41 protein-coding genes and 2 tRNA genes are annotated in these 43,683 nt (G+C 58.2%); 22 read left to right on the plus strand and 21 right to left on the minus strand.

Translation table 11 applies throughout. From position 1 onward, the window contains the following. Positions 1-179: 179 nt before the first annotated feature. Positions 180-878, minus strand: coding sequence for a hypothetical protein (locus ACI94_RS10030; protein ID WP_286681388.1), 699 nt, complete (start codon positions 876-878; stop codon positions 180-182). Positions 879-1,034: 156 nt separating this feature from the next. Here ACI94_RS10030 and ACI94_RS10035 point away from each other — a divergent pair, with 156 nt between their 5' ends. Next, the gene (locus tag ACI94_RS10035; protein ID WP_066956452.1) at positions 1,035-1,505 is read left to right on the plus strand and encodes an Hsp20/alpha crystallin family protein; all 471 of its coding nucleotides are present in this window, start codon (positions 1,035-1,037) and stop codon (positions 1,503-1,505) included. 67 nt (positions 1,506-1,572) lie between these two features. Further along, the gene (locus ACI94_RS10040; protein ID WP_066956991.1) at positions 1,573-2,361 is read left to right on the plus strand and encodes a CBS domain-containing protein; all 789 of its coding nucleotides are present in this window, start codon (positions 1,573-1,575) and stop codon (positions 2,359-2,361) included. Here the strand turns inward: ACI94_RS10040 and ACI94_RS10045 are convergent. Further along, positions 2,358-3,536: a sugar phosphate nucleotidyltransferase gene (locus ACI94_RS10045; protein ID WP_066956449.1), complete on the minus strand. Its 1,179-nt coding sequence runs from the start codon at positions 3,534-3,536 to the stop codon at positions 2,358-2,360. The two genes, ACI94_RS10040 and ACI94_RS10045, sit on opposite strands and share 4 nt — an antisense overlap. 84 nt (positions 3,537-3,620) lie before the next feature. Here ACI94_RS10045 and ACI94_RS10050 point away from each other — a divergent pair, with 84 nt between their 5' ends. Together ACI94_RS10050 and ACI94_RS10055 are read left to right on the plus strand one after the other, a co-directional pair. After that, positions 3,621-4,118 (plus strand): YkgJ family cysteine cluster protein, encoded by a 498-nt coding sequence (locus ACI94_RS10050; protein ID WP_150468679.1) that lies wholly within the window; start codon positions 3,621-3,623, stop codon positions 4,116-4,118. Then, positions 4,111-4,371 (plus strand): hypothetical protein, encoded by a 261-nt coding sequence (locus ACI94_RS10055; protein ID WP_066956446.1) that lies wholly within the window; start codon positions 4,111-4,113, stop codon positions 4,369-4,371. Before ACI94_RS10050 ends, ACI94_RS10055 begins: the two co-directional genes overlap by 8 nt. A gap of 5 nt (positions 4,372-4,376) precedes the next feature. Here ACI94_RS10055 and ACI94_RS10060 read toward each other — a convergent pair whose 3' ends face one another. The 3 genes from ACI94_RS10060 to ACI94_RS10070 form a co-directional block, all read right to left on the minus strand. After that, positions 4,377-4,709 (minus strand): type II secretion system protein E, encoded by a 333-nt coding sequence (locus ACI94_RS10060; RefSeq protein WP_236707434.1) that lies wholly within the window; start codon positions 4,707-4,709, stop codon positions 4,377-4,379. 228 nt (positions 4,710-4,937) lie between these two features. After that, positions 4,938-5,243, minus strand: a complete 306-nt coding sequence (gene yciH, locus ACI94_RS10065; protein ID WP_066956439.1) for a stress response translation initiation inhibitor YciH — start codon at positions 5,241-5,243, stop codon at positions 4,938-4,940. A 41-nt stretch (positions 5,244-5,284) separates the two neighbouring features. Beyond that, positions 5,285-6,931 (minus strand): adenosylcobalamin-dependent ribonucleoside-diphosphate reductase, encoded by a 1,647-nt coding sequence (locus ACI94_RS10070; protein ID WP_066956985.1) that lies wholly within the window; start codon positions 6,929-6,931, stop codon positions 5,285-5,287. 59 nt (positions 6,932-6,990) lie between these two features. Between ACI94_RS10070 and ACI94_RS10075 the strand changes: the two genes are divergently transcribed. After that, a complete protein-coding gene (locus tag ACI94_RS10075; protein ID WP_066956436.1) occupies positions 6,991-8,484 on the plus strand; it encodes a cobyric acid synthase in 1,494 nt (497 codons plus the stop codon). 74 nt (positions 8,485-8,558) lie between these two features. On the opposite strand, the gene ACI94_RS10080 is transcribed toward ACI94_RS10075, so the two are convergent. The 4 genes from ACI94_RS10080 to ACI94_RS10095 all read right to left on the minus strand — a co-directional run bounded on the left by ACI94_RS10080 (position 8,559) and on the right by ACI94_RS10095 (position 13,535). After that, positions 8,559-9,611, minus strand: a complete 1,053-nt coding sequence (locus ACI94_RS10080) for a type II secretion system F family protein (protein ID WP_066956433.1) — start codon at positions 9,609-9,611, stop codon at positions 8,559-8,561. 1 nt (position 9,612) lies between these two features. Beyond that, entirely contained in the window at positions 9,613-10,536 is a 924-nt protein-coding gene (locus tag ACI94_RS10085; protein ID WP_066956430.1) for a type II secretion system F family protein, read from the minus strand. Beyond that, a complete protein-coding gene (locus ACI94_RS10090) occupies positions 10,529-12,712 on the minus strand; it encodes a type II/IV secretion system ATPase subunit (RefSeq protein WP_286681389.1) in 2,184 nt (727 codons plus the stop codon). Before ACI94_RS10090 ends, ACI94_RS10085 begins: the two co-directional genes overlap by 8 nt. A gap of 184 nt (positions 12,713-12,896) precedes the next feature. Continuing rightward, entirely contained in the window at positions 12,897-13,535 is a 639-nt protein-coding gene (locus ACI94_RS10095) for a hypothetical protein (RefSeq protein WP_273259111.1), read from the minus strand. Between the two features lie 355 nt (positions 13,536-13,890). Here ACI94_RS10095 and ACI94_RS10100 point away from each other — a divergent pair, with 355 nt between their 5' ends. From ACI94_RS10100 to leuS, 4 genes are read left to right on the plus strand one after another with little or no spacing between them, the layout of a single operon-like run. Then, entirely contained in the window at positions 13,891-14,691 is an 801-nt protein-coding gene (locus tag ACI94_RS10100; protein ID WP_066956422.1) for an A24 family peptidase C-terminal domain-containing protein, read from the plus strand. Between the two features lie 6 nt (positions 14,692-14,697). Beyond that, positions 14,698-15,063 (plus strand): phosphoribosyl-AMP cyclohydrolase, encoded by a 366-nt coding sequence (gene hisI / locus ACI94_RS10105; protein ID WP_066956419.1) that lies wholly within the window; start codon positions 14,698-14,700, stop codon positions 15,061-15,063. Positions 15,064-15,086: 23 nt separating this feature from the next. Beyond that, the gene (locus ACI94_RS10110; RefSeq protein WP_066956416.1) at positions 15,087-16,970 is read left to right on the plus strand and encodes a PINc/VapC family ATPase; all 1,884 of its coding nucleotides are present in this window, start codon (positions 15,087-15,089) and stop codon (positions 16,968-16,970) included. A gap of 58 nt (positions 16,971-17,028) precedes the next feature. Next, the gene (gene leuS, locus ACI94_RS10115; protein ID WP_066956413.1) at positions 17,029-19,791 is read left to right on the plus strand and encodes a leucine--tRNA ligase; all 2,763 of its coding nucleotides are present in this window, start codon (positions 17,029-17,031) and stop codon (positions 19,789-19,791) included. 375 nt (positions 19,792-20,166) lie between these two features. On the opposite strand, the gene ACI94_RS10120 is transcribed toward leuS, so the two are convergent. Continuing rightward, a complete protein-coding gene (locus ACI94_RS10120; protein ID WP_066956409.1) occupies positions 20,167-20,493 on the minus strand; it encodes a DUF5611 family protein in 327 nt (108 codons plus the stop codon). Positions 20,494-20,553: 60 nt separating this feature from the next. Here ACI94_RS10120 and ACI94_RS10125 point away from each other — a divergent pair, with 60 nt between their 5' ends. The 3 genes from ACI94_RS10125 (at position 20,554) to ACI94_RS10135 (ending at position 21,820) form a co-directional block, all read left to right on the plus strand. Then, positions 20,554-21,267, plus strand: coding sequence for a proteasome assembly chaperone family protein (locus ACI94_RS10125; RefSeq protein WP_066956406.1), 714 nt, complete (start codon positions 20,554-20,556; stop codon positions 21,265-21,267). Between the two features lie 4 nt (positions 21,268-21,271). Continuing rightward, complete coding sequence (locus ACI94_RS10130) at positions 21,272-21,661, plus strand: DUF473 domain-containing protein (protein WP_066956403.1); 390 nt, start codon at positions 21,272-21,274, stop codon at positions 21,659-21,661. An 84-nt stretch (positions 21,662-21,745) separates the two neighbouring features. Continuing rightward, positions 21,746-21,820, plus strand: a tRNA-Arg gene (locus ACI94_RS10135). 139 nt (positions 21,821-21,959) lie between these two features. Here the strand turns inward: ACI94_RS10135 and metG are convergent. Beyond that, positions 21,960-23,954 (minus strand): methionine--tRNA ligase, encoded by a 1,995-nt coding sequence (gene metG, locus ACI94_RS10140; RefSeq protein WP_066956400.1) that lies wholly within the window; start codon positions 23,952-23,954, stop codon positions 21,960-21,962. A 60-nt stretch (positions 23,955-24,014) separates the two neighbouring features. On the opposite strand from metG, the gene ACI94_RS10145 reads away from it, so the two are divergent. Next, complete coding sequence (locus ACI94_RS10145; protein WP_224732726.1) at positions 24,015-24,782, plus strand: hypothetical protein; 768 nt, start codon at positions 24,015-24,017, stop codon at positions 24,780-24,782. Here the strand turns inward: ACI94_RS10145 and ACI94_RS10150 are convergent. Continuing rightward, complete coding sequence (locus tag ACI94_RS10150; protein WP_066956983.1) at positions 24,769-25,743, minus strand: DHH family phosphoesterase; 975 nt, start codon at positions 25,741-25,743, stop codon at positions 24,769-24,771. The genes ACI94_RS10145 and ACI94_RS10150 overlap by 14 nt on opposite strands. Before the next feature lie 112 nt (positions 25,744-25,855). Between ACI94_RS10150 and ACI94_RS10155 the strand changes: the two genes are divergently transcribed. Both ACI94_RS10155 and ACI94_RS10160 read left to right on the plus strand, forming a co-directional pair. Next, positions 25,856-25,929 (plus strand) — tRNA-Phe (locus ACI94_RS10155). Positions 25,930-26,022: 93 nt separating this feature from the next. Next, on the plus strand, positions 26,023-26,667 hold the full coding sequence (locus tag ACI94_RS10160; protein WP_224732725.1) for a phosphoribosylanthranilate isomerase: 645 nt from the start codon (positions 26,023-26,025) through the stop codon (positions 26,665-26,667). 135 nt (positions 26,668-26,802) lie between these two features. On the opposite strand, the gene ACI94_RS10165 is transcribed toward ACI94_RS10160, so the two are convergent. Then, entirely contained in the window at positions 26,803-28,047 is a 1,245-nt protein-coding gene (locus ACI94_RS10165) for a hypothetical protein (protein ID WP_066956977.1), read from the minus strand. Positions 28,048-28,460: 413 nt separating this feature from the next. Between ACI94_RS10165 and ACI94_RS10170 the strand changes: the two genes are divergently transcribed. Then, positions 28,461-28,937 carry an Hsp20/alpha crystallin family protein gene (locus ACI94_RS10170; RefSeq protein ID WP_066956974.1) on the plus strand — a complete coding sequence of 159 codons (477 nt, stop codon included), beginning with the start codon at positions 28,461-28,463 and terminating at the stop codon, positions 28,935-28,937. A gap of 82 nt (positions 28,938-29,019) precedes the next feature. Here ACI94_RS10170 and ACI94_RS10175 read toward each other — a convergent pair whose 3' ends face one another. The 4 genes from ACI94_RS10175 to ACI94_RS10190 form a co-directional block, all read right to left on the minus strand. Further along, positions 29,020-30,345, minus strand: coding sequence for a glycosyltransferase (locus ACI94_RS10175; RefSeq protein ID WP_066956394.1), 1,326 nt, complete (start codon positions 30,343-30,345; stop codon positions 29,020-29,022). A 149-nt stretch (positions 30,346-30,494) separates the two neighbouring features. Then, complete coding sequence (locus ACI94_RS10180) at positions 30,495-30,902, minus strand: two-component system response regulator (RefSeq protein ID WP_066956391.1); 408 nt, start codon at positions 30,900-30,902, stop codon at positions 30,495-30,497. Then, positions 30,866-31,975 carry a PAS domain-containing sensor histidine kinase gene (locus tag ACI94_RS10185; protein WP_286681390.1) on the minus strand — a complete coding sequence of 370 codons (1,110 nt, stop codon included), beginning with the start codon at positions 31,973-31,975 and terminating at the stop codon, positions 30,866-30,868. Before ACI94_RS10185 ends, ACI94_RS10180 begins: the two co-directional genes overlap by 37 nt. After that, a complete protein-coding gene (locus ACI94_RS10190; protein ID WP_286681391.1) occupies positions 31,975-32,694 on the minus strand; it encodes a PAS domain S-box protein in 720 nt (239 codons plus the stop codon). Before ACI94_RS10190 ends, ACI94_RS10185 begins: the two co-directional genes overlap by 1 nt. A gap of 218 nt (positions 32,695-32,912) precedes the next feature. Here ACI94_RS10190 and ACI94_RS10195 point away from each other — a divergent pair, with 218 nt between their 5' ends. Next, entirely contained in the window at positions 32,913-33,593 is a 681-nt protein-coding gene (locus tag ACI94_RS10195) for a 2,5-diamino-6-(ribosylamino)-4(3H)-pyrimidinone 5'-phosphate reductase (RefSeq protein WP_066956385.1), read from the plus strand. A gap of 49 nt (positions 33,594-33,642) precedes the next feature. On the opposite strand, the gene ACI94_RS10200 is transcribed toward ACI94_RS10195, so the two are convergent. Then, entirely contained in the window at positions 33,643-34,122 is a 480-nt protein-coding gene (locus ACI94_RS10200) for a hypothetical protein (RefSeq protein ID WP_066956972.1), read from the minus strand. Positions 34,123-34,324: 202 nt separating this feature from the next. Here ACI94_RS10200 and ACI94_RS10205 point away from each other — a divergent pair, with 202 nt between their 5' ends. The 5 genes from ACI94_RS10205 to ACI94_RS10225 all read left to right on the plus strand — a co-directional run bounded on the left by ACI94_RS10205 (position 34,325) and on the right by ACI94_RS10225 (position 40,723). After that, positions 34,325-35,914, plus strand: a complete 1,590-nt coding sequence (locus tag ACI94_RS10205) for an FMN-binding glutamate synthase family protein (protein WP_273259106.1) — start codon at positions 34,325-34,327, stop codon at positions 35,912-35,914. Positions 35,915-36,108: 194 nt separating this feature from the next. After that, entirely contained in the window at positions 36,109-37,242 is a 1,134-nt protein-coding gene (locus tag ACI94_RS10210) for an NAD(P)-dependent oxidoreductase (RefSeq protein WP_273259105.1), read from the plus strand. 54 nt (positions 37,243-37,296) lie between these two features. After that, positions 37,297-38,043 carry a hypothetical protein gene (locus ACI94_RS10215; RefSeq protein ID WP_066956377.1) on the plus strand — a complete coding sequence of 249 codons (747 nt, stop codon included), beginning with the start codon at positions 37,297-37,299 and terminating at the stop codon, positions 38,041-38,043. A gap of 140 nt (positions 38,044-38,183) precedes the next feature. Then, positions 38,184-39,842, plus strand: coding sequence for a 2-oxoacid:acceptor oxidoreductase subunit alpha (locus tag ACI94_RS10220; RefSeq protein WP_066956374.1), 1,659 nt, complete (start codon positions 38,184-38,186; stop codon positions 39,840-39,842). Then, positions 39,839-40,723, plus strand: coding sequence for a thiamine pyrophosphate-dependent enzyme (locus tag ACI94_RS10225; RefSeq protein WP_066956371.1), 885 nt, complete (start codon positions 39,839-39,841; stop codon positions 40,721-40,723). The genes ACI94_RS10220 and ACI94_RS10225 overlap by 4 nt, the downstream gene beginning before the upstream one ends. Before the next feature lie 129 nt (positions 40,724-40,852). On the opposite strand, the gene ACI94_RS10230 is transcribed toward ACI94_RS10225, so the two are convergent. From ACI94_RS10230 to ACI94_RS10240, 3 genes are all read right to left on the minus strand, one after another. Beyond that, complete coding sequence (locus ACI94_RS10230; RefSeq protein ID WP_066956369.1) at positions 40,853-41,335, minus strand: chemotaxis protein CheW; 483 nt, start codon at positions 41,333-41,335, stop codon at positions 40,853-40,855. A gap of 15 nt (positions 41,336-41,350) precedes the next feature. Continuing rightward, entirely contained in the window at positions 41,351-41,947 is a 597-nt protein-coding gene (locus tag ACI94_RS10235; RefSeq protein ID WP_286681392.1) for a methyl-accepting chemotaxis protein, read from the minus strand. Further along, a partial coding sequence (locus tag ACI94_RS10240; protein WP_286681393.1) for a PAS domain S-box protein occupies positions 41,893-43,683 on the minus strand: 1,791 nt, incomplete at its 5' end. The genes ACI94_RS10235 and ACI94_RS10240, both read right to left, overlap by 55 nt.

The following is a 43,683-nucleotide window of genomic DNA, read 5'->3' on the forward strand; positions in this document are numbered from 1 at the left end:
TACTCCGGGTTCTTCACGGCATCGATCTCCTCTATATCGATCCTGAGATCCTTCCCCACCTCGCGAAGGATCGGGGTCTGCTCCTCGCACCCCATGCAGCCTTCCTGGTAGAAACTTATCACTTTTATCGCCATGTATGGCAGGAAGCAGGGAGACTATAAAAACCTGTGGGGGTGCCGTCACCCCGTTATGCCGTTGAGCGTGACCCGGGCGCTGCCGTAGCGGCACGTGACGGTCATTGAGTCGTCGGTCTTGTCGGTGACCTTCCAGAAACGCAGTGTCGGGGTCTGATTGGTCTCATTCCCGAGGGTGATACCCGACGAGATCATAAACTCGCGCAGGAACGGTTCGCCCACTTTTGCCTCCGTGAAGTTGAGGCCGATTTCGTTTGCTTCCTCTTCGCTTATATCAATCTCGAAGTCGTTTTCCCCGTAGGAGAAAGGAATGGTCCTCGTTTCACCGGCCTGCATCCCGACGAGCCCTACGGAGATGGCGTTGGTCTCGAAGCCCAGCAGACCGGCGCCCACGGTTCCGTTGGTCTCGGGGTATGCGATGGGAATGGGAGCGATGTTCTCGCCCGATACCTGTGCGCCGACGGGCATCTCCAGACCGTAGGTCAGGAGGACGAAGTTCCCCTTCTCGTACTCGCTCGCGAGAAGGTTCTGGTCGGTCGTGATGAGGGGGCGCCCGTCCTCGCTGAAGATGGTGTAGCCGATCACTGCCGTATTTCCTACCTGGGCGGTCGGCTTCTTCTCAAACATCGGGGCCAGGTACGTCCCCACCATGGCCACCGCCACGATCAGGGCGATTCCCACGTAGGCCCACTTCATCCACGGAGTATTCTCATCTTTCGAACTCTTCTTCTCTGTCTGTTTCATTACGGTACAATCGCCTTTCGGGGAAATAAAATAGTAGCGTTTGGGAGATTGGGGTTGCATCAAAGCAAAAATTTATATTTTAATAACCCTACCTTTAGGTTAGCCTCGGCAGTCCGACTGTTCCGGGGCTACACCAGATGACAGGAGTGATTACAAATGGCAAGATACTTACGCGGACCATATCGGACAATATGGCAGGATTTCGATGACCTCATGGCCGAGATGGAGAGCAGGTTCCAGTCTCTGCTCGGAGGGATCGGCACACGGGGCGAGGAGGTTCGGGGAAGAGTCGTACCGACGATCCGGGACTTCCGCGTGGATGTCCGGGACCACGAGGATGAGGTGATCGTCGTCGCCGATCTCCCCGGCGTCGAGAAGGAAGACGTTACTATCCGGCTCATCGATCCCCAGCACCTGGAGATCATGAGCATCCGGAGCGGCGAGACCGAGGAGGAGAGCATGGATTTCTTCATGCGAGAGCGCATCTACGGCCAGATGAGCCGCACCGTGCTTCTTCCTGCCGAGGTGACCGAGGAGAACGCCAGAGCAACATTCAAGAACGGTGTTCTCGAGGTCCGGCTGAAGAAAACGCCGACAGAGACGGGGACTACGATCCCCATAGAGTAACATTTTTTCATGCCGCTGGCAATCCGAAACCGAATAATTCATGTTAAGCCAGCGTGACACTACCATGATGGATAAAAAGCGGGTCAAGGACTACATGACCTACGACGTCGTCACCGTCAACGTCCATGGTACGGTTCGAGACGTCATCGAGACCATAAAGAAGACACATCATGACGGATTTCCGGTCGTGGAGGACTCAAAGGAAGTGGTAGGCTACATATCGGCGCGGGACCTCCTCTTCGTCCACCCGGCTACACCAATAGAACAGGTGATGTCCCGCCACCTCATCGTCGCCGACCCGGACATGAGCGTGAATGATGCGGCCCGCGTCATCTTCCGTTCCGGCATCCAGAAACTCCCGGTCGTCGACGAGAATAACACCCTCATCGGGATCATATCGAACGCCGACGTCATCAGGTCCCAGATCGAGCATGTCTCGCCGGAGAAGGTCTTCAAGTTCATTGAGACCCTAAGGAGGCTCTATGGTGTCGAGCCGACATTGAAGCGGGGCTCGGTCGAGATAAACAACCTCCTGCCCACCCAGTCTAAGATTTATGAAGACGAACTCGAGGGGCGGATGTACGAGATCAAGAAGGGGCTTGCTGAACCCCTGATCGTGGTCCGGCGGCCAGGGCGCTTGATCCTGGTCGACGGGCATCACCGGGCGATCGCGGCAAAGAGGCTCGGGATCACGAACCTTGATGCCTACATCATCGAGATCAGGGAGAATATAGAGTTGGGGATGGAGCGGACCGCCCGGACGCTGAACTTAAAGACCCTCGACGACATCAAGGTGCTCGATTACGCCCGCCATCCCCTCGTTGCGCTGACGCACCGGCTTGTGCGGCACGGTTAGGAGCCCTCGGTCCTGGTATCGTAGTCCTCGTTGAGGACGTGCTCTTTGACGACCGTCCCCTCCGGGATGATCACCTCCGGCCAGAGCCGGGTCCCGGAATGGACGACGACACCGTTCTTTAATACCACGTGCGGGCCGATGACCGTGTCGTGTTCGATGTTGCACCCGCTGCCGACGAGCGTATCGTTGTCGATGATGCTCCCGCTGATGGTGCTGTCCCGGCCGATCACCACACGGTTGTAGATGGACGAGGAGAAGATCTTTGCGCTGTTCTTGATGATACAGCCCTCTCCGATGCTCGTGTACGGCCCGATGACGACGTTCTCCTCAATGATCGTCCCGGCACCGATCGAGACCGGACCGATCACACGAGAATTCGCCGCAATCGAGACACAACTCCCGATCTGCGCCGGGCCCATAATTCGGGCGCCTTTTATGTAGAGGTCGCCGGATATGTTCGTAAACCCGATGTCCTGTAGTTTCCACCGCTCAGCTTCCCGTAACGATCGCGGGCTCCCCACATCCGACCAGTTGCCACGGGCAAGCCAGGCTTTCAGGGAGTAGCCAGCCTCCATCAACTCGGGGAAGAGGTTGCGGGCGAAGTCAAACTTCTCGCCGGCCGGGATATGGTCAAAGATCTCGGGGTCGCAGACGTACATCCCGGTGCTTGCGAGGTTCGAGAAGATCTCACCAGGGCTCGGCTTCTCCTTGAACCGTTTGATCTGGTAGTTCGCATCGATCTCGGCAATACCGTACTCCGTTGGGTCATCGATGCTGATGAGCCCGATCGTCGTGATCGAGTCGTTGGTGAGGTGCTCGCGGTAGAACTCAAGCAGGTTCAGGTCCACCACGTGGTCGCCGCCGACGACCAGGAACGGCTGCTCCTCAAGATACTTCTGGGCGTTCTTGACGCTTCCCGCCGTCCCGAGTTTCGTCTTTTCGTGGACATAGGTGACATTGACCCCAAAGAGCGATCCATCCCCAAGCGCCGCCTCGATTGCGTCACTCATGTAGCCGAGCGTGATCACTACATCAGTGAACCCGAGGTTTGCGAGGTGTGAGACGAGATGCTGGATAGAAGGTTTGTTGACAATGGGAATACACGGTTTGGGACGCCCAAACGTGAGGGGACGGAGCCGTGTGCCCTCCCCTCCGCACATAATGCACACCTTCATGCCACTCCATTGTATGCGTATCGATTTAACCCTTAGGGCGCCAGTTCCCAACCTTTATCCTCTGTTGCGCAAAGAATCTACTAGATGACCGCATTTGAATGTAGCCTCTGCGGGAAGTGCTGCATGCACGCAGGCGGCCAACTCATCGAGGTCGAGAAGCAACTCACCAGCCGGGACTTTCTCTGCCGGCAGAAGATCGTCGGCGGCACGTTCCGCGCCCGGGTCGAAGAGAGGTTCCTTGATGCTTTCATGGACAGATCCGAGAACCGTAAACACCCATCCTGGTGCCCGTTCTTGCGCCCTCTCCCCGGGGAGATGGGGAAGTACGTCTGCACCATTCACAACAGCCGACCGCTGGTCTGCCGATCCTACACCTGCTGTGCAATGAGGATCTTTGCCGGTGACGGCCGGGAGGTCGGGAAGGTGAAGGGGAGAAGAAGCCTCGTCACAGAGGATGCCGCCCTCCAGCAGTGCTGGAACGAATCGATCGCGCCGCTCATGATCGAGAGCGATACCGCCTGGAGAGCAAAGGTCAGCGAGGTTCTCGGGCGTGCCGGCTACCGGGTCGAGGCCTATGAGTAGAACCCGGCGTCTACAGGTCGTCCGGGGCCTGGTGCAGTGCACCCCGAATAAGCCTGAGCCCGTTGATCGGTGCAGGTTTTGTGTTCACTCAGTTCTCGTCGTTATTGGAGGAAGAGAGGTGCCGTCACCGGCACGGGCCTACTGCACCAGGTGCCGCGAGACGCCCAGCGTCGATATGGCGAAGGTCGAGGCGGTCCTCTGCGACGATCTTAGCGAGGAAGGGTTCCGGAGCATCGCGAATATCATTAGTTAACAGACTTACTTTCGCCAGAACTCCCACGGGCGTTTGGTCTGGAACGGGACGCCTTTCGCCTCCTTAGTCCAGTCTGCCTCGATCGTGTGGTGAACCAGTTTAACCTCGTTTCGAAGATCTGTGAGGATAGCCTTGACATCCTCGACCTCACGCAGGAGCCGGTTCAACTCCTCATACGAGCGGCGTTGCCGTACCTTTGCCGCCCCATTCTCCTTCCGACAGGCAAGTCCGATCTCGATCAGTTCAAGAATCGCTTCGTTTCGGTCGAACGAGTGATCTCTGGCATACTGGTCGATCTGCTCCATCAGGTCGGGATCGAGCGCAAACGAACATCTCATCGCCATAGGCAATCAACTCTCAGAGTATTGTACCTGCTAATTATATTGCCTGCTGATCCGGCCATCGCAGTCGGGATCTCTCGATACCCTTCAGCCGTCTCGATAGTAACTCATCGCGGATTTCACTATGGAGTACGAACGAACAAACAGCATCCGCTTCCCCTGCAACCCGTAATGAAGCCTGCAAAAAAGTAGATATCCCCGGATCCTAGGGAGAACGCCCCGGGGTCAACTGATATTTTCCATGTTATATCCTTTCTGGGCAAGCAGATCCTTCACCCGTTCGCGATGGTTGCCCTGCAGTTCGATCGAAGAGTCTTTGACCGTGCCGCCACAGGCCAGTTTCGCTTTCAGGAACTTCGAGAGGTCTTCGAGGTCGATGTCGTAGGGATCGAGGCCCTCGATGACCGTGACTTCCTTTCCATACCGGCGTTTGTTTACCTTTACGCTTATTCTCTGCTGCTCTTTGGCAACTTCTTCACAGATACACAGTTCCTTTGGCAGTCCGCAGGTCGGACATATCCCACCGTTCATTGCATGTACCTTTCAGCTCTCGTTATATATTAGTTGGCATGTCACCCGTCAATCCGACAGATATCGCAGCCCTGGGAGATTACCTGATCAGACCGGCTCCGGTAGCGGTAGACGGTGATACCCTTGCACTTGAGGTCATGAGCAAGGGAAAAGACTCGGGTTATATCATCGACCTCCGTATTCTCCGGGAGGTTCACGGTCTTTGAGACGGCATTGTCAACGTGCTTCTGGAATGCGGCCTGCATCCTGACGTGGTGCTCCGGTGCGATCTCAAGGGCCGTCTTGAAGAGGTCGCGAGTATGGTCATCCAGGGGGAGGCCGTCAACCGTCCCATAACGCCGCACGTGCTCCGCGACATCTCTTCCACCGGCGGTCTTCGGCAGAAACTCTGTGATGAGGTCGCTTACGATGCTGACCGGCCGCCCATCGATCGTCCGGTCGTAGGCAAACGAGAAGACCGGCTCGATACCGCTCGTGGTTCCGGCGATAAGATGGATCGATCCTGTAGGGGCGATGGTGGTGACGGTGGCGTTGCGCATCTCTCCTGAGTAGATTGAACCCTCAATGGCTGGAAACGACCCCTTCTCCCTCCCCAGTTCCTCCGACCGCTCCCTGGCCCAGGTCTGGATCATCTCCATCAGGCTCCCGGCAAACCGGATCGCTTCCTCTGATTCGTAGGGGATCCCGAGGCGTATGAGCGCCTCGGCAAATCCCATGACACCAAGACCGATCTTTCGGGTAGCAAGGGTCCGCTCCTGGATCTCGGGGATTGGGAAGTGATTTACATCGATGACCGCATCGAGAAACTCGACGCCGCACCGAACGACGGTGGCGAGCAGGTCCTCGTCAAGGTCGCTTCCTCTGATGCATCGGGCAAGGTTGATGCTTCCTAGGTTACAGCTCTCGTAGGGGTAGAGCGGCTGCTCCCCGCAGGGGTTGGTCGCCTCGATGGGGCCGAGGTGCGGCGTGGTGCACCTACGGTTGATCTCATCGAGAAAGAGCACACCCGGCTCGCCGGAATCCCTTGCGGAGGCGGCGATAAGATGCCAGAGCGACCGTGGGTCGATGCTTTGCCACATGCTGCCGTCGCGGGGGTTGATAAGATCGTACTCGCGGCCGGTTGCAAGAGCATGGATGAACTGCTCATCAATCCCGACCGAGATATTGAAGTTCGAGAGGCCCCCGTCCTGCTTGGCGGTGACGAACTCCTCGATATCGGGATGGGAGGCCGCAAGCACTCCCATGTTCGCCCCCCGTCGCCGGCCACCCTGCCGGACAGCCTCGGTCGCCGCATCGAAGACCCGGATGAACGATACCGGCCCGGTGGCGGCGCCGGCGACCCCGTTGACGGAGTCACCGCGGGGACGGAGGCGTGAGAACGAGAACCCCGTCCCGCCCCCGGACTGATGAATGAGCGCCATCTGGCCGAGGGTGCGAAAGATCCCCTCCAGGGTATCCTCGATCGGCAGGACGAAACAGGCCGAGAGCTGCCCCCCAGGGGTTCCTGCGTTCATCAGGGTCGGAGAGTTCGGGAGGAAGAGGAGGCTCGATATGAGCGAGAAGAACTCGCGAGACCGTGCCGTTCCGCCCACGGCGTCGGCGACCCGGGAGAAGAGGTCCTCTGGTGCTTCTCCGGGGAGGAGGTAGCGGTGTTCCAGGAGGATGCGGCCCTGCGGGGAGAGTTCCATGTAATACCCCATAAGACCCCGCCCTTAATAATCCGTCGCGTCCAACTCTTCTGCCGGCAATGTCTCTTATCGTGCTCGGAACTGCATCCCACGTGGGCAAGAGCGTGACGGTCGCGGCGCTCTGCCGTGCACTCCACCGACGGGGAATCTCCGTCGCTCCGTTTAAATCCCAGAACATGAGTCTCAACTCGTATGTCACGGCCGATGGGAGCGAGATCGGGATTGCGCAGGCTGTCCAGGCCTTCGCGGCGGGCCTTGAGCCGGAAGCCGATATGAACCCGGTCCTCCTCAAACCAAAGGGTGACCAGACCTCACAGGTGGTGCTGCTCGGCCGCCCATATAAGGATGTGCTGATCCGGGACTATTATGCCGAGACCGATATGCTGCTATCCGAGGCGGTTGCCGCATTCGAGCGATTACGGAGGCGCTTTGGGCATGTGGTCGTAGAAGGGGCCGGGGGAGCCGCCGAGGTGAACCTCTACGATCGCGATATCGCGAACATCCGGCTCGCAAGGGCCCTCCGTCTCCCCATCGTTCTCGTCGCCGATATCGAGCGGGGCGGGGTCTTCGCCCAGGTCTACGGGACGCTCGCTCTCCTCCCGGAAGACATCAGACCACTCGTCGCCGGGGTCATCGTCAATAAGTTCCGGGGAGACCCCGGGCTCTTTGCATCAGGTGTTGAGAGACTCGAAGGACTGACAGGTGTTCCGGTGCTCGGGGTGATCCCCTACGCCGACATCCCTCTCCCGAGCGAGGACTCGCTCTCGATCGCCGATAAGAGAGACCAAAAGACCGGATCGCCGATAAGGATCGCCGTCGTCCGCCTCCCACGGATATCGAACTTTACCGACTTCGAGCTCCTCGAGCGTTACGCCGCGGTGGACTACGTCGAGCCCGGCACAACGCTCTCAGGCTACGACTGCATCATCCTCCCCGGGACGAAGAACACGGTGGAGGACCTCGCCGTCCTCAACCGTGCGGGAGTGGGGGAAGAACTCCGGCTTGCCCGGGAGAGAGGAGTCCCGATCATCGGGATCTGCGGCGGCTATCAAATGCTCGGGCGGCGGATCGTCGATGCGGGCATTGAGTCGGAAACTCCCGGAGAGTACCAGGGGTTCGGGCTCCTCGATGTCGTCACGGCCTTTACCGGCTACCACAAGACGACGGTGCAGGTCCGGCGCCGGGCAACCGGGCCCGGCCCCATCCTCCCGGCAATGGGGGAGGTGGAGGGCTACGAGATCCACATGGGTGAGACTGAACGGAACGGCCTCCCCGAGGCGTTCTCCGGGGAAGGGGCCTCGACCCCCGACGGCCTGGTCTTTGGGACATACATGCACGGGCTCTTCCAGAACCCCGGTGCGGCAAACGCCCTCCTCGCCTACCTCGCAGAGCGGCGGGGCGTGCCGTTTGAACCGGTCACGGAGATCGACGGAGGCACCCTCGGGATTGAGGCGGCCTACGACAATCTGGCCCGGCACTTTGAGGAGCACGTGGATATGGATGCGATTATGGCATATTTTCTGGATGCAACGGACGCCACGTCTGAAGCGTGAGATAGAATTCGGGTGAAGATACAGATATCCAAACCTCTTTTACCACCGCAAAAAGAGAAAACCCGTCCCGGCCCTCAGATAAAGAACCGGAACGCGATCCAGGCGATCAGCACCATGATCGCCGAGTACTTCAGACCGGCGAGCACCCGGCCCTCGCCCATGACCCCGGCCCCGAGTCCCGAGAAGAACCCCTGGATCAGTGCGGCGTGACAGAAGAGGCGGTTGTAGAGGAAGAGGTCTACGGTCCCCATGAATGTCTGGGTCGAACCCGAGGCCGCAACCGCCGTCCCCGCCTCCGCCATCGTGGTGAGGAACGTGCTTGAGAGCACCCCGATGACGAAGAGGAAGACGAAGAACGACATAACGATGATGATCATGTAGATCATCATCCCGTTTCTCCGCTCCATCTTCAGGTTGAAGAACTCGTAGGCATCGTGTGCCGCAGCCCGCAGCACCTCGCTCACGTCGCCGCCGGCCGAACTCGCGTGGGCGATCAGGTCGACGCTCCGTTCGGTGAGCGGGGTGTTCACGGCCTTCCCGAATCGGCGAATGGCCTCGACGAACGGGACGCCCCAGGACATCTCGGTGTCGAGTTTACGGATGTGCGGCGTGAGCGCCCCGTACTCCCCCTCCGAGACGATATGGATTGCATGCGGGAGGGTCATGCCCGAGTCGTTCATCCCGGCCACATCCCGGAAGAAGTTCGGGAGGGATGCCTCGATGCTTGATACCCGCAGCGACTCCTTGAGGTCGAGGATTGCAAGCGGCACGATGGCGATGAGGAGCGAGAAGACAAAGACATCGTCGATCATCGTCGTCGAAAAGAGGACGCCGACGCCGTAGGAGAGGACCAGGCTCATAAATCCGCCGGCAAAGAGGAGGAGGGCAGCTGGGATGGAGATGAAGAGGACGGTGAGGGGTTCTTCCGCCATAACTCTAAGCGGGTGCTTGAGGAACCGGTAAAACCCTTCCTGATACTTCCGCCAGTTCTCTATCCGGCCGAAGATCTCCTCTTCCCGCTCCTCAAACGACTCGGACACCAGGGCGTCCGCCGCCGCGCCGCCCGTCGTTCGGTCCTGGCCCGGCAATCGGTTCAGAAAGTCATCGATAATCTCTTTGAACCCCATATCACACCTCCGGGGTCATGGAACTGATCAGAATGATGAACATCACGCTCCCGAACGGGATGATCAGGTAGATGATGATGTAGAGGAAGAGCGGGTTTGAGTCGCCCGAGAGGATCGTCATCACCGACTGCAGAATGATCAAAAAGAGCATGCCGGCGACCATCGCAGTGACGTAGGACTCTGCGATCAGCCCGAGCGTCTCCAGAAATGTCTTCTGCTGTTGATTGTTCTCGAGCGTATACTGGTGAGCCTTGGTGCGGAAATACTCCGTTAGATTACTCCCGCTCGAGATGCTCGCGACGGCTCCTTGCAGGAATTCACGCATCCGCTCGCTCGGCGTCGCCTGAGAGACCGTCCGAAGCGCATCAAGGAGGTCTTTGCCGAAGAAATCCGTCTCCCGGGATATATATCGGGCCTCGACGGCGCTCTCGCCGTAGATCGTGCTCTGACCGAGCAGCCGGAAGACCTCCGCGGGAGTGATCCCGGCCGAAGACATCGCGGTGATGTAGTTGATGGCGTATGGGAGTGTGGCATCGATGTTCCTGCGGCGCTCCCCGGCCCGTATCCCGGGGTAGAGGAGGAAGACCAGGTACGTTATCCCTCCGAAGATCGCAAGGGAGATGAGCGTGATGATGATGGTCCCAAGGAGGAGCTTGTAGTCGTTTAACGCGTAGAGGAACTCCGGGACCGCTCCCCGGTAGGTGATCATCTCGGGGACCCGCAGAAGATAAGTCAGAAGCCCGATGATTACCGCAGCGACCAGCCCAACAATGACCGAGGAGACGTAAGCGGTCGCAAGGTAGGCCTCAAAGGGTGTGTTCATCCGGGCCCCCACGAGATCGTTTCTGAGCTTGATGAACTCCCCACGCTTCTCCTTTAAGTCACGGCCGATCAGGTTGAAGCAGAACCGCTCATAACTATTCATGCTGCCTCACCATCCCACCATAAAGGTCAGAACGGACGCGTTCGATGACCCCCTCCGGATCGCGGAAGTAGGAGACAAGGACCTTGCTTACATCGCGGAAATGCCGGATCTTCTTGATGCGCATCCATTCAAGCACCTCCTGACGCCGCTTCAGTTCTTCCTGCATCCGCTCCTCGCTCCATCCCCGGTCCTCCATGATCTGCTCGAGGATGTAGGATTTGCCCGAGTAACGAATCTCGTCGGTCGCGGGATGCCACCGGAAGACCTCGTTCGTGATCAGTTCGTTCGTCCGGGGATCGATATCCAGGATCTCGATGAGCTGCTTGTTCCGCCGGATCCGCTGGCCCCCCACCCGGGCCTGCACCTGGATGGACATCAGGGAGAGGGCAGAGAGCATGTTCCTCGGCACGTTGATCGGCGGGTTCTCCAGACGGTGGACGGCACTCGCTACCGAGTCGGCGTGCATCGTCGCGTAGGTGACGTGCCCGGTGCTCATCGCCTGAAAGAGGGTCAAGGCCTCACGGCCACGGACCTCGCCGACCAGAATATACTCCGGGCGCTGCCGGAGGGCGGCACGCAGGAGTTCGTACATATCGATCTCGCCCCGCCCGTCCTGCGAGAACGAGTCTCGGGTGATGCTCGGGATCCAGTTCGGGTGAGGGAGTTTCAACTCACGGGTATCCTCGAGGGTGACGATCTTTGCAAGCGGCGGGATGAAGAGCGATATAGCGTTCAGGGTCGTGGTCTTTCCGGACGCCGTACCGCCTGCAAATATGCAGGACTTGCCGTTCTCGACCGCGAGCCAGATGAAGGCGATCCCGAGCGGTGAGAAGGTGTGCCACTCGATGAGATCCGTCGGCGTGATCGGCTCTTCGCGGAACTTCCGGATCGTGAACGTTGAACCGTGGGCGGTCACCTCCGAGCCGAGCGTCATCTGGATACGCGACCCATCGCTCATCGTGGCGTCCAGCATCGGTTCAGCAATCGAGATGTACTTCCCGGCCCGCTGCGCGAGTTTGGCAACAAACGAGTCGAGTTCCGCCGCGTCGTGGTAGAGAAGGTTCGTCTTCATCGATTCGTATGTGGTGTGGTAGACGAAGATTGGGCAGTTCACGCCGTCGCACGAGATATCCTCGATGTACTTGTCGTGCATCACCGGGTCGATCAATCCGTCGCCGAGGAACTCCTTCTCCACGTGATACAGAACCTTCTCCCGCCCCACCGCATCAAGATGGATCCCGTAATCGGCGATGATTCTGTTTGCCGCGTCGCGAAGCGCTTTGCGTGCCGCCTCGCGTGTGAGGTCACGGGTGGTGATATTGAGCGCCTCAAAGAGACGCTCCTTGATCTCCAGGAAGAGTTCCCGCTCCGCAGGCGTGAGTTCAGGCTCAAGCACACAGTAGGTGTACTCATGGGTTGCGCTGTCGTAGATGACCCTGACGTAGGCGTATGGTTCGTTTACCGGGTAGAGTTCGATCTCTTCCACTCCCGGGGAGGGGCGCATTGAAAGATCGAGAAGTGGCCCGTGGACGGCAGGGTTGTACTCCTCGATCTCCATCTCTGGACGAAGTGGACGGAGCTTCTGGAGGAACCCGAACCGGGGCTTTGGAACCTCTTCGGAGGGAGACGCCACCTCCGCCGCGGCCTCGGCAAACGCGGTGGAGGAGAGTGCCTGGGAGAAGAGGTCATCGAACTCCGAGACGACCCGGGCGTTGTCGACGAAGTCGAAATTGTGCTCGTTGCGGTTGATACTCAGTTCTTCGACAGCAAACGTCGCACTCTTCGGGAGGATCAGGTCTGCCAGGCTCCCGAGTTCCTCGACCGATATCACCCCATCGGGGAGATCTTCGGACCCGGGCCCTTCAGCCTCCATCTCCCCGGCCTCGCCGGCCTCTTTCATCCCTCTCACCCGGTTGAGGATACCAAAGGGATCACGATGCCCGGGTGAAGAGGGTGCAGCCTTCGGCCCTGTATCACTGCTCATCGGCGAAGGGGTGACCGTACGCTCCTTATCAGTCTCCCTCCCCGACCTCTCGAGCCGGTTGAGGAGTGCCCGGACAGGATCCTCATCAGCAGTTGTGCGCCGCCCCCTGGTATCTTCTGAACTCATCACCGAGCCGATGATTGAACGGATATCGGCCCCTCTCAAGACCGGGCCAGGAGAATGCTCACGCATCTCCTCTCCGCCAGGACCAGGATCCATGACCGGGGCCGACTCCCCTTGATCTTCTGTATCACTCTCTTGAGATGGTGGAGCGGAGCCGTGCGACCCCGCTGTAACCTCTTCCCTGCCGGGTTGTGATCCCCCTGATTGTGCAAGGAGACTTCTGACCGATGCAATCAATTCACGTTCTTCATCTTCACCCGTTCTCATCCTCTGTGCCCCCAACATCAACAGACGTTTCTACCTGAGGATCATGGAAGTCGATGATGCACCGTCTTCGCTCCCCGGATCGATCCGCGATCACACACATATAGCGCCCGTTCAACAGTCGAAAGCAAACTCTCCCCTGGGAATCCGTCACATCACTCGTGATGACAAGTTTTCCCTTCCGGATCGAGACATGAGCGCCGGCGAGAGGCGAGTGGTTGTCGCGGACGGTCAGACAGAGGACTCCCACTCGTTGTCGGGTAGGCGAACCAATCGTCGGGATATCAAGACGGCCGTTCTTCTTTAAATGACTCGTCTCAAAGATCCTGCAACGGGCAATCAGCGCATCGGCGATCACCGGCGCTATGAGATAGAGTGCGAAATTCTCCTCGCCGGTCAGGCGCAGAACGGCCGAGTCCCCGAAGAGCGTCCCCTTGTCATCGACAAGAATGGCGCCGTTCGGTTCGCCATTAGAGAGAATCAGGAAAAATGTATGTGTCTTCTCTCTCGTGACCCCCATTCCGGTCAGAGAATGGACGTTACTATAGCGCAGCAACTCCTCAAGATCAAAGCACCCTTCACACGTCGACTGCTGAAGGATCTCGTCCATGAGATCGACTATTTCCATGGATATCTTCAGGTAAGGTATTATTGCGCAGGATAAGCGGAACACTTCCGCTCTACCGCAATATACCACATCACTATGCTATTATTAATATCTTGCTAAAATGTATCTCGCGTATAGATGATAATATCTTAAAAATAAGAATAAAACGGACTGTAAACACCTGATTCGTATGATTACATCAGGAAGGAATCAGGAGAAGAAAGGTGCCACAACAGGGCCGAGAGAGAACCCATGATCGCCACGCCAAAAGGAAGGCCTTCAGATTTATCCCAAAGACCGCATAGAAAGAACCAGGATCCGCTGTGAAGTGAGATCGCCAGAAATAAGAAATAAAAAGTGAATAGGGTACTATCCCATGACGCTTTCGCCCGTGATCGCCATCCCGCTCATCATTGCAACGGTTGCAATAGGCGCCACGCTCATATATGCGTCTGTTCTGGATGCAAGAGATCGCCGGGTACCCCACAGAACCTGGCGGCCAGCACTCGCGATTGCGATTCCTGCGGCACTCTGGGTATACGGACAGATCCTCCTTGCAGATTGGCGGACGGCAGCAGGTTACCTCGTTCTGGTCGCAGTCTTCTGTGGGTTTTTCTACCTATTTCAGGCTAAAGGCCTTTTTGGAGGAGCGGATGCGTATGCCCTCATCATCATCACCGCATGCATCCCGTTATCTCCGATCGAGCCGTACTTCGGCATCTCACCGCTTGGGTTCTTCCCATTCACCGTGCTGACGAACGCCGTGCTGATCAACATCGCGGCACCCTTTGCAATACTCGCGAAGAACCTGATAGAGGGGAACCGGGCTCCGCTCCCCTGCCTCTTCCTCGGCTTTCCCGTCGACGGGAAGAAGATCCAGAACGAGTTCGGCTTTGTCATGGAAGATATCAGGGAAGAGGACGGCAAGATTGTCCGACGATTCGTTGGCTTTACGGAGTCGCTTGGGCGAATGACTCGGGGAGAACGTCGATATACAAAAGACCTCAGGCTGCACCCCGAGGACTACCAGAAGGAACTTGCACTTTACCGAAAGGCCGGCAAGGTCTGGATATCGTATGGCATTCCGTTCATCATACCGATCACGGCGGGATTCCTGACTGCACTATTCATGGGTGATATCCTCTTTGAGATCATGAAGATCCTAGCAGGAATGTGAACCAATATGGAGATACAGTTCAAGAATGGATTGGTACCTGTCATCGTGCAGGAGAAGCGAACTCGTGAGGTTCTGATGCTCGCTTACGCAAACGCCGAGGCGCTGGACCTTACAAAACGAACTGGATACGCACACTACTACAGTCGGAGCAGACAGAAGATCTGGAAGAAAGGAGAAGAGAGCGGGCACGTCCAACGCATCTCGCGCATGCTTGTCGACTGCGACGCGGATGCGATCCTGTATGAGGTTGAGCAGTCCGGCGCAGCCTGCCATACCGGGCATGCCTCATGCTTCTACCGAACGATCGATGGTGAAGAGATCGCCGGAATAGTCTTTGATCCGGAGAAGGTATACGCTAATAAGGGTGAATGACTTCATTACTATGGTGATTTTTTATGAAAATTGTACCCGATACCAGCGTCGTAATAGACGGACGCATAACATCGATGATAAAAACCGGAGAATATAAGGGCGCAACAATAATCATACCGGAAGCCGTCGTCGCCGAACTGGAGGCACAGGCAAATCAGGGGCGGGAGATAGGATTTTCCGGTCTGACCGAACTCCAGGAACTCTTCCGGATGTCGGAGGAAAAGATCATTGATCTCCAGTTTGCCGGAGACCGCCCGAGCCTCGACCAGGTGAAACTCTCCAGCGGAGGCGAGATAGACGCCCTGATCAGGAACGTCGCCATCGAGCACGATGCCCGGTTCATCACAAGCGACCTCGTGCAGGCAGAGGTTGCAAAGGCAAAAGGGCTTGACGTCGTCTACTTAAAGCCGCAGGTTGGCGATTTCTCACCGCTCTCGATAGACCAGTTCTTCGACGAGGAGACGACCGCGATCACCTTGAAAGAGCGTGCTTTGCCGATGGCAAAGATCGGAAAACTCCGGGACATTCGCCTGGTCACTCTTCGGGATACCCCGATGACCGAGTATGAACTCCGGATCATGGCGCAGGAACTTCTTGAGCGGGCAAAGCGTGACCCGGACGGGTTCATCGAACTCGAGAAGCGTGGGATTACGGTCGCCCAGATCGGATCTCTCCGGATCTCGATCGCCCGGCGACCCTTCTCGGACGGGATGGAGATTACGGTGGTACGTCCGCTCGTCGATCTCTCGCTTGACGATTACGATATGGCACCGGAGATCAAGAAGCGGATTCTCGGAAACCGGCGCGGTGTCCTGATAGCAGGTCCTCCGGGCGCGGGTAAGACCACGCTCGCCCAGAGTCTTGCGACGTTCCTTGCCGATAACGACTTCATCGTAAAGACGATGGAGGCCCCGCGTGACCTGCAGGTGCCCGATCACATCACCCAGTACACGGCGCTTGAAGGCAGCATGATGAACACTGCCGAGGCTCTCCTGCTTGTCCGACCCGATTACGTCGTCTTTGACGAGATCCGCAAGAACGAGGACTTCAGCGTCTATGCCGATATGCGCCTTGCCGGAATGGGTATGGTTGGAGTGGTGCATGCAATGGAGGTACACGACTGCCTCCGACGGTTCTGTGACCGCGTAGATTACAGTATCCTGCCACAGATCATCAACACCATCATCTATGTCGTTCAGGGCAAGATCTCAAAGATTTACGACCTTGAACTGACGATCAAGGCGCCAGAGGGCATGCCCGGCGACACCCACGTCCGCCCGGTCATCGTCGTTCGCGAGCATTCGCGGCGGGAGCCAGAGATCGAGATCTTCCGCTACGAGGGTGAGACCCTGGTGATGCCGCTTACGGCGAGGACCAGCGCGGAATCGGCACTCCCCGCGGAGCAGCCAGCCGCCCCGCCGGCCGGGCCCGAGGAGAACGTCTCCTGGAAAGTTGCTGAAAAAGAGGTTCAGCGCGAGATCGGGCGGTATACGAACGGTCCGGTCGAGGTCCGGATCATCAGCGACAACAAAGCTGTTGTCTATATCGACGATAAGGACGTCCCTGCAGCAATCGGAAAGGGCGGCAAGAACGTCTCGGCGATCGTGAACAAACTCGGTATCGGGATCGATATTCGGCCACGGAGCGAACTGGAGGCAAAACGGCCGGTCGAGGAGGAGGTACACCTTGGCGGCGGCATCAAGATACGCATCGACAAGAAACAACTGACCATCGTTTCCCCGGAGAATAAGGGCAAGATCGTCGATGTCTTCGCCGGAAAAGAGTATCTCTTCACGGCTACGGTAAACGAAGAAGGCGACATTCTCCTTGCAAAGAACAGCACCATCGCCCAGGAAATGATCAAGCGCTACAACGATGGCGAGATAATCCGGCTGCGGCCGGTATGAGGCAGAGAAAAAGAGATAGAAAACCAGTATCTGGAGGCATAGAGTGAGCGGACTGGACATGCAAAGTAACGAGCTGGAGTGCATCTCCCGATGGGAGCACGCATTCGAGGCCGATCCGGCAGAGAAGGAGAAGTATTACCTGACCGTGGCATACCCGTATCCCAGCGGGGCGATGCACGTCGGGCACGGGCGAACCTACATCGTTCCGGATGTCATCGCCCGTTACCAGCGGATGAAGGGGAAACAGGTCCTCTTTCCGATGGCGTTCCACGTCACCGGCACCCCGGTCATCGGGATATCAAAGAGGATCGCGAACGGGGATGAAAAGACAATCCGGCTGTACCGCGACCTCTACCGGGTGCCGCAGGACACCCTCGACCGATTTATCGACCCGATGGAGATCGTCCGATACTTCTCTGAGGAGTATCAGCGGGTGATGCAGAAGTGCGGGCTCTCGATCGACTGGCGGCGGCGGTTCATCACCGTCGATCCCCAGTACAGCAAGTTCATCGAGTGGCAGTACAAACACCTGCACGAGAAGGATCACGTCGTCAAAGGAGCTCACCCGGTCAAGTACTGTCCTCAGTGTGAGAACCCGGTCGGCGATCACGACCTCCTTGAGGGCGACAAGGCCGAGATCATCAAGTTCACCCTGGTGATCTTCCAGTGGGGCGACGCGAAGATCCCATGCGCAACCCTTCGGCCCGAGACGATCTACGGCGTGACAAACCTCTGGGTGAACCCTGCCGTCACCTACGTGCGGGCGACGATCGACGGCGAGGAGTGGATCTTGAGTGCCGAGGCGGCGGCGAAACTCGGCCTTCAGGACCACGAGGTCTGGGTGAAGGAGAACATCCCCGGAACGGCGCTCATCGACCAGACCGTCTCTCACCCACTCTGCGGCGACGTCCCCGTTCTCCCGGCGACATTCGTCGACCCGGACATGGGTACGGGCATCGTCATGAGCGTTCCCGCCCACGCGCCTTTCGACTACATAGCTCTGCGCGACCTGCAGCAGCAGGGGAAGTACACGTCCATCCAGCCGATTCCGCTCATCTCCGTCGAGGGCTACGGCGAGATCCCGGCAAAGGACGCGGTCGAGCGGGCGGGCATCCGCGACCAGAACGACCCCGGGATGGAGGCGCTCACCCAGGAGATCTACAGCGCGGAGTTCTCCCGGGGGAAGGTCTTTGAGAAATACGGCGGGAAACCGGTTCGCGAGGCACGGGATGACGTTGCGGCGTTGATGATCGAGCGCTACGGCTCCATTCCGATGTACGAGTTCGATACTCGCCAGGTGATCTGCCGGTGCGGCGGCAGGGTCTTTGTGAAGATCCTCCACGACCAGTGGTTCCTGGAGTATAGCGACCCGTGCTGGAAGGAGCAGGTGAAGACCCAGCTCGAGCGGATGGCGCTCGTCCCGCCCGAGGTCCGGGCTGAGTTCGACAGGACTGTCGACTGGCTGAAGGACTGGGCCTGCACCCGGCGGGTGGGGCTCGGCACGAAACTCCCCTGGGATCCGACCTGGATCATCGAGCCGCTCTCCGACTCGACGATCTACATGGCCTACTACACAATCTCTCATCACCTCAGGGCCATCCCGCCGGAGAACCTGACGCCGGAGGTCTTTGATTACATCTTCCTCGGCAAAGGGAACCCCCAGACGGTCGATCGGGAGACGCTCGACAGGATCAGGAACGAGTTCCTCTACTGGTATCCCTATGAATACCGGTTCTCGGCAAAAGATCTCATCTCGAATCACCTCACGTTCCAGCTCTTCCACCACCGGGCACTCTTCCCACAGGAACTACAGCCGAAGGGCATGGTGGTCTTCGGCATGGGTCTCCTGAACGGGGCGAAGATGTCCTCAAGCAAGGGCAACGTCTTCCTGCTCGAAGACGCCTTGAAGGAGTTCGGGGCCGATACCGTCAGGATGTTCCTTGTCGGAAGCGCAGAGCCCTGGCAGGACTTTGACTGGCGTAACGAACTCGTCTCCTCGACCAAAAAGCAGATCGAGCGGTTCTGGAACACCGTTAACGAGGCGAAGGTTGCAGAAGGCGCCTACGATATCGATGCCTGGCTCATGAGCAGGCTTCAGCACCGTATCATGAGCACCTCAGCGGCGCTCGAGTCGTTCCAGACCCGGCAGGCATTGCAGGAGGCGTTCTTCGGCGTGGAGGCCGACCTGAAGTGGTACCGCCGCCGCCTGCCCGAGGGTGCAAACGGCGGGGCCGTGATGCAGGATCTCTGCCGCACCTGGGTACGGCTGCTCGCCCCCTTCATCCCATACACCTGTGAAGCGCTCTGGAGCGATATCGGCGGGGAGGGCATGGTCTCGTTTGCACCGTGGCCGGTGGCGGACGAGAGCCTGATCAGCCCGGAGGTCGAACTCGCCGAGGAGCTTCTCGCACGGACCGTCGAGGATATTGAGTCGATCCGGAAGCTGATCCCGATGGAACCCACGTCCATCAAGCTCTTCGTTGCCCCGGCCTGGAAGCACGAGGCATTCCGGATCATCGCCGCATCGACCGACAAGACCCGGGTGATGCGCGATATCATGCAGAACGAGGATATGCGCAGGCGCGGCCGCGAGGCGACGGATGCCGCAAAGCAGATCACGAAATTCGTCCTGAAACTGCCGCCCGACCTCGTGAAACAACTGCAAGAAGCGACCCTCGATGAGCAGGCGATCCTTGAGGGTGCACGGGCGTTCCTGGAGCACGAGTTCGGCGTGCCGGTCACGGTCCAGAACGCTGAAGAGAGCACACACCCGAAGGCGTCGGGGGCCCTGCCCTTCAAGCCGGCGATAGTGATCGAGTAAAACACCCACGTTTTTTACTTTTTTCAAGCAAGATTCTTTAAACGTCCCATCCCCCACGTTCCTTGGCGCTTCATGGAGTGTCGACGATGGAGCCGGGGCAGAAGACCTGACATGAGATAAGAATGAAGGCCGCTGTCCGGTAGATGACTCTTGAACAACCAAAATTTTCAGGGCGTCGTACTCCAGAACATCGCACTCCCCGCCAACCCCACCTCGCACCTAACGGTGCTCGAACCCCATTCCTGCGGGATGTCGTTCCCCCAAGCGTAATATCACCCCGAAATCCACGCATGGGTTCATGCGACTGCACCAAAACGGCGGGCAGGGATGTATTGCCCGCAAAAAGAAGAGATGCCCGATCAAAAAGAGGAGCGGTTACTCCGTCCCCTTCACGGCCTGCTGAGCCTTCTTCGCCCGTTCTTTTGTCGTGTACCCGGTCACCTGCTGGAGGTAGTTCCGGAACCGGCGATTGGTCTCGAGGATCGTCTCATCGTCGGCGGTTTTATCCGCCTCAGTATCGACGATCAGGGTCTTGCCTCCCGATCCCAGCCAGACCTCAAGGCGCAGGAGCGCTCCGTAGGAGATTATGTAATGGCCATCCTCCGACACTGTGGGTTCAACCCCAAACTGGTCACGGAGACCCTGAACCATGGATTCTGCAAGAGTTTTCGTGTATCCGCGCTTGATCTGGTATTCCTGCATAATATTTTTAAGGGACACCCAACTATGTTAAATTAATCCGGAAGTGAGTGGTTGATCCCCATGGACGATATAAAGGTCATATCAAGAGCGCTTTCCGGCACCGATAAAACAGTGCTGATCGGGTTTCCTGGAAGCGGTCTCGTCGGGAGTATTGCCCTGCAGTACCTCGTCGAGCAGATGGAGTTTGAGCAGATCGGGTCGATCACAAGCAAATATTTTCCACCGGTCGCCCTCATGACGAGAGGTGTGGTCAATGCTCCCGTTCGCCTCTACGACAAAGATCACCTCACGGCAATCGTCTCAGATGTCCCCATCCACCCGATGATATGCTACGAGGTGGCAAACGGCATCATGAACTGGCTTACTCAGTTTGATATCAGGGAGATTGTCACAATCGCAGGAATCATCACGAACGAACCAGAAAAGAGGGTCTTTGGGGTTGCAACCAATAGGCAGATACTTGAGCGCGTCTTAGACGAGACGACTATCCTTCCCATGGGAAGCATATCGGGAATTGCAGCAAGCATCCTCATGGAGTGCAAGACGCGGGGTATCCCCGGCATCGGGCTTCTTGGAGAGACGGTGAACACCCCCGACCCACGGTCTTCCGCGGCCACGATCGACGTCTTAAACAAGATCTACGGTCTCAACCTGGATATCAAACCGCTGCTCGAACAGGCGGTGGAGATCGAGGCGGCTATGGCCCAGATTGCAGAACAGGTACAGAAGACCGAGACCGCACCCAGAAGAGAGCAACTGCCGATGTACGGGTGAGTCTATGAAGTATGCAGCGTTAACCGGAATATCTCCATCAGTCATCGCCGAACTCAAGAGCGGTAAGGCGCGCACCCTTGAGTTGAGCAGCGCCCACAATATCATAACCCTGACCGAGGCCACTCCGGGGGAGTGCCTCTTCCTGACGTCCGTCAACGAGGAAGACCTCTCTCCCGGAGATCCGGGTATTATGGTCGACCTTCTGGCACTCAACATCAGCATGAAACGGATCGAACTCACCGGCCCAACCTACTTTGAGGAACGAGAACGAATGTCAGCACGGATCAAAGTCCAATTCCGGGGAACGACCATCGCCCGCGACGTTGAAGGGAGAAAATGGGGTGACCCGACCAAAGTCGAGATTATCAGGTCGGCCTGTTACCGGGCCGGCTGATACGTTTTTACGGGCTCCCGGGCCCCGGACCCTCAAAGAGTTAATAACCCCTGACAACCAAAATGTATGGGAGTATTACAGAGTGGGTCTGTGGCTTAGCCAGGATATAGCGCCGGGCTTCTAACCCGGATGCCGGGGGTTCGAATCCCTCCAGGCCCGTCGATTTTAACGCCGTTGCCGAAGGGACCATTTTTCTTTGAATGGCTGGGAATTAGTATGGATCGTCCCAGATCTCGCCGACACCAGCGAATCGATCTTTTTCTACCCGGGATCGCCGCTGACAGAAAAAATAGAAGGGTTATCTAACCTTCGTCCCCGGACTGACCGGCCGGAGGGGGACAAGGAGGGAGGCCTCGTCACCGGCGGCGAGGATCATTCCCCTGCTCTCGACCCCGAAGATCTTTGCCGGTGCGAGATTTGCAATCATTGCGACATCTTTGCCAACCAGTTCCTCGGGGGAGTAGAACTGCGCGATCCCGCTGACCACCTGGCGCTTCTCGCTGCCGAGATCGACGATAAGTTTGTAGAGTTTCTTTGAGCCCTTGATCGGCTCGGCCGAGACGATCTGTCCGACCCTGATATCGAGTTTTGCAAACTCGTCGATGGATACAGTGGGCGTCTTTGGTTTGGCGGCCTCTTTTGCCTTCTCGACACGTTCATTGAGAATAGCCTCAAGAGCGGCGATCTGCTCCTTCTCGATCTTAGCAAAGAGCGGGGAGGGTTTTGCGAGCGCTCGTGCTCCCACCGGCGTCGTTGCCTCGGCAATCGAATGATCCGCAATCTTGTCCTCGTAGCCGAGCATCGTCCAGGCCCGCTGCATTGACTCGGGCATCAGGGGCTCGAAGATCAGAGCAAGCGCTTTCACAATCTGGAGGCAGTCGGCTATGACCTGCTCCGCCGCCGCCCGGTCCTCCTTGATCAGTTTCCAGGGAGCGTTACTCTGGATGTAAGAGTTCCCAAACGACGCAAGAGCCATCATTGCATCAACGGCGCTCTTGAAGTCGTACTCCCGCATCAGGGCATCGATCGTGGAGAGCGACCGCTCAATCTCCTCGACGACGACCGGCCGTGGGGCAAGGTCGGGCACCCCCGAGAACTCCTTCTCAGCGAAGTACATCGTCCGGTAGATGAAGTTTCCGAGCGTCCCGACGATCTCGTTGTTCACCCGCTCGGCATAGATCTTCCAGGAGAAATCGAGTTCTTTCGTGTGGTTGGTGTAGGAGAGAAGGTAGTAGCGGAGGTAGTCTGCCGGGAGGCCCTGGTCCAGGTAGTCGTCGTTCGTCCAGACCACATATCCCCGAGACTTTGAGAACTTCCTGCCCTCGATCGTGACCATGCCGCTTGCGACCACCGCGTGCGGGAGGCCGTAACCAGCCCCCTTGAGGAGGGCAGGCCAGAAGATGCAGTGGTGGTAGATGATATCCCCGCCGATGAAGTGCGTGACCCGGGTCTCGTCCCCGCACCAGTAGTCCTTCCAGTCGGCACCGGCAGCCTCCGCCCACTCTTTCGTAAACGATATGTAGCCGATGGGCGCGTCGACCCAGACATAGACGACAAGATCGTCGCGTCCCGGGAATTTGACGCCCCAATCCAGCGTTCGGGTGATGCACCAGTCGTGCAGGAGTTCCTTCACCCAGCCGAGGGCGTAGTTTCGGGCAGTGGCCGTGCCGCGGAGGTTGGGGAGATACTCGAGGAGGAAGTCCCGGAACGCCGAGAGTTTGAAGAAGTAGTGCTCCTGCTCCCGGTACTCCGCCTTGCCGCCGCAGATCTTACAGACCGCGTCCTTGATCTCGCCGGGCTCGAGGTGCTGGCCGCATCCCTGATCGCACTCGTCGCCCCGGGCGATCGCCCCGCAGTGGGGGCAGATCCCTTCCACATACCGATCGGGGAGGAACCGTTCACACTGCGGGCAGTAACTCTGGCTGACGGTCTTCGAGTAGATGTAGCCGTTCTCGATAAGCCGTTTGACGATCGAGCGGGTGGTCTCGTGGTTCATGGCGTCGTCGGTCATCCCGAACCGATCAAAGACTACTCCCATCCGCCGGAACGTCTCGTAGAAGTGCTGATGATAGCGCTCTGAGAGGGCACGGGGGGTCGAACCCTCCTGCTCAGCGCTGATCACGATCGGCGTTCCGTGGTTATCGGAACCACATATAAAGACGACCTCCTCACCCGACCGGCGCATATAGCGCACGTAAAAGTCGGCCGGCACGTAGGTCCGCAGGTGCCCGATATGGCAGGGACCGTTCGTGTACGGGAGGCCGCACGTTACCAGCAACGGCTTACCACTCATCCTTATCTACTCTGGTTGCGATGGTAATAAAGATACCAGCGCATGGCACGAAGGATTACGATGCCTGTTCGATCTTTCGGCTCCGAGGTCGGAATGCCCACGGTCCCGGAGATCACAGGGTGGCTGAAAGAGGTAAAAGTGGTGGAGGCGGATCTCACCACCTACCGGCTCGGCCGTTCGATTGATGCCCAGGAGGGGGTGACGGTGCCCGCCGCCGGAGGTATCTTCTACAGCGAGAGGCTGCGGGGAGCGTTCCCCGGGGTGATCGACGGGGTGCTTGTCGGTGAGCCGGACGTCGACCCGGCTGCTGTGGTTGCGGATGCGCATTATATCCTGACAAGGCAGAAGGGGGCCTGGATCTCTCTCCCCGCCCCCCACATGCTCGGTGTTCGTGACGGCTATATCGGGGATGAAGAGGGTTTTTCCGAGGCTATCGCGACCTCATACATTCGGCTCATGCGGGAGATGAGGGATGCGGGCGTGCAGGGCCACATCCTGATCGCGGACGAAGCGGACGCAATCGAACTCGATTTACTCGCGAAAAGAAAGACCCTTTTCTTTCCGAGGGCTCCGGAGACCTTCGACCTGGAACTCCTGCTCGAGTACCAGGATAGACTCATCCTCCCGGCAAAGGATCTTAATCGGGCGGAGGACCTGATGGAGCGGTTCCACATCAAAAGACTGATCCTCCTCGATGCAGAGACAGAGGACCTTGCGGCCGCCACCGCTCTTGCCGACCCGGATATGCTTGAAGTCGGCGGCTACTGCGAGGAGAACTGCCCGGATTACTGGAAGCGCCTCCGGGAGGGGGCCTTCATTCTTCGATAGTCTCCGCAACTTCCGCAAGACGCCGGTAATGTCGATTCCGCTTGAAGATCCAGAAGAGGAGGCGGTCGAGGAGGCTGAACGGAAACGTCCCTCCGGCTGCGTGAGGATGACCGCCGCCGGAGAACTCCCGGGCAATGAGGTGGCTGACCGGGGGGACTGAACGGATAGAGATGCGGCCGTTTCCCGAGACGATCACCTCGATATCGGTATCGAGTTCATCGCGGATGGCATGCGCCGTCTCGCTGGGGTAGCCGTAGAGAGGGGAGAATGCTATCCGATAGCGGCCGTCCTCGATGATGGTGGTGTGCCGGAGGCTCTTTTTGATATCTTGCTCCATTTCCCGGACGATCCGCTGGTACTCGCTCTCCACTTTCGGATCAACGATAGTGCCCCGGACGAGGTTGTCGCGGACGTACTCGCGATAGCCTTTCTGCATCACGACCTGGCCGAGCATCTTCGACCGGGGATCCTGATGCTTCCAGAGGTCGTAGTCGCAGACGACCTGCGCGATCTCCACCGCCACCGGGTCCTCGGGAGCAAGGTCGCGGGCGACGATCCCGGTCGCGCAGGTGGAGACATCGATATGGAGGAGGTTTGTCTTCGCATCAACGGCCCGGATCTCCTCCTCTTTCCAGCGGTGGTGGTCGCGCCACTCGATCCGCCACCCGTTCGACCGCGCCTTCGCAAGCCTTTGCTCAACGCCCGGCTGGTAGCCGATATCCGATATGCTGAGAAGGTTCCCGCGTCCGGGAGAGCCGGCCACGGCGTCAAGATTAGCGAGGAATTTGCCGACCGGAGACCAGACAGTAAAGACGTCCCCGTACTTCCTCCGGTGGATGGCGTCGCTCCCTACGGCATCAAGGTCGTTGTGCGTAAGGTGCACGACGGTCTCCGTCCGCTCCGAGAGCGCCTTCATGAGGTTTGCGTCCTGAGCATTCGATTTCTGATCATTCCGGTCCATCATCAATAGTATTATGCAGGGAGAGATAAATAGGCAGTTTAAGATCCTCTGCTCCCCCGCCACGAGAAACACAGGATTTATTAGGGACTACAAACAACATTGTAGGGCAGGAGCCCCTGTAGCTCAGACTGGGAGAGCGCCAGACTGAAGATCTGGTTGTCCCCGGTTCAAATCCGGGCGGGGGCATATTTTCTCAAGTTCTAATCCAGTCAGCAATATTGTGGTGTATTTATAGCGCCTATCGAAGATAGGCCAAATCCATCAAACGGCAGGGAAGACTTGATACGCATCAAATTCTGTGGAACCGCGAGTCTGGCGGAGATGCAATGTGCGATCGATGCAGGCTGCGATGCTATGGGGTTCATCATGGGCGTGACCCACGAGAGCTCTGATTATATAACCCCGGCAGAGACCGCCCGGATGATACGACACCTCCCGCCGTTCATCGAGCCGGTCGCGGTCACTCACCTGCAGGATACAGAAGACCTCATCAAACTGGTGAGGGAGTCACACTGCACGACGCTGCAGATCCAGGATACCATTGAGCCGCCCGAGATCGATCGCATCCGTGACGCCCTCCCGTACTTAAAGATAGTGAAAGCCGTCCATGTGATGGACGAGTCAGCCATCGCGACGGCAAAGCGCTATGAACCCTATGCCGATGCACTCATCCTCGATACCAGAACGAACGAGAAACTCGGGGGAACAGGGATCCCCCACGACTGGAACATCAGTGCGGAGATTGTAGCCCGTTCATCTATCCCCGTGATACTCGCAGGAGGGCTCACGCCCGAGAACGTCGCAGAGGCCATACGGAAGGTCCGTCCCTACGGGGTCGACGTACATACCGGCGTCAAGAAAGACGGTGTCCGCAACCCCGAGCGGACGCTTGCTTTTGCTCGTGCAGCGCGAAACGCTCTCTGAAGGCTGATGAAAGACCACCCGCACGGATTCATCGAGGCAAACAGCCGAGAAGCTGGTCCCGGGATCCTGCGGGTAATACGCTACCAGAGGCTTGAAGCGGCGAATGGGCTGGTTATCCGAGGTCAAAAAAGTAGTTTACCGGGCCGGCACCGCTGCCATGCCCTTCTCGACCCGGCGGGCCATCTCCTGCTTGACCCTCCGGATCTTCTCCGCCTGATCGCGCTCCGCAAGGCTCGGACCCGCTTTAGAGACGACTTCCTCGCTCGGGACCCCTTTCGCGTTCACCACCCGCTGGTAGGCAAAACTCGCCCAGTCGTCCGGGAGCTCCTGCATCCGCACATACTCCATGTTGCTCGGCGCAAGATCGAGCTGGTTCTCAAGGACGCTGTTGACATAGTCCTTGTTCGGTTCAAAGACGACAAGGGATTCGACGACGTCGGTCTTCATGATGTCCTGAATATCCCGGCCCTCGAACTGCTTTAAGAGCCGCGCACACTCGTTGAAGTGCTCGATCTCCATCTTCATGAAACTCTCCCAGATCCCCCGGATCCTCGGGTCGCTCTCGTGCTGGGCACAGGAGTAGTAGAGGTATGCCTCGTTGAGTTCCAGAATCGCCATCTTCTCAAGCATCGTCTCCCGCGGATCGCCGAGGCTTTCATACTGGCTCACGTGCTGCTCCTCGATCTCTGCAATCTCAGCATACAGCTGCCGCGCGATCTCGTCCGGGTACATGAACCCGTGAGACCGGTAGAAGAGCATCGTCTGTTGCTCCGCGGCGACGATCGTGGCATAATTCATCTTCGTCTTGATATCGGCCGTATCCTTGTCGTAGTGCTTGCGCATTGAGTCATAGGGGTGGCGGTGCTCGATGCTCGTCGGCCTGCCGGGCTTCACCTCGGTCTTGCCCTGGACGATCATCTCGGGGTCGCCGCCCTCGATGTAGTCGTAGAGGCAACCGTAGCGGTAGAGGTGGTCGAAGTCCTCGAGCAGCGCAAAGTCCAGTGTCTGCTTGACATACGGGTCCGGCTCGTTCTGTGCCAGGTTCGCGGTGAGGTCGACCGCCACCTGCTCGTAGCCGAGAGTGGTCTCGATGACCGATTGGTCGGCCGGGTTGAGCCAGTTGACCGCCTCCTGCTGCTGGGAGTCGATCCGCCTCATCAGAGCCATCGATTTCTTCACCTCGGGGTCCGGGTGCATCCGCGCAATAGCGTGCGACATGAGGACGGCATTGTTCTCGATCCCATTCATGAGGATGACCCGGGTCCGGGTGTAGGCGTCGACCGCCTTCTTATCGTATGGGGCCGGGGTCATATCCTTCCAGGACTGGGGCTGCTCTTCGAGCGGCATGCCTTCCATATCAAAGGGTTTAAACTGAGCCATTTCGTCTCCCTCCATATCCCCCGCCAACTCTTCAGTATGGGTATCTCCAGTGGTATGGGCACAGGCGGCAAACCCCCGGGTTCACCCCTGCATACTGGAGATTCTGGGGGCCCCCCTTCCATACCGGTCACACCACAAAAACCTAACGGCCAGCAACGGAGGCCGCGTAAAATGCGGTTCCCGACCACCCTGGCAATGACGAGTATACAGTTAGACGGTTATCCTGCCTGGCACCACCCCGGGGCACTGAGAGACCACAAAGTATACATCGCAGGAGATGGGGCTGGATGAAGGGGGCTCCCCAACAAACGTGCCACCCCATTAGTACGAAGGGTTAAGTATAACCGCCCAAGAGAGGGCGCTAGATGGTGACGGACCATCCGATGACAACCAGACCGCAGGAGACGAGGGCCATGACTGGAAGAGAAAGCAATCCCCCCGATTCCAGGAGGGGGAACACCGATGAGGGAACGAATAATCGGGAAGCCAGGGATCCCCGGGGCAGGGAGGCCCCGGCTGTTTCCCATGAGAGCATCCGCGACTTCCGCGGCCATCCTACAGACTTCCTGGTCGATATCCTCGACCAGGAGTCAGAGGTGATCATTGTTGCAGAACTGCCCGGCGCTGATGTGGAAACCATCAAACTCAATCTGCTCAACCCGCAGACCCTGCGGATAACCGCAAGGCGCGCTGAGCCGGTGGAGGAGGAATCTGGTGGTTACTACATCCGGGAGCGTGGGAATGGAATCATGAGCCGGCTGATACGTCTGCCAGCAAGCGTAACTGACGAGTCGGCAAGGACGAGTTTCAAGAACGGTGTTTTAGAGGTGCGGCTACAAAAGATGAGAGGGGCGCCTGAACGCGGAGGGAAGAGGATCACCATAGAGTGATTGGGGGCTAACGCCACTCTCATGGAGATACTACCGGCCCGTCGCGCTATACAAACCGGATCTCCGGGCAGGGGCGCATCCATCAGTACCAGGCAGCGCACCCGGCCATCCGGGTCGTCACCACCTGGGGGTGGTAACAGATGACGCTGTCCCGGGCTGTGATCCTGCCGTTGACGATCTGGTCGATGACCGTGAGGTGGTCCTGCACGCCCCGGGGAAGGAGATAATACTCGCGGACAAAGTCCTTCCCCCGCGCACCCATCTCGGCAGCCTTCTCAGGGTGCCGGAGGAGATGGAGGATTCTATCGGCGGTCTCCTGGATCGTCGAGACCAGGTAGCCGTTCCAGCCGTCGCGGATCTGGAGCGGTATCCCGCCGACATTCCCGGCGACGACCGGTTTCCCCTTCCAGAGGCCTTCGGTTACCGTCAGGCCAAACCCCTCCTTGATGGATTTCTGAACGATCACATCCGACGCACGCTGAAGAGCGTTGATCTCCCGGTGGCTGTCCGGTGGAAGGTCGAGGACATGAATGTCAGGGTCATCCTCGGCCGTCTCACGGACTTCGCGCAGGACAATATAGCACTCAGGGTCGTCGCATGCCCGACCGCCGACGAGAACGAGCTGGCAGGGGACCTTCTGACGAACTTTCTTGAAGGCCTGGATGACCCCGACCGGGTCTTTAAAGACATCGTATCGGGAGACCTGGGTGACGATAGGCATTGCCGGGTCGATACCGTACTTCGCGAGGACGGCATCGATCTCGGAACGGGGGAGATCGCGGTTCTTCTCGGATAAGGGGTCGATGAACGGCGGAATGATGAAACTTGGCACGTTCCAGAGCGGAAGATACTGGAAACTCGAGAATATGCTCGCGTGATACTTCTCGACCAGCCTTCGCAAGATGTTGCCGATGCTCCCCACGGTCTCTGTAGGCACAGTCTCCAGCTGAACGTGGCATCGCCAGAGGAGTCTCTTCTGCTCGAGTTCCCGGGTCGTCAGGAACTCTATGAGCCCGAGCGGCTGTGGGTCATGAATGGTCACGACATTACAATCGTCTTCAATCAGTCCTTCGTTCTGCCGCTGAGCCTCCCAGTATGTCTCGATCATCGACTGCGAGAATCCGTCGCGACCCTGGAGGAAGTTGTGGAGCGTCTTTGTGACGTCGAAAAAAGCCGGTTCGGCCTCCATGACGCTCCATACCGTCTCAAGGCCGAGTGCGTTGAGGAAAGGGACGTATGATATGAGAATCTCCGCGACACCGCCGCCGTAACGGGTCGAGTTGATCTCCTGCAGCTTGTTGCCGGATAAGCGATCGGCGAGTTCTTCGAGCGCCGAGAACTGCTCATCCCCTACGATCCGCCGGTATTCCTTGAGGGACGGGCAACTGGGGAGATCTGTGACGATCATTGAGGATCACTCTCCGGTAATACGCCCCCAGCCAATAAAATGCCTTTCGGTGGGGCAAGCAGATACCCGGTATAGGGAGCACTCCTGCCATATGCTTGCCCAGGTTCACCAGACCCGGCTTATGGGGCTGGTGATGCTTCTAAAATAGGCTACCCGCTCCTGACCTGCGGGGTGCAGTGGGCATTATCCATGCGAGAAGAGGCGTCCCCAGGAAGGGCTCTCTCCAGGGCTGCCTTCAACTCAGCAAGCGAGATCGGCTTTTCTAGAACGCCGACGATGTCGTTCGCGTATCGGGAATATTCCTCAGGCCAGACATGTTTTGCAGTAAAGAGCAAGACCGGAATATCCTTGTATTCTTCATTCTTCTTCAACTCCTCCAGGAACTGCCACCCATCGATGGGAGACATCATCACGTCGAGGATGATGAGAGCAGGCTTCTCTTTCTTGAGCATCCGCAGGGCGTCCCAACCGTTGTGAACCAGAAGAGGTTCACGGTTGATCTTCTTGAGCAGGAGTTCCATTACCTCAAGCGTTGGCAGGTCGTCATCAACGACCATAATCGCATTTCCCACAGTTTATGCCTCCTTTGGTATTCTGATGGTGAAGGTGCTCCTTCGCCAACCTCACTTGTCACTGATATCTCCCCTCCGTGTAATCGGACATATTTTATCGCGATCGCAAGCCCCAGGCCTGAATGCACGCAATTGTGGCTCGTTTCTTGGGTACCTCCGATAAATAACGGCCCAAAGATCGATCCGATAATATCCGCAGGGATACCGATGCCATTATCGCACACCATAATATAATGATTGTTATTTGATCCCGCATACCGGATCCATACCTTCTTTGGCGGTTCATTATACTTAACCGCATTCGATATCAGGCTCTCGAGAGCCTGGTAAAGCAGATCGGGATCTCCCCAGATATGAGCATTTTCAGGGATTTCGTTCTCGATCTCGGCTTCACTCTCATACCCACCCCTCGATATGATGGAATTGATGAGGGAGCGGAGATGTATGTCCTGAATGGCAAGTTCGATATGATCCGTCATGACCAGACTCAACTTGACCATCCTCTCCACCACCGCCTGCTCCTGCCTCGCGCACTCAAGGCAGGTTCTGAGATACTTCTCAGTCTCGCCCTTTAAACCATAATACTCTGGATCATCGGCGAGTATACCGAGGTAACCGATGAGCGGTTGAAGCGGTGTGCGCAACTCGTGGGAGACATTCGAAACAAGCCCTTTCCACTGGTCCACCTCCCAGGCCATCTGCCTGCAGGCAATCCTCTGTCTTCGTATCTCGGTGGTGTCCCGCGCAGACCCTACAACACCGATAAGTGCGCCGTCAGTGCCGGTATACGGGGCGAGTGTGACGGAGAATGTATGGTGAACCCCTCCAAGCTCGATATCGAGATCGTAGCAGGCATTCTTTCGTTCGCTGATTACGCTGCGGACCCATGACATGTGCTGTGCGCTAAGATCATCGGGCAGGAGGGCATCCACACCCTTTCCGATGAGGTCGGCAGGAGAGATCCCATGTTCTGGGGCATGCAGCCAGGAGAAGTGGAGAATGCGTCCGTCTACGTCCTGCATAAAGAAGATATCGTTTGACTGCTGGATGAGTTCCATCAGGCGCTCATTTGACCGAACAAGGTCCTCACGCTCACCCTGGAGCATGCTAGGGTCCACAATCGTGCACTCATATATGTATCTGGCTCCAATTTTCGGCAGGAGAGAAAGACCAAGCGTGTATCACCGTTCTGTGCACGTAGTGGCATCTCCATGTTCCCAATGTAGCCTTCCCGCTCCATCTCGCTTGTAAACCGCGCCTTACAGGTCTCGTCGGCCCAGAACAACTCCACCGGGACGCCGATGAGTTCCAGGGGAGTATAACCGAGTATATCCGCGCACCGCCTGCTGACGCAGAGCAACCGGAGACTATCCGGGTCGCAGAGAAACTTTGCATCGCGAGAATTCTCTATGAGTTGTCTATACCGGGAGAGGGCCAGGCGAGAGTCACGGGTAAAGAGCGTTGTGGCCCCACAGAACCAGAAGAGGAAGATCGTGTGCAGCCCCGTCATCACCGGATTGATGAGATTGCCAAGAGATGCCTGGTAGAGTTGGATAAGTACAAATCCGACAGTCAAAAACGTGGTCAACAGAAGGCTCTTTTGAGGGTACCAGAGCGCTACAAGGAGAATAGGAATGCAGTAGATCAGGGGACTGATAGGGTTGCTGCTAACCTGCTCAATCGCTGTCAGTATGAGTGACACTAGAGAGAGGGACACCAGAACAATCATTTTTACAATATCTGTATCGATGAAGATGTCCTCTCTAGAATGGCTCACAGGACAGCGATTAAAAGACATGCGAAGTACAAGGTTTTATCGAACGAGGCTATATACCATTCGGAATTTGAAGCAATGGATAGAGACCATTCATAAAAATGGGGAGATACCACTCGGTCTTCTGTAATACAGAGTCCCTCGATTTTGCAAAAAAGAGAGGATTTGGCAGAAAAGACCAAAGAGGAGAGAATATGAAGATCGTCGTTTAACCCTAAAATATGCGCCCGTTTGTCTTTGTTAACATCGCCATGAGCGCGGATGGGAAGATATCAACAAAAGAGCGACGACAGGTCAAGATCTCGGGAACTGAGGATTTTTCACGCGTCGACAGGATCAAAGCGGCGAGTGATGCCATTATGGTCGGCATCGGTACCGTGCTTGCGGATAACCCCTCGCTCACCGTCAAATCCCCGGACCTCCGTGCCGAGCGAAGAGCGGGAGGAAAAGACGAGCATCCCATCCGCGTCGTGGTGGATAGTGCAGCACGGACACCGCTCGATGCGGATATCCTCCACAAGGGAACCGGTAAGCGTATCATCGCCGTCTCACGCAAGGCGCCCCGAGAGCGGGTAGAGGCCTTGAGAGAGCACGCCACCGTCGTCGTCACCGGCGAAGATTCGGTCGATCTCCAAGCCCTGCTTGAGGAACTATACCGGCAGGGCGTCCGACGCTTGATGGTCGAGGGGGGCGGGACCCTGATCTGGGGACTCTTTGAGCAGGGGCTTGTCGATGAACTCCAGACATTCATCGGCAACATCGTCATCGGCGGAAAGGACGCCCCCACGCCTGCCGACGGAGAGGGTTTTCTCCGGGAAGCAGACTTTGCGCGACTGCGCCTGATCGAGGCCGTTCAGCTCGATGACGGTCTCCTGATACGGTGGAGCGTCGAGAATAGGTAAGGAGATCTCTACCGGAGGGTCGCCTTTTTAGAAAAAAGAGGCGAGAGTGTTACGGAACCACTGCAATCTGATCTATAACCTTGTAGGAACCGCCCGTGATGAGAGAGATGGTAATCTCAACCCGGTTCTCTCCTTTTGCGTTCTGGATGATCAGTTCTTCGCCGGTGATCGGCTGCAGGCTATCGGTGACGACCTCCCCGGTCGACTTAGTCACACGCACGTCGATGCTCTTTACGAAGGTCTTCCCTGCACCGCCGCGGAACGCGATGTAGAGATCATTCGTAACCCGTGAGGGGAATCCGCCCGTAATCTGGAACTCAACCTCTTTTCCCGGCGGCATCGTCTGCGTCGGACCGGGTGTCAGCGAGACTGTTGATGTGGAGACAGGCGTTGCCGTACTCCCGGGAGTCTCAATCGGGGTAGTCTCAGTCGGGGACGGCCCGACGTCACTGCCAGCTCCCGTACAGGCAGCGCCAAACGAGAACGCGAGCAGCAGAACGATCAGAGCGGATAGCAACCTGAAGTTCATGATCCGATCATGCGCATCATGATATTTCATAGTTTCGTAAGGTCCGCGACAAATTTCCCGGAATATTGTATAAAAATGCCTGGTTTATGGAGATCCCGACCTCGAATAGTGACCAAAAAGACATCAGGAAGTTGTCCCGGATCGGGCAATAGAAAGATTTATAATTATTGGAAGGAAATTTCTATCCACATCAGGTGCAACGATGAACCTACGAAGACCGAACGCCAACGACGCGACTGGAACGAGCAACCGCTCCCGGGATGTCGTGCCCATGTCAGGCATCTGCAGCCGGTGCGTCGACGGCTGCAAGGGATCCTGTGAGATCTGGCTCTCCTCCTTCCGGGGCAGGGAGGTCCTCTATCCCGGCCCGTACGGGGAGATCACCGCTGGTGCGGACAAGAACTATCCGGTCGACTACTCGCACCTGAACATCCAGGGCTATGCCAGGGGTGCAAAAGGGCTGCCGGAGGGTATCGAGGCCGGCCCGGACACCGCACTCTTCCCGGATGTTGATACCAGGACAGAGTATGGATGGAGTATCAAGGTCCCGATGCGGGTCCCCATCTTCACCGGGGCGCTCGGGTCGACCGAGAGTGCCCGGGCAAACTGGGAGCACTTCGCTATCGGAGCCGCCATATCGGGCATCACCCTCGTTTGCGGAGAGAACGTCTGTGGTGTCGACCCCGGGCTCGAACTTGACCACACCGGAAAGATCAGCAAGTCGCCCGAGATGGACCGCCGTATCAAGACCTACCGGCAGTTCCACGACAAGTACGGCGAACTCCTGGTACAGATGAACGTGGAGGATACAAGGCTTGGGACCGCCGAGTACGTCTCGTCAAAGCACAACCTGGAGACGATCGAGTTGAAGTGGGGCCAGGGTGCAAAGTGTATCGGCGGCGAGATCAAGGTCGGCAACCTCGACCGGGCGAATCAGCTAAAAGATCGCGGCTACGTCGTCCTCCCCGATCCGGGGATCCACGAAGTGCAGGCAGCCTTCCGGAACGGGGCCATAAAGGAGTTCGAGAGGCACTCGCGTCTCGGTTTCGTCACCCGGGAGGGGTTCCTTGAGGAGGTCGACCGGCTCCGGGATATCGGGTTTAAGCGGGTTACCCTCAAGACAGGCGCCTACTCGGCCGTCGAACTCGCGATGGCCCTTCGGTACGGAGCCGAGGCGAAGATTGACCTCCTCACCATCGACGGCGCACCCGGCGGCACCGGGATGAGCCCCTGGCCGATGATGAACGAGTGGGGGATACCGACCTTCTACATCGAGTCCCTCGCCTACCAGTTCGCCGAACGGCTTCGGGAACGGGGCATCCGGGTTCCGGACATCGCCATCGCCGGCGGGTTTTCGGATGAGGCAAACGTCTTTAAGGCGCTCGCCATGGGGAGCCCCTACACCAAGGCCGTCTGTATGGGCCGTGCCCTCATGATCCCCGGCATGGTCGGGAAGAATATTGCGAAGTGGCTCGAAGCCGGCGAGCTCCCAAAGACCGTCTCGAAGTACGGCCGCACAAAAGAGGAGATCTTCGTCTGCTACGAGCAGCTCAAGGAGAGGTACCCCGACCGTATCGACGAGATCCCGCTCGGAGCGGTGGGGGTCTACACCTACACCCAGAAGTTCAGGACCGGACTGCAGCAGATCATGGCCGGGACGCGGAACTTCAGCCTCAAGACAATCTCCCGGAACGATCTGATGGCCCTGACCGAAGAGGCGGAAGCAGTCTCCGGCATCCCATACGTAATGCGGGCCTACCGCGACGCCGCCGAGGCAATCCTCGACTCATAAGTTACACATCAGCACCAGCAGCACCGATAAACGTCCATACCACGCAATGGGCGCAGACCACCTCCAGAGCGCTTGATTGATCGGGAATCAAGAACTCTGGAGGGGAGGATCCATCCAATCACCAATTTTTAAATTTATTTATTTATCGCGATAATATTTAATGTAAAGAGCGCGTCAGGTCTCCCTGATATACCATGCATACGGACACAAATCCAACCCTCCTCATCACCGGTGGGGCTGGATTCATCGGCTCACATCTCACGACGGAACTGCTACAGCACGGCTATCATGTCCGGATCCTTGACAACCTGACGCCGCAGGTGCACGGTCCAGACAGGCAGCCTCCCGGCCATCTTGATGGGCGGGCCGAAGTCCTCGTCGGGGATATACGTGACCCACAGCATCTGCAGGAGGCCCTGGAGGGGGTGGATGCCGTCATCCATCTTGCGGCGGTCGTTGGAGAACGGCCGAGCATGTGCCGGATTGAGAAGTATACGAGCGTCAACACCATCGGGACAGCCGTCCTCCTCGAGGCCTTGCTCGACCATCCCATCGAGCGGCTCATCGTCGCCTCAAGCTCTGCCGTCTACGGAGAAGGCCTGTACTGTTCGTACAACGGCACCGTCTACCCGAAGATCAGGCGCTCGCCCAAGGATATTGCAAAGGGAAACTGGGAACCCCGGAGCCCTGACGGCGAAGTGATCTATCCCCTTCCCACACCGGAGACGAAAGAAGCATCACCACTCTCGATCTATGCCGTCTCCAAGTACAACCAGGAGGAGATGTGCAGGATGATCGGCGAGGCATACGGCATTCCGACGACCATCCTCAGACTCTTTCCCGTCTATGGACCGCATCAGGGTTATGCCAGCCCGTACTCCGGCATGCTGACCGAATATGCATCCCGTCTCCTCCAGGGGCTTCCTGTGCGCCTCTTTGAGGATGGATACCAGCAGCGCGACTTTGTGAGCGTTTACGACGCGGCACGCGCCTTCCGCCTGGCCCTGGAGTCGCCAGGAGCTGCCTATGAGACGTTCAACATAGGGAGCGGCCGCCCTCATACGTTCCGGACCGTCGTCGACCTCCTTGCAACGATAACCGGACGAGAGTACCTTGCGCCCGAGATCATGGGGACCGCCCGGGTCGGTGACGTCCGCCACTGCTTTGCAGATATCAGCCGTGCCCGGGAGGCCCTCGGCTACGAGCCGAAGGTCTCCCTTGAGGAGGGGCTGCTCGATCTCGTCGCCTGGGTTCGAGGAGAGATTGCAGGCCTGCAAAGGCCCAAGCTGCACCTCAAGACTCCGGCGTCATCGCGCCTCCACGTTTGAAGGCTGCCCGGGGCCCAACCATTATTTTCCCGGCAGTTGTACTTTCTCTAAATCATGCATCTCAGTCTTAGGACCTGGGAAGTACGGCTCGGGATCATCCTGGTTGCTTCTTCGGTCGTGATATACGTCGTAAAAGACCTCCTGCTCGGAGATCCCCAGAATACCTACCAGTATATCTTCAACGCCCTCGGTTTTCTACCGATCAATGTCCTTCTTGTGACGCTCATCTTAAACCAGCTTTTAAGCATTCGGGCCAAACGCGAACGGTTGGAGAAGATGAATATGGTCATCGGGGCATTCTTTTCGGAGGTCGGCTCCGGACTCCTCACCTCCCTCTCGGAACACGACCGAGATCTAGAGGAGATAAGGCAGGAACTCATCGTAACGGAGGCCTGGACGCCGGAGAGGTTCTCGCGCGTGCGCGACCGTCTTCGCAGCCATCGTTGCAACCTTTCCGTCGGGGCCGCGAATCTTGAAGAACTCTGCCGTTACCTTACAGAGCGGCGTGGATTCCTTCTGCGGCTGCTTGAGAACCCTGTCCTCCTGGAGCACGAGTCATTCACCAACCTCCTCCGGGCTGTATTCCACCTGACCGAGGAACTCGAACGCCGGGGCGACTTTTCCGCTCTCCCACAGACCGATATTGCCCACCTCACCGTGGACATCAAGCGGGCATACAGCCTGCTCATAGGAGAATGGCTCAATTACATGGAATACCTCCAGAAGAACTATCCCTACCTCTTCTCGCTTGCCGTGCGTTCAAACCCCTTCGATAAGACAGCGTCGCCGATTGTGCGGTAAGGGTACCATGATGGACGTGAGGGGCGAAGGTTGCCGCCCATTCCTTTTTGCGTCCTTTGCTGCCCCGCAGCCCTCATGCCCCTCTTCCCCGGAGGCACAATCTATATACCCGCAACCGCGGTACGCCACACTCGAATACCATGAGCGAATACTCGGTACTGATCGGCGGCAAGGCCGGCGAAGGAATCAACACGGCAGGCCTCTCCATTGCCCGCCTCTTCTCACGGCTCGGATACCGCACCTACATGTATTTCGATTACCCATCGCTCATCCGCGGCGGGCATAACTTCGCGATCATCCGCGCTTCGGATAAGGCAATCGGAGCACACCGTACCCGGGTCGATATCCTTCTCGCCTTCGACCAGAACGGCATTGAGACCCACCGGGAACGGATCCACGAAGGCACGACAGTCATCTACGACGCCTCTCAGGTGGCAAAAGGGATAGGCCAGGGCCTCCCGCTCGATAGAATAATCGAAGAGGAGAAAGCGCCCCCGATCACCAAGAACTCCGCGATGCTCGGTGCCCTCGCGCGGACGGCGGGCATCGGCCGAGAGGTCCTTGAGGATGTCCTCCGCGCCGCCGTCCCGGAAAAGCACCTGGAGGCAAACCTCCGGGTCGCCGGCCGGGGCTACGATGCCGTGGAAACCGTCTTCTCCGTCGAACCGCTCGGTGCTCCGACGCTTCCCGTCCTGACCGGAAACGAGGTCACGGGGCTTGGGCTCGTCCACGGCGGGCTAGATACCTATATCGCCTACCCGATGACCCCGACGTCAAACCTCCTCCACTTCCTTGCGGAACGGGCGGAGGACCTCTCTATCAAGGTCCTCCACCCGGAAAACGAGATCAGCGTCGTCATGATGGCCCTTGGCCTTGCCTACGCCGGAAAGAAGGCTGCGGTCGGTACATCTGGCGGCGGGTTCTGCCTGATGACCGAGGGGCTCTCCCTTGCCGGGATGGCGGAACTCCCGGTGACGATCGTGATGGGGCAACGCCCCGGCCCGAGCACAGGCCTCCCCACCTACACTGCCCAGACCGAACTCCACTTTATCCTGAACGCAGGCCAGGGAGAGTTCCCCCGACTCGTCGTCGCTCCGGGCGACCTCGATGAAGCCTACGTCTGGTCGGCGACCGCTCTGATGCTCTCATGGAAGTATCAGGTGCCTTCTATTATCTTGACCGACAAGACGCTCGCGGAAGGCGCCTTCTCCTTCGATATCGATGCCGTCGTCCCGCACCCGGACCAGGAACCACTGCTCTGGGATGGAAATGGAGAGTACAGCCGCTATGCACTGACCGAGGAGGGGGTATCGCCGCTTGCCTTCCCGGGGCGGGAGGGCGCGGTCGTGAAGGTGAACAGTTACGCCCACGACGAGGCCGGGTTCACCACGGAAGCGCCTGATCAGACACGGAGACTGAGGGAGAAGATGCTCAAGAAGGGTGCAAGTCTCTCGGCGGAACTGGGCGCCTACCCGGTCGTGAGGACATACGGCGCACGCGACGCCGGGAAAACGATCATCTGCTGGGGATCGGAGAAGTGGGCGTGCATCGAGGCTGCCGAGGCCTTCGAGGCTCGGGTCGTCCAGCCGCTGGTGCTCGCCCCGTTCCCCGTCCGCGCCTGGAAGGAGGCGATGATCGGGGCGGGGAAGGTCGTCTGCGTCGAGAATAACGCCACCGGCCAGCTCGCACGATTACTCAGGCAGCATGGGTTCGACCCGGGGAGATCGATCCTGAAGTACGACGGGCGGCCGTTTGCGGTTGATGAACTCGAGGCGCGCCTTGCGGAGGTCTTTGTATGAAACCAAAACAGCCTGCGGGAAAGACGGCAGGGGAACTCATCACCCCGGTCCAGAACACCTGGTGCCCCGGGTGCGGCAACTTCTCGATCCAGCATATGATGAAGTCGGCAATCGCCGAGCTCTCGGAGGAGGAAGGGATACCTCTCGAGAACTTCGTCCTCCTCGGCGGGATCGGATGTCACGGTAAACTGGTCGACTACTTGGGCGTCAACAGTTTCTACGGCATCCACGGCCGCTCGATCCCGGCGGCCACCGGGATACGGATGGCAAATCCGGACTTAAAGGTCATCTGTCACGTCGGGGACGGGGATATCTACGCCGAGGGGCTCGACCACCTCATCTTCGCAGCCAAACGAAACAGCGACATCACGGTCATCGTCCACAACAACCGGGTCTACGGGCTGACGACAGGGCAGTACACACCGACATCGCCCACCGGGTTTAAAGGGCGCTCCACCCCCGGCGGGATCACGGAGCATCCCATAAACCCGCTAGAGGTGATGCTCGCCGCCGGGGCGACCCACATCGCGCGTGGCTACACAAAGAAGGTCCAGCACCTAAAAGGCCTCTTCAAAGAAGCGATCATGCACAGGGGGTTCTCGTTCGTCGACGTTCTCCAGATCTGCGCGACCTACTTCAATCTGACCGATTACTACAACAAGCACACCTACGAACTGCGGGAGGGGGATGTCGATACGGGGCGGTTCGAGAGCGCTCTTGCAAAGATACGTGAGTGGAACTACGACCGGGAAGCGCCTATCGCACTCGGGACGTTTTATTCGGCGAAAAAACCCATCTACGAGGAGCATTTTCAGGCGCTCACTGCCGGGAGGCCCGATAAGAGAGAACTCATCCGAAGGCTGCTCGAGGAATGGCGTTGAAAACTCAGTATTTCGCTAAAATAACAGAAGCAACTTTGCATCAGAAGGGTCTTGCGGAAAGCACCGCACGGTTCAGGGCCGGCCGCGTGCCCCAGGATGAGGAGGACGGTCCTTCCCCACCCCATTCCATCACGCACCCCGATCGTTCACCAGATCCCCGAGGGCCTTCTGGATATCTATCCAGATGACGAGGTCTTTCTCGCCCTTCTTCTCCCGGTCAAGCCCGTCGCTGCCCTGAAGTTTGATGATCCCCTTCATGTAGGCCTGGCTTGAGATGGCTGCGTCCAGCCGTTCGACGTCCGTCTCCGCGACCTGGATGACGCTAAGGACGTCGTCGACGACGATCCCGACCTTCGACCCGCCGGAGGCCTCGGGAGCCAGAACGATGATCTTCTGATTCTCGGTCCTCTCCTGTTCGGAGAGGCACAGCAGCTGACTGAGGTTGATGATGTTGGTGATCTCGCCCCGGAGGTTCATGATCCCTTCGAGGTAGGGCGGTGCTCTCGGCACCGGCGTGATCGGCATCATCTCGACGATCTCCTGCGCGAGGTGGATGTCGAGGGCATACAGTGATCCCCCGACTTGGAACTCAACAACACCTATGGTCGCCATTCTCCACACCCCGCTCTAGAAGGAGAACCGCTGCATGGTTGCCTTGAGATTGCCTGCCATGTCGTTGAGTTCGTGCGCGGCGCTCCCGATCTCCTCGGTCGAAGCGCTCGTCTCTTCAGAGAGAGACGCCAGGTTCTCCACCTGCGCCTGGGTCTCTTTGATCAGGCGGGTTCCTTCGTCCATCGCCTCGACAACGCGGTTCCCGACGTTCGCCTGGTTCTCGATAGCCCGGGCGATCTCACCCACATCGCCGCTGACCGTCTCCGCCCCGGAGACGATCTTCTTCAGTTCGGCGATCGTGCGGTTGACGCTCTCGACGCCTTCCTCGATCTCCGCGTAGACCTGCTCCATGTTCGTTGCGGTCCTATTGCTGTTCGCAACGATCGAGGCGATAAGGTCTTCGATGTTGTGGCTCGCCTTCTTGGACTCTCCGGCAAGGTTGCGGATCTCGCCTGCGACGACCGCGAACCCGCGGCCGTGCTCCCCGGCCCGGGCGGCCTCGATCGCGGCGTTGAGCGCGAGGAGGTTGGTCTGGTTGGCGATGTCGTTGATGAGTTTCACGATCTTGCCGATCTCGGCCATCTGTCCGTTGAGCCTGACGATCTCTTCCATGCTCTGCCGGGAGATCTCCTCAACGGCAGCCATCTTCTGTTTGGTGGCCTCTCCAAGTTCCAGACCCCTTTTCCGATCCGGGCCGTTTCATTGCTCACAGAGAGCACTTCCTGCACAGTGCTCGCAATCTCCTCGTTGGAGGCGGAGAGATCCGCCATCTGGTTCCCGATGCCCTCGATCTCTTTGAGCACCTGCCTTGAGAAGTCTGCACACTTCTGGCTCGTCACCGCCACCTGTTCGGCCGCCTTTGCAATCTCGTCGGAACTCTTGCTCGTCTCCTGCGTGCTGCTCTCGAGCTGGGCGATAGCCTCTTTTACCATCTTGAAGGGAACGACGATGGTATCCAGGGTCTCGTTGATCCCCTCCACGATCTTGCGATACTCCCCTTCGTGCTGTGTTGCATCGGCACGCACGCCGAGCTGCCCATTCTGGACCGCACGAGTCAGCATCTCAGTCTCGGTAACCAGGGTATGGAGGGCCTCCAAAGTGCGCAGACCGGCCGGGGCAAGCCGATCCTGCTCAGAACGGCGGCCGATTTTCGCAAGCGCTTCGCGGTCGGAGAGGTCACCATGACTGATCCGTTCAAAGACATCGGCGACGCGGTTGACCTGGTCTATGACCCGATTGATGGCCGTCGCGACCTCCGCATAGGTTCCCTGATACTGGCCGGTCATCCGCACTGTGTAGTCATTGACGGCCATCCGCTGGAGGACACCATTCGCCTCGGTAAGCGGCGTGACGACCGCGTCCAGCGTGGCGTTGAGACCCTCGATGATTGTGCGGAACTCACCCTCGTGCCGCGTGGCGTCGGCCCGGACCTGCAGGCGCCCGTCCTGCGCTGCCTGCTCCAGCAGTTCGGCATCCTCGATCATTGCACCCAGTCTGTCGCGGACACTCGTGAGGCTCTCCATGATCTTGACGAAACTCCGCCGAACGTCCTCGGTGTACCGGTCCGCAGGGGCGATATTGGTGTCAAAGTCCAGGTTCCCCGCCGCAAGCCGGCTCAGGTTGCCGGCAAGCCGCTGGACCTCGCCCTCCATGTACCTGGAGGCTTTGACCATAACCGAGATATCCTGCACGATCTCGACGTGGCCGACGTTCTCGCCCCGGGCATTCTTGATGTAGGAGACGTCGACCTGGAAGTTGCCGCCGTTCTGCTCGAAGAGCGTCTGGTGCTGCCCGCGCCGGAGGCAGGCGATGCCGCAGTTAGGGGTCTTGCAGATGTTTGCCTGCCACTCGCTGCACTGCCGGCCCATGAGCTCCGCCCTCGTCCGCCCGAGGAAGGTTTCCGTGGCCCTGTTGACGAACGTCCAGTTCATCTCAAGATCGGTGACCGAGATGGGGAATGGGACCGCGTCAAGGATCGACTCATACCAGGCGGCAGTATCCGCAGCCGCATTCTTCTCCGCGGTGACGTCCACAAATTGCATGTGCACTCTCTTGACGTTGCCGGCGGCGTCAAGCAGAGGAATGCTCCAGGTCTTGAGGAACAGGATGCCCTTCGGGCACCGGATCTTCAACTCGCTGGAGATGGGGCGTTTCTCGCGCACGGCGTCGGCGACGCTCTTGCCATTCAGGTCGAGGATGTCAATGTCCTTGATGTTCAGGTGCAGGGCCTCTTCGCGGCTCCATCCGAAAAGTTCGAGCGCCTCATCGTTGAGATCGAGGACGTTGAGGCCGACGTCGGTGAGGACCATGGGAAGGGGGTTCTTCAGGAGGACCGTCCGGGCATCGGC

The sequence above is a fragment of the Methanoculleus sp. DTU007 genome (genome assembly GCF_001512385.1).
Classification (GTDB): Archaea; Halobacteriota; Methanomicrobia; order Methanomicrobiales; family Methanoculleaceae; genus Methanoculleus; species Methanoculleus thermophilus.

Excerpts from the sequence above, each read along its gene's own strand:
- ACI94_RS10030 (WP_286681388.1), bottom strand. The coding sequence starts at position 878 with ATGAAACAGACAGAGAAGAAGAGTTCGAAAGATGAGAATACTCCGTGG.
- ACI94_RS10035 (WP_066956452.1), top strand. The coding sequence starts at position 1,035 with ATGGCAAGATACTTACGCGGACCATATCGGACAATATGGCAGGATTTC.
- ACI94_RS10040 (WP_066956991.1), top strand. The coding sequence starts at position 1,573 with ATGGATAAAAAGCGGGTCAAGGACTACATGACCTACGACGTCGTCACC.
- ACI94_RS10045 (WP_066956449.1), bottom strand. The coding sequence starts at position 3,536 with ATGAAGGTGTGCATTATGTGCGGAGGGGAGGGCACACGGCTCCGTCCC.
- ACI94_RS10050 (WP_150468679.1), top strand. The coding sequence starts at position 3,621 with ATGACCGCATTTGAATGTAGCCTCTGCGGGAAGTGCTGCATGCACGCA.
- ACI94_RS10055 (WP_066956446.1), top strand. The coding sequence starts at position 4,111 with ATGAGTAGAACCCGGCGTCTACAGGTCGTCCGGGGCCTGGTGCAGTGC.
- ACI94_RS10060 (WP_236707434.1), bottom strand. The coding sequence starts at position 4,709 with ATGAGATGTTCGTTTGCGCTCGATCCCGACCTGATGGAGCAGATCGAC.
- yciH (WP_066956439.1), bottom strand. The coding sequence starts at position 5,243 with ATGAACGGTGGGATATGTCCGACCTGCGGACTGCCAAAGGAACTGTGT.
- ACI94_RS10070 (WP_066956985.1), bottom strand. The coding sequence starts at position 6,931 with ATGGAACTCTCCCCGCAGGGCCGCATCCTCCTGGAACACCGCTACCTC.
- ACI94_RS10075 (WP_066956436.1), top strand. The coding sequence starts at position 6,991 with ATGTCTCTTATCGTGCTCGGAACTGCATCCCACGTGGGCAAGAGCGTG.
- ACI94_RS10080 (WP_066956433.1), bottom strand. The coding sequence starts at position 9,611 with ATGGGGTTCAAAGAGATTATCGATGACTTTCTGAACCGATTGCCGGGC.
- ACI94_RS10085 (WP_066956430.1), bottom strand. The coding sequence starts at position 10,536 with ATGAATAGTTATGAGCGGTTCTGCTTCAACCTGATCGGCCGTGACTTA.
- ACI94_RS10090 (WP_286681389.1), bottom strand. The coding sequence starts at position 12,712 with ATGCGTGAGCATTCTCCTGGCCCGGTCTTGAGAGGGGCCGATATCCGT.
- ACI94_RS10095 (WP_273259111.1), bottom strand. The coding sequence starts at position 13,535 with ATGGAAATAGTCGATCTCATGGACGAGATCCTTCAGCAGTCGACGTGT.
- ACI94_RS10100 (WP_066956422.1), top strand. The coding sequence starts at position 13,891 with ATGACGCTTTCGCCCGTGATCGCCATCCCGCTCATCATTGCAACGGTT.
- hisI (WP_066956419.1), top strand. The coding sequence starts at position 14,698 with ATGGAGATACAGTTCAAGAATGGATTGGTACCTGTCATCGTGCAGGAG.
- ACI94_RS10110 (WP_066956416.1), top strand. The coding sequence starts at position 15,087 with ATGAAAATTGTACCCGATACCAGCGTCGTAATAGACGGACGCATAACA.
- leuS (WP_066956413.1), top strand. The coding sequence starts at position 17,029 with ATGCAAAGTAACGAGCTGGAGTGCATCTCCCGATGGGAGCACGCATTC.
- ACI94_RS10120 (WP_066956409.1), bottom strand. The coding sequence starts at position 20,493 with ATGCAGGAATACCAGATCAAGCGCGGATACACGAAAACTCTTGCAGAA.
- ACI94_RS10125 (WP_066956406.1), top strand. The coding sequence starts at position 20,554 with ATGGACGATATAAAGGTCATATCAAGAGCGCTTTCCGGCACCGATAAA.
- ACI94_RS10130 (WP_066956403.1), top strand. The coding sequence starts at position 21,272 with ATGAAGTATGCAGCGTTAACCGGAATATCTCCATCAGTCATCGCCGAA.
- metG (WP_066956400.1), bottom strand. The coding sequence starts at position 23,954 with ATGAGTGGTAAGCCGTTGCTGGTAACGTGCGGCCTCCCGTACACGAAC.
- ACI94_RS10145 (WP_224732726.1), top strand. The coding sequence starts at position 24,015 with ATGCCTGTTCGATCTTTCGGCTCCGAGGTCGGAATGCCCACGGTCCCG.
- ACI94_RS10150 (WP_066956983.1), bottom strand. The coding sequence starts at position 25,743 with ATGGACCGGAATGATCAGAAATCGAATGCTCAGGACGCAAACCTCATG.
- ACI94_RS10165 (WP_066956977.1), bottom strand. The coding sequence starts at position 28,047 with ATGGCTCAGTTTAAACCCTTTGATATGGAAGGCATGCCGCTCGAAGAG.
- ACI94_RS10170 (WP_066956974.1), top strand. The coding sequence starts at position 28,461 with ATGACTGGAAGAGAAAGCAATCCCCCCGATTCCAGGAGGGGGAACACC.
- ACI94_RS10175 (WP_066956394.1), bottom strand. The coding sequence starts at position 30,345 with ATGATCGTCACAGATCTCCCCAGTTGCCCGTCCCTCAAGGAATACCGG.
- ACI94_RS10180 (WP_066956391.1), bottom strand. The coding sequence starts at position 30,902 with ATGGTCGTTGATGACGACCTGCCAACGCTTGAGGTAATGGAACTCCTG.
- ACI94_RS10185 (WP_286681390.1), bottom strand. The coding sequence starts at position 31,975 with ATGGAACTCATCCAGCAGTCAAACGATATCTTCTTTATGCAGGACGTA.
- ACI94_RS10195 (WP_066956385.1), top strand. The coding sequence starts at position 32,913 with ATGCGCCCGTTTGTCTTTGTTAACATCGCCATGAGCGCGGATGGGAAG.
- ACI94_RS10200 (WP_066956972.1), bottom strand. The coding sequence starts at position 34,122 with ATGAACTTCAGGTTGCTATCCGCTCTGATCGTTCTGCTGCTCGCGTTC.
- ACI94_RS10205 (WP_273259106.1), top strand. The coding sequence starts at position 34,325 with ATGAACCTACGAAGACCGAACGCCAACGACGCGACTGGAACGAGCAAC.
- ACI94_RS10210 (WP_273259105.1), top strand. The coding sequence starts at position 36,109 with ATGCATACGGACACAAATCCAACCCTCCTCATCACCGGTGGGGCTGGA.
- ACI94_RS10215 (WP_066956377.1), top strand. The coding sequence starts at position 37,297 with ATGCATCTCAGTCTTAGGACCTGGGAAGTACGGCTCGGGATCATCCTG.
- ACI94_RS10220 (WP_066956374.1), top strand. The coding sequence starts at position 38,184 with ATGAGCGAATACTCGGTACTGATCGGCGGCAAGGCCGGCGAAGGAATC.
- ACI94_RS10225 (WP_066956371.1), top strand. The coding sequence starts at position 39,839 with ATGAAACCAAAACAGCCTGCGGGAAAGACGGCAGGGGAACTCATCACC.
- ACI94_RS10230 (WP_066956369.1), bottom strand. The coding sequence starts at position 41,335 with ATGGCGACCATAGGTGTTGTTGAGTTCCAAGTCGGGGGATCACTGTAT.
- ACI94_RS10235 (WP_286681392.1), bottom strand. The coding sequence starts at position 41,947 with ATGGAAGAGATCGTCAGGCTCAACGGACAGATGGCCGAGATCGGCAAG.